Raw genomic sequence first — 49,118 nt, forward strand, 5'->3', positions numbered from 1 at the left:
CTGTTGAGGCACGCGGCGAGTTCGCAGACCATCCCGGTGATGTGGAACAGCGGAGCCATCGCGAAGTAGACGGGAGCCTCGGGCAGCCGCAGGCCTCCGCGCGCTCGGTCTCCCGACACCGGCGCGCCCCTTCGGCTCACTCGCGGCGCGGCACTGGCGCCTCGGTCGAACCCGGACGGTGCAAGGCGACGACGGGATCCCACGGGAAGCCGCACTTCCTTCCGCTGACGGACACGGACCGCTCCCCCGGTGCGGGGAAACGCGCCAGACAGTAGCCCTGTGAAGGGGTGCGGGCCAAAGACCGCCGCGGACACACACCGTGACGCCCCGCCTATGACGCAGGTCATGGGCGGGGCGTGGGGTCAGCGTGGTGTGTCGCAATTCGCCCGTTCGGGCGGTCCGGAAGGGCGGAACGAGATCGGACCGGGGCGGACCCGGGTCGGATCAGATCCGGACGCCGAACTCGAACGTCATGTTGCCGATCGCCTCGTAGCGCACCACGGCACCGGTGTGCGGAGCGTGCAGCACCTGGCCGTTGCCCGCGTACAGGCCGACGTGGTGGAAGTCGCCGTAGAAGATGACCAGGTCGCCGACCTTGAGGTCGCTCTGGCTGTAGATCCGGGTGCCGGCGTTCGCCTGCGCCTCGGACGTGCGGGGTATGGAGACACCCGCCTGCGCGTAGGCCCAGGAGGTCAGGCCGGAGCAGTCGAAGGAGGACGGGCCGGAGGCGCCGTAGACGTACGGCGAGCCGATCACGGACTGGGCGGCGGCGAAGGCCGAGGCGGCGCGGCCGGAGGCGGAACCGGTGTTGCCGAGGTTCACGCGCGAGCTGGAACGGTTGGCGGCCTGGGCCTGCTCCTGGTCGAGCGCCGCCTTCTCCGCGGCGGTCAGCGTGTTGAGCAGCTTCTGGGCCGCGGCCAGCTTGGTCTTGACCTCGTCCTTCTTCTTCTTGAGCTCGGTGCGGGTGGCGGAGAGGTCCTTGAGCTTGGTGCTCGCCTCCGCGCGCTCCTGGGCGAGTTCGCGCTGCTTGCCCTGGATCTTCGTCAGCGCCTCGACCTGCTGACTGCTCAACTGGTCCATCGTGGACGCCTTGTCGAGATAGTCGTCCGGGTCCGAGGACAGGAACAGCTGGATCGAGGGGTCGATGCCACCGGTGCGGTACTGGGCGCTCGCCATCGTCCCGAGGCCGTCCCGGAGCTTGTTGAGCTCCTCCTGGCCGCGGGCGACGTTGTCCTGGATGGTGGAGATCTCCTTCTGGAGCTTCTTCTGCTTCTCCTGGGCCCCGTCGAGCTTCTCGGTGGCCTGCTCGGCCTGCGAGTAGAGGGTGTCGACCTTCGCCTTGACCTCGTCCTTGCTGGGCTTCTCGCTCGGCGCGGCATTGGCGGCCTGAGCGCTGAGGGCAACGGCGGCTGCTGCTGCGGTGGTCAGCACAGTGACGCGCGTGCGGCTCGGCTGCTTCGGTCGACGATGGGACGCCACGGAGTCGAGCTCCTTCTATTGAGTGATCACCCGTTCGGAGGTTCGAGGCCTGACCCTAGTGATGTTTCTGTGATCAGTTCAAATCCTCACACGAAAAAATGCCGTCACTCAAAGCATTCTTTGCACATAACCAACGTGCAGTGATGGTCGATTGACGCTACGTTGCGTGACGGTTCGGTCAATTCCGGCATTAAACCTGTACGTTGACCTTCACGACAGTCGTTTGAGGAGTACCGCAGAAGCGACGGGTCGGGCGCCCGCCTTCGCGATGCCGTCGGCGACCTCGCGGTCGGTCGAGACGACGATGACCGGCCGGCCCGGCGGCTCGGCGCGCACCAGCTGGCGGATCAACTCGTCGGCGGTGACGCCCGGTTTGGAGAACAGCACCCGCACTCCGCGCGGCGGCGCGAGCAGCACGGGCGCGGCCAGCTCGGCCCCGTCGAAGACACAGGTGACCTCGGCGCCGGTCTGCGCGGCGAGCTGCGAGAGCTGCCCCAGAAGCCTCAACCGCTGCTTCTCCAGGGGCATTTGGGGATAGCCTGTCTTGGTGACGTTGTAGCCGTCGACGACCAGGTGGGCCTGCGGCAGCGCGAGCAACTGGTCGAGGATCGCGGGGTCGTTCTCCGACAGCGCCCGCGCGGCAATGTCTTTCGGCGTCATTCGTCCCGGTTCGACCGCGTCGACGGTCTCGGCGGGCCGCACAGAGACGGGCGGCAGCGCCAGTTCCCGCCGCAGCCCCTGGGCCGCGTCCAGCACGGTGTCGAGCAGCAGCCGTACCCGCATGTCCTCGACGCTGCGCCCCTCCCGGGCCGCCTTGCGGGTGGCCTCCAGGGCCGCCTCGGCCTCGCTGAGCCGCGCTTTGAGCCGCCGGCTCTCGCTCTCGGCCGCGGACACCTGGATCTGGCCCTCCGCGCGCGCGGTGTCCGTCTCGGCCCGCAGCTTGCGCAGGGCGGCCTCGCCGCGCTTGACGTCGCTGTGAGCGGCACGCAGTTTGCGGTGAAGCGATTCCGCTTCCTTCTTCGCCGCGTCCAGCTCGGTGCGCAGCCGCTCGGTCTCGCTCCGGGTCGCGTCCCGCGCCCGGGCCAACTCCTCGCGCAGCCGCTCCAGTTCGGCCCGGCTCTCCTCGTCGGCGCGCTCGGCGTCGGCGCGCAGCGCCTCCTCGCCGGCGGCGGTCACGAGCTTCACCCAGCCGGTGGGGCGCAGAACATAGGCCGCGGCCGCCACGTCGAGCGGATCCGCGGCCGGGGGCGGCGAGCCGGAGTCGAGGGCGCCGGCGAGCTCCGACTGGGCCTCTCTCAGCTTCTCCCCGATGCGCTGCCGGAACAGCGGATCGGTCTCCAGCGCGGCGGCCATCGCATTACCCGCGAACTTGGCGCGCCGGTTGGGAGCGAAACGGGCGTACTGTCGTAGCTGCGCGGGCAGTTCGGCGACAGTGAGGCCGCCGAAGCCGTCCGACACGATCTGTACGACCCGCCTCCGCACGCCGTCGGGCAGCGGACGGTCGAGCACCTCGGCGGCGCCGTCGCCCGGCCCCCCGCCTGAGTTCTCCACCATCCTCACACCCCAATGTCTGTGCGGGACCACTCCCTCTCAGGAGTCGGCGCCCGGCCTGTCCACGAGTTCCACCTGATCCACGGCGTTGCACCAGCGGCAGCGCACCGACTCGATGGTCTCACTGACCACCTCGCGCTCCTCCACCTTCGGCTCACCCGCCAGGTCCAGGTGGAGGTACTCCACGACCTTCGACGAGCGCGTCACGTCGAAGCGCGTGAGGTTGCCGCAGAGGGTGCAGCGCCACCGCGTAGAGGCGGTCGGCAGGGGAACCGTCATCGTGGCTGTCCGCTTCCTTCTTGTTCCAGTTTCCGTGATCGCCGGTTTCCCCGGCGAGTGTGGCTCGTAACCCTACGGCCTGGCGGGTACTCGCCGCTCGGCCGTCCACAGCGGCGATTCACCCTGTGCCGTTGCGTCCCGTTACGTCATGCTCTGTGTCCATGATCAGCAACTGGGGCTCGGCACTCGTCAGGACGTTCCGCGGCACCTCGGCGCCCATGACGTACACCCTGATCGGCCTGTGCTGCCTGATCTTCGTCCTCGGCCCGGCCTCGGGTTTCGTCCCGTCCTACGGCACCGGGGACGCGCTGCTCGTCGCGCAGCGGGCGTACTTCCGCCGCTGGGGCGTGGTCCCGGCAAACCTGTTCGGCAGCCCCGCCAGGGAGGCCCTGACCCCGGTCACGGCCCTCTTCATCCACGGCAGCTGGATCCATCTCCTCGGCAACATGCTCTTCCTCTACGTCTTCGGAGCGATGACCGAGGAACGGCTGGGCCGTGTCGAGTTCACCCTGTTCTACCTGGGCTGCGGCTACCTGGCCCTGCTGGGCTACGCGGTGGCCAACGCCGACTCCGAACAGTCACTGGTCGGCGCGTCCGGGGCGATCTCGGCGGTCCTCGGGGCGTTCCTGTACTTGTTCCCCCGGGCCCGCGTGACGAGTCTCCTCCCCTTCCTCTTCTTCCTGCCGCTGCGCTTCCCCGCGTGGGTCGTCCTCCCCTTCTGGGCTGCCCTGCAGTGGCTCGCGGCGGGCCAGGCCGCGCAGGGGCCGGGGGTGGCGTACCTCGCCCACCTGGTGGGCTTCACGCTGGGCTTCGGCTACGCGTGGGTGCGGTTCGGCCGTACCACTAGAGTGAAACCCGCCCCAGTAACGGTCCCCGAGGGAGAGAACCAGCCGTGATCACCGCGATCGTCCTCATCAAGACCAGCGTGGACCGGATTCCGGAGATCGCCGAGTCGATCGCCGCGCTCGAATCTGTGAGCGAGGTCTTCTCTGTCACCGGTACGTATGACTTGATCGCGATGGTGCGGGTGCGGCAGCACGAGGATCTGGCCGAGGTGATCCCTGGGCGGATCAGCAAGATCCCCGGGGTGGAGGGGACGGATACGCACGTGGCGTTTCGGACTTACTCGCAGCATGATCTTGAGGCTGCGTTCGCTATTGGGCTGGACTCTTGAGCTGAGCGCCTAGTGGGGTGGGGCGCGGATCGTTTGCGGCTGACCGCCCGGCCGTGGCTGGTCGCGCAGTTCCCCGCGCCCCTGGGGTGACTGGCCTGACGCCTGTTCACATCGGGCCGCCGGGACAGAGCCCCGCGCCTCTTGGGGGCATGCCCCTGACGTCAGTCGAGATCACACCGCCGGGACGCAGCGGCCGTTCTCCGTGTGGTACGTCCACTTGGCGCCCTTGGTCACCAGTTCGCGTACCGCGCCCACGAAGCGCTCGACGTGCTCGTCCGGGGTGCCCGCGCCGAAGCTGACGCGGATGGCGTTGAGGGACTTCTCGCCCGGGGCCGCCTCGGGGGCGCCGCACTCGCCCTGGGTCTGGGGGTCGCTGCCCAGGAGGGTGCGGACCAGGGGGTGGGCGCAGAAGAGGCCGTCGCGGACGCCGATGCCGTACTCGGCGGAGAGGGCGGCGGCGAAGTGGGAGCTGTTCCAGCCGTCGACGACGAAGGAGATCACGCCGACCCTCGGGGCGTCGTCGCCGAAGAGGGACAGGACGCGAACCTCCGGGACCTCGGCCAGGCCCGCCCGCACCTTCTCGATCAGGTGCTGCTCGCGCTCGACCAGCGTGTCGAAGCCCGCCTCGGTCAGCGCCTTGCAGGCCGACGCGATGGAGTAGGCGCCGATGACGTTCGGGGAGCCGGCCTCGTGGCGGGCGGCGCTGTCGTGCCACTCCACGTCCACTCCCCCGTCCTCGCGCCGCGTGACCTTGCGGCTGGCGCCGCCGCCGGCGAGGTAGGGGTCGGCCGCCTGGAGCCAGTCGGAGCGGCCGGCCAGGACGCCCGAGCCGAAGGGGGCGTAGAGCTTGTGGCCGGAGAAGGCGATCCAGTCGACGTCGAGATCCTGCACGGACACCGGGTGGTGCGGGGCGAGTTGGGCGGCGTCCAGGACGATCCGGGCGCCGTGGGCGTGCGCGGCGGCGGCCAGTTCGCGGACCGGCCACAGTTCGCCGGTGACGTTCGAGGCGCCGGTGACGCAGACCAGGGCCGGGCCGTGCCCCTCCTTAATGGACACAGTGCGGTCGGCGAGGGCCTGCTCCAGGGTCTCGACGGCCTGGCGCGGGGTGCGCGGGGCGTTGAGGTAGGTGACCCGGGCGTCCTTCCAGGGGAGCAGGGACGCGTGGTGCTCGGTCTCGAAGACGAAGACCTGGCAGTCGGCGGGGAGGGCCTGGGCGAGCAGGTTCAGGGAGTCCGTCGTGGAGCGGGTGAAGATCAGCTGGTCGTCGGGGCGGCAGTCCAGGAACTCCTCGACCGTCCTGCGGGCGTTCTCGAACAGGTCGGTGGAGAGCTGCGAGAGGTAGCCGGCGCCGCGGTGCACGCTGCCGTAGTACGGGGCGTAGGCCGCCACGTCGTCCCAGACGCGCTGGAGGGCGGGGGCGCTGGCCGCGTAGTCGAGCGCCGCGTAGGTGACTTCGCCGCCCGTGACGAGCGGGACGGTGACATCCCGGCCGAGAACGGGCAGCGGGGCACAAATGGTCGTAGCGGCGACAGCGGTGGAGACAGACATGGCGAACTCCCGTGAGAGGCAGGCGACTTCACCACGCGAGCGGTCAGGGCTCAGCGCGGGAAGAGAAGAAAAGGGGGTATGCGGAGGCGGGGCTCGACGCCCTATCGCATTCGCTTGCTCACAGAGGGCTCCCTCGATGACCAGGACCCCTGGTGTCTTTCGAGGGGCCCGCGCTTGCCGCAGACCTCGCTGCCTACGGCCTGGTCTTCACCCGGGGCACCCCGCCACGGACGGAGGGTTGCCGGACAGTCGGCCGGGGCCTCATGACTGTCACTCATGACCTGGTCGGAAAACTTACGTGAGGTGATCGCCGTCCCGCAACCCGTGTCCGGATCGCGGGACGACCATCCGTGCGGTGCCTACGCGTTGCTGGCCGCCGCCCAGCGCTCCAGGGTCCGCTTGGCCGCCCCCGAGTCGATCGACTCCTGAGCCTTCGCCATTCCGGCCCGGATCCGGTCCACCAGCGGCCCGTCCCCGGCTTCGAGCGCCACGAGCGCCGCCGCCGAGTTCAGCAGTACGGCGTCCCGTACCGGGCCCGTCTCGCCGTCCAGGAGACGGCGGGCCACGTCGGCGTTGTACTCGGGGTCGGCACCGCGCAGCGCCTCGACGGGGACCAGTGGGAGGCCCACGTCCCGGGGGTCGAAGGCCTCCTCGGTGACCTTGCCGTCGCGGACGATCCACACCCGGGAGGTCGCGGTGGTCGTCAGCTCGTCGAGGCCGTCGTCGCCGCGGAACACCAGCGCGGAGGAGCCGCGCTCGGCCAGTACGCCCGCGATGAGCCCGGCCATGCGGGTGTCGAAGCAGCCGACCGCCGACGAGGTGACCTTGGCCGGGTTGGTCAGCGGACCGAGCAGGTTGAACGCGGTCGGCACCCCCAGGTCCCGCCGGACCGCACCCGCGAACCGCATCGTGGGGTGGAACCTGGCCGCGAAGCAGAACGTGATCCCGGCCTCCTCCACCACCTGCGCGACCCGCTCGGGCGACAGCTCCAGGTTGATGCCGAGCCGCTCCAGCACGTCGGAGGAACCGCTCGCCGAGGACGAGGCACGGTTGCCGTGCTTGACGACCTTCGCACCGGCCCCGGCGATCACGATGGCGGACATCGTCGAGATGTTGACCGTCTTCGCCCGGTCGCCGCCGGTGCCGACGATGTCGACGGCCGGTCCCGGGATGTGCAGCGGCTTCGCGTGGGCGTACATCGTCTCGACGAGGCCGTTGATCTCCTCGACGGTCTCGCCCTTGGCCCGCAGCGCCACCAGGAAGCCCGCGATCTGGGCGTCGGCGGCCTCGCCGCTCATGATGCGGTCCATCGCCCACGCCGTGTCGGCGGTGCCGAGGTCCTGTCCGGCGAGCAGCGCGCTCAGTACGTCGGGCCAGGAACGGGCCGCCGCGGTGTCGCCTCCAGCGGGGGTCACAGCGCTCATACGGCCGCTCCTGGGTGTCGTAGAAACATGGTTCGAAAGACCTGCCCCACCCTATCCAGCCGCAGGCACGGCGAAGGGCCCCGTCCGGTGTTCGGACGGGGCCCTTCGACTGTGGCGTGGCGACGCCTCAGCGATCAGTGGTGGCCGTGGCCGCTCGTGATCTCCTTGTACTCGTCGACGGTGGGCTTGGGGATCTGGGACTCCTCGCCGTAGTACGCCTCGCTCAGCTTGGCGCGCAGCTTCTGGGAGCCCTTCACCTTGCGCTCGACGCCGTTGTCGTCGACCGTCGCGCCGATCGCGGCCGGCACGTACTGCTCGTGCGCGGTGAGCGTGTGCAGCGCGTCCTGGCTGAGCGGCTCGTGGATCTCGACGAACTCACCGTGCGGCAGGCGCTTGATGATGCCCGACTCGCGGCCGTGCAGCACCTTGTCCCGGTCGCGGCGCTGGAGGCCGAGGCAGACCCGCTTGGTGGCGAGGAAGACCAGCACCGGCACCACGAAGAAGCCGACGCGCACGAACCAGGTGATCGAGTTGATCGACAGGTGGAAGTGCGTGGCCCAGATGTCGTTGCCGCCACCGACGAGCAGGACGAAGTACCACGAGATCCACGCGGCACCGAAGGCCGTGCGGGTCGGGACGTTGCGCGGGCGGTCCAGGATGTGGTGCTCGCGCTTGTCGCCGGTGACCCAGGACTCGATGAACGGGTAGACCGCGATCGCGACCAGGACCAGCGGGAAGATCACCAGCGGGATGAACACGCCCAGGACGAGCGTGTGACCCCAGAAGTTGATCTCCCAGCCCGGCATGACACGGATCAGGCCCTCGGAGAAGCCCATGTACCAGTCGGGCTGGGCGCCCGTGGACACCATGTCCGGACGGTACGGACCCATGGACCAGATCGGGTTGATCGAGGCGATCGCCGAGACGGCCGCGATGACACCGAAGACCAGGAAGAAGAATCCTCCGGCCTTGGCCATGTAGACCGGCAGCAGCGGCATGCCGACGACGTTGTTGTTCGTCTTTCCGGGACCCGCGAACTGCGTGTGCTTGTGGTAGAAGACCAGGATCAGGTGGCCGACCACCAGGCCGAGCATGATGCCCGGCAGCAGCAGGATGTGGATCGAGTAGAAGCGGGACACGAAGTCGCCGCCCGGGAACTCGCCGCCGAAGAGGAAGAACGACAGGTACGTGCCGACGATCGGCACGGACAGGACCGCGCCCTCCATGAAGCGGACACCGGTGCCGGAGAGCAGGTCGTCCGGGAGCGAGTAACCGGTGAAGCCGGTGAACATGCCCAGGACGAACAGCAGGAAGCCGAACAGCCAGTTGACCTCACGCGGCTTGCGGAACGCGCCCGTGAAGAACACCCGCATCATGTGCACGAACATGGCGGCGAGGAAGATCAGCGCCGCCCAGTGGTGGATCTGCCGGATCAGCAGACCGCCGCGCACATCGAAGGAGATGTGCATGGTCGAGTTGAACGCCTCCGACATCAGCTGTCCCTGGAGCGGGACATAGCTGCCGTGGTACGTCACCTCGTTCATCGACGGGTGGAAGAACAGCGTCAGGTACACACCCGTGAGGATGATGATGATGAAGCTGTAGAGGCAGACCTCACCCAACATGAACGACCAGTGGTCGGGGAAGATCTTGCGCATGTTGGACTTGGCGAGGGAGTAGATCCCGAGCCGTCCGTCGGCCCAGTCGGCGATCTTCTCGCCGGCCGGTGCCTTCTCGCGCGAGCGCGAGTCGGAGTTGTTCGCCGTAGTACTCATCCGCGCTCCCAGAATGCAGGACCGACGGGCTCATCGAAGTCGCCGAGCGCCTCGAGATAGCCCTCGTCGCTCACGCCGATGCGCAGCTGCGGCAGGGCGTGACCGGCCGGGCCGAAGATCACTCGGGCACCGTCGGAGAGGTCGAAGGTGGACTGGTGGCACGGGCACAGCACATGGTGCGTCTGCTGCTCGTACAGGGAGATCGGGCAGCCCACGTGGGTGCAGATCTTCGAGAAGGCGACGATGCCCTCGTGCGCCCACTCCAGCTCGCGCTTGTCCTTGATGTTGTCCGGCTGGAGCCGGACGATCATCAGGGCCGACTTGGCGATCTCGGTCTGGAACTCCTCGTCGGTCTCCTCCAGGCCCTCGGGCTTGGCGAAGGTGAGCGAGCCGACGACCACGTCCGAGGGACGCAGCGGCAGGTTCGTGTTCATGTTGACGAGCAGCTTGCCCTTGGACCACAGGGTGTGGCGGAGCTTCGTCCCCGGCAGCGGGCCCAGGTCGCGCAGCAGCATGACGCCGGAGAGCGGGAACAGGGCCAGCGCGCCGAACATCGTGTTGCGGATCAGCTTGCGACGGCCGAGCGCCGACTCCTTGGCACCCTCCTTGAAGTCGGCCAGAACCTTGGCCTTGACCTCGGGGGGCGCCTCGATCGCGTGCCGCTCGTCGGCGATCTCCACGTCGGACATCAGGGTGCGGGCCCAGTGGACCGCGCCCGCGCCGATGGTGAAGAGCGCTCCGCCGAGGGTCAGACCCAGCGCGAAGTTGAGCGCGTTGATGTGACCGATCGGGAAGACGAAGATCGCCCTGTCGTGCGGGATCGCCACGTACGAGGCGATGAAGGCGACCGTGAGGAGCATCGACAGCGTGAACAGGAAGGCTACGACGCGCTCGGACCGCTTGGCGGCCCGCTCGTCGATGTCCTGGACACGGTGCTCGTGCGGCGGCAGTCCCGGGTCGGCGAACGGGTCGTTCTCGTCCGCGACCGACACCGCGCCGTGCGCGTCCTGCTCAGCGGGCAGGTTCTCTTCTGGAATGTCTTGGCTACTCATGACTTCTTGGCCTTTGCGGTCCGAGCGGCGACCCAGACGGCTACCGCGATCAGCGCGCCCAGACCGAAGATCCAGGCGAAGAGACCCTCACTGACCGGACCGAGACCGCCCAGCTCAAGCCCGCCGGGGCTCTCGGTGTTGTCGCCGTTGACCGCGTCGAGGTACGCGATGATGTCCTTCTTGTTCTTCGACGACAGCGTGGTGTCGGGGAAGGAAGGCATGTTCTGCGGGCCGGTCTGCATGGCCTCGTAGATGTGCTTCGGGGAGACACCCTCGAGGCTCGGCGCGAACTTGCCGTGCGTCAGCGCGCCGCCCTTGCCGGTGAAGTTGTGGCACTGGGCACAGTTGGTGCGGAACAGCTCGCCGCCCTTGGCGATGTCCGAACCCGCCGGCCCGTACTCGTTCTTCGTCGGGATGACCGGACCGGCGCCCAGCGAGGCGATGTACGCCGCGAGCTGGTCGATCTCGGCCTGAGAGTAGATGACCTTCTTGGCCGGGATCTGAGCACCCGGCTGCTGCGCCGGCATACGGCCGGTGCCGACCTGGAAGTCGACCGCCGCGGCGCCGACGCCCACAAGGCTCGGACCGTCGGAGGTGCCCTGACCGCCGGTGCCGTGGCAGCTTGCGCAGCCGACGGCGAACAGCTTCTTGCCCTCGTCGATGGCGAGGGACTGGGCGGACTCGTCGGCCTGCGCCTTGCTCGCGGGCGCGAACGCGGCGTACAGCCCCCCAGTTGCCGCCAGCGCGAGGAGTAGGACGACGACCGCCGCCAGCGGATGGCGTCGTCGGGTGGAGAGCTTTTTCACGGATTACCCCGGTGTCAGGATCTTCTGCGTCGATGCTTCTGGAATGTGCGCTTCTTGGCTGCGCGCGGGATCGGGCCCGACTACTTGATCAAGTAGATCGTGGCGAAGAGGCCGATCCAGACGACATCGACGAAGTGCCAGTAGTAGGACACGACGATGGCCGCGGTCGCCTGTTCGTGAGTGAACCTCTTCGCCGCGTAGGTACGTCCGAGGACGAACAGGAAGGCGATGAGGCCGCCCGTCACGTGCATGCCGTGGAAACCGGTGGTCAGGTAGAACACCGAGCCGTACGGGTCGGAGGACAGTGAGATGCCGTCCTTCTTCACCAGCTCCGTGTACTCGAAGATCTGACCGCCGATGAAGATCGCACCCATCACGAACGTGATGATGAACCAGCCCCTGAGCTTCTTCACATCCCCGCGCTCGGCGGCGAAGACGCCGAGCTGGCAGGTGAGGGAGGAGAGCACCAGGATCGTGGTGTTGGTCGCGGAGAATGGAATGTTGAGATGGCTCGCCATCTCCTTCCAGTGGTCCGGACCGGTCACCGATCGCAGGGTGAAGTACATCGCGAAGAGGGCCGCGAAGAACATCAGCTCGGAACTCAGCCAGATGATGGTTCCGACGCTGGTGAGGTTCGGCCGGTTGACCGACGGGTGCGCGTGCCCGGTTTCTACTGTCGTTGCTGTCGCCACGACCGACATTATGTCGGTCGCTTATCCCGCCCTCACTCCGGGGGGTGCCGTTCGGAGTGTCCGCAGCGTGTGTACTGCCCGTATGGCCCATCGCAGGGGTGTTCCAACAGGTGTTGACGGGGTGTTCAAGGGAGTAGCATCCGCGCAACGGACCTTGGGAGGAAGAATGCAGGCGACCGCCACGGTGCTGGTCTACAGCGATGACTCCAACACCCGCGAGCAGGTGCGGCTGGCCTCCGGCAAGCGGCCGGCGTCCGACGTGCCGTTGGTCGAGTTCCTGGAGTGCGCCACGCCTGCGGCGGTTCTGAAGGAACTGGACCGGGGTGGGGTCGACGTCTGTGTGTTCGACGGGGAGTCCGCGCCGATGGGGGGCATGGGGTTGTGCCGCCAGGTGAAGGACGAGATCTTCAACTGCCCGCCGGTGCTGGTGCTGATCGGTCGGCCCCAGGACGCGTGGCTTGCCACGTGGAGCCGTGCGGAGGCCGCTGTGACGTTGCCGGTGGATCCTGTTGAGTTCGCGGCGTCGCTCGCCTCTCTGTTGCGTCAGAAGCGGGCTTTGAGCGCCTAGTGGGGTGGGGCGCTGGGTCCTTGGCGACTGCGGGCCCGTTGTGGCTGGTCGCGCCCGCGCGGCGGAGCCGCAAATGTCACAGCCCCGCGCCCCCAGGCAGGTCACCCCTAGGTGGGTCACACTGACTCGGGACGAAGTCTCGCCGTGTCCTCCGGCCTGGGGCCGTCCGGTGTTCCGCCTACCAGCGCGCTGCCGCCTCGCCAGTTCTTCCAGCCGAGGTTCCAGTCGCCGAAGCCGTTGCCGAAGGGTTCCATGTCGTCGCCGTTCGAGTTGACGACCTTGACGACGTCGCCCGCGTGGACGGTGTCGAAGAACCACTCGGCGTTGCTGGTGCTCATGCCGGTGCAGCCGTGGCTGACGTTCGCGGAGCCCTGGGAGCCCACCGACCAGGGGGCGGCGTGGACGTACTCGCCGCTCCAGGTGACGCGGGTCGCGTAGTACACGGGGAGGTCGTACGAGTCCGAGGAGCCCTCGGAGATGCCGACGGTGGTTCCGCGCATCCGTACGAAGTACTCCTTGCCCAGTACGACCTTGACGCCGTTTCGGGTCTCGAAGCCGGGCTTGCCGGTGGTGACGGGGATCTCGTTGATCTCCTCGTCGTTCTTGTAGACCGTCATCTCGTGGGACGCGGCGTCCGTCACGGCGACGATCTTGTCGCCCGTGGTGAGCTTGAGCCCCTTCGAGGTGCCGCCCCACAGGCGGTCGCTGATCTTCACGCCGTCGAGGTTGCTGTGGACCTGGATGGTGGCGTGGGCGGGCCAGTACTCCTTGGGACGGTAGTGGAGTTCCTTGTCGTCCACCCAGTGCCAGGCGCCCTCCACGGCGGGCACGGAGTCCACCCTGAGGGCGCGTTCCACGATGGCCCGCTGTGCCTTGTCCTTGACGGGCGTGTTCAGTTCGGCGGTGACCGGCTGGCCGACGCCGTACGCGCCGGCGTCCGGACCGAACTTCACGGTCAGGCTCTTCTTGGCGGTCGGCTTGCTGGTGTCGATGGTGAGGACCTTGCGGCCGGGGGCGCCGTCCCCGTCCTCCGTGCTCACGCTGACCGTGTAGTGGGCGTTGGCGGCCAGCGGGGAGGTGCTGTGCCAGCGAGTGCCGTCGGCGGCGAGTTCGCCCGTGACGTAGCGTCCCGTGGCGTCCACGGCGGTGACGTCCGTGATGCGCCCGTCGTCGCCGGAGGCGGTGACCTGCAGGGGCTTGTCGGGGTCGACCTTCTTGCCCTTGCCGGACGGGCCGTTGAAGGAGATCTGCCCCGCCGCGTCGTACGGCTTGGCCGACAGCGGGTTGCCGCCGTCGGACCCGCAGGCGGTGACGCCCGCGCCGAGGGAGACCACCAGCAGGGTGCAGCTGACGACGGTGCGGGTGCGCGGAGAGTGGCTCATGAGCCGAGGTTATGAAGCTTCGTCAGCCACGGCGCGGTGGGTCACTCGGACGAGGGACCGACACTGCGGCAAAAGAACGAGCCCGGACCCTCCTGACGGAGTGTCCGGGCTCGTGAGCGCTCGGCGCGTGCTACTGGGTGCGGTCTTCACCGCGGTAGTACTCGAAGACCCAGCCGTACAGGCCGATCATGATGATCGGGGCGGAGAAGTACAGCAGCCACCAGCCGATCGCGATCGACAGGAAGGCCAGTGCGCCACCGACACCGAGGGCGAGGGGCTGCCAGCTGTGCGGGCTGAAGAAGCCCACCTCGCCGGCCTCGTCCGCGACGTCGGCCTCCTTGTTGTCCTGCGCGAGCGTGTCGATCCGCCGGGCGGTGAAGCCCAGGTAGAAGCCGACCATGATGCACAGGCCGAAGGCCATGAAGAGGGCCGTGGTACCGGCCGCCTCCTTGGACCAGACGCCGTAGACGATCGCCGTGGCGAGCACGAAGACGGCCAGCCACATGAACATCCTGCCCTGGACCTTCACTTGCCCGCCTCCTTGCCGCCAGTGAGGGCCTTGTCACCGTGATGCGCGTTCTCGAGCTGGTCGAGAGCGGCGATCTCCGGGTGGTGCAGGTCGAACGCCGGGGATTCGCTGCGGATCCGCGGCAGGGTGAGGAAGTTGTGCCGCGGCGGCGGGCAGGACGTCGCCCATTCGAGCGAACGGCCGTAGCCCCACGGGTCGTCGACCTCGACCTTCTTGCCGTACTTCGCCGTCTTCCACACGTTGTAGAGGAACGGCAGCATCGACAGACCGAGCAGGAAGGAGCTGATCGTCGAGATCGTGTTCAGGGCGGTGAAGCCGTCGGCCGCGAGATAGTCCGCGTAACGACGGGGCATGCCCTCGGCGCCCAGCCAGTGCTGGACCAGGAAGGTGCCGTGGAAGCCGATGAACAGCGTCCAGAAGGTGATCTTGCCGAGGCGCTCGTCGAGCATCTTGCCGGTCATCTTCGGCCACCAGAAGTGGAAGCCGGAGAACATCGCGAAGACGACCGTACCGAAGACCACGTAGTGGAAGTGGGCGACGACGAAGTACGAGTCCGAGACGTGGAAGTCCATCGGCGGCGAGGCCAGGATGACACCGGTCAGACCACCGAAGGTGAAGGTGATCAGGAAGCCGGTGGCCCAGAGCATCGGGGTCTCGAAGGACAAGGACCCCTTCCACATGGTGCCGATCCAGTTGAAGAACTTCACGCCGGTTGGTACGGCGATGAGGAACGTCATGAAGGAGAAGAACGGCAGCAGCACTCCGCCGGTGACGTACATGTGGTGCGCCCACACGGTCACGGACAGGCCGGCGATGGAGATGGTCGCGGCGACCAGTCCCATGTAGCCGAACATCGGCTTGCGGGAGAAGACCGGGATGACCTCGGAGATGATGCCGAAGAACGGCAGGGCGATGATGTACACCTCTGGATGGCCGAAGAACCAGAAGAGGTGTTGCCACAGCAATGCCCCGCCGTTCGCGGCATCGAAGACATGTGCCCCGAATTTCCGATCCGCCTCCAGCGCGAAGAGCGCGGCGGCGAGAACGGGGAAGGCCAGCAGAACGAGTACGGCGGTCAGCAGCACGTTCCACACGAAGATCGGCATGCGGAACATCGTCATGCCGGGTGCGCGCATGCAGATGATCGTGGTGATGAAGTTGACCGCACCGAGGATCGTGCCGAAGCCGGAGAAGGCCAGACCCATGATCCACATGTCGGCGCCGATGCCCGGCGAACGGACCGCGTCCGACAGCGGGGAGTAGGCGAACCAGCCGAAGTCGGCCGCACCCTGCGGGGTGAGGAAGCCGCCCACCGCGATCGTCGAGCCGAACAGGTAGAGCCAGTAGGCGAACATGTTCAGCCGCGGGAACGCCACGTCGGGCGCGCCGATCTGCAGCGGCATGATCCAGTTCGTGAAACCGGCGAACAGGGGCGTCGCGAACATCAGCAGCATGATCGTGCCGTGCATCGTGAACGCCTGGTTGAACTGCTCGTTCGACAGGATCTGCAGACCCGGCCGGGCCAGCTCGGCGCGCATCAGCAGCGCCATGACGCCGCCGATCAGGAAGAACGCGAACGACGTGACCAGATACAGCGTGCCGATCGTCTTGTGGTCGGTGGTGGTGAGCCACTTGATCACGACGTTACCGGGTTGCTTGCGCCTTACCGGCAGCTCGTCCGCGTAGTGGGACTCTGCCGCCGCGGCACCCTGAGGTTCGTTGAGGATGCTCACAGGTTGTTCGTCTCCCGGTTCTTCTCGTGGCTCGTCTGCGCGATGCCGGCGGGAATGTAACCGGTCTGCCCCTTCTTGGCGAGGTCCTTGAGGTGCTGCTGGTAACGCTCCGGCGAGACGACCTTCACGTTGAACAGCATCCGGGAGTGGTCGACGCCGCAGAGCTCGGCGCACTTGCCGAGGTAGGTGCCCTCCTTGTTGGGGGTCACCTGGAAGGAGTTGGTGTGGCCCGGGACGACGTCCATCTTCATCAGGAACGGCACCACCCAGAAGTCGTGGATGACGTCACGTGAGGTGAGGACGAAGCGGACCGTCTCGCCCTTGGGGAGCCAGAGGGTCGGACCCGGGTTGCCCGTCTGCGGGTTCTTCGTGGCGGGCGTACCGACGTCGTAGACTCCGCCGGCGTTCGCCGGGAACTGCTTCTTGAACCGGTCCGGAATGGCGGCCAGGTTCTTGTCGGTCGTCGCGTCGCCACTGACACCGTCGACGTTCTCGATGTAGTTGAAGCCCCAGCTCCACTGGAAGCCCACGACGTTGACCGTCACGGTGGGCTTCTTGTCGAGGCTCAGGAGCTTCGTCTCGTCACGGGCGGTGAAGTAGAACAACACCGAGACGATGATGAGCGGAACAACCGTGTACAGCGCCTCGATGGGCATGTTGTACCGGGTCTGCGGGGGAATCTCGACCTTGGTGCGGCTGCGCCTGTGGAACATGACGCTCCACATGATCAGGGCCCACACCAGGACGCCGACGGCGAGCGCGGCAGCCCAGGATCCCTGCCACAGGGAGAGGATCCGCGGACCCTCTTCCGTGGTCGGGGTGGGGAAACCAAGGCGAGGAAAGTCCTTGGATGTGCAACCGGTCGCGGTCGCCAGGACCAGGCCCGCAGTCATTGCCTGCAGCAGCTTCCGCCGCATCGGGCGCCGCGGCGAGCGGTCGGAGCCGTTGGGACTCACGTAGCGCCTTCCCGAGAGTCTCGCCCGCGCGGATTGGCTGCGGCCTGCCTTCACGCGGGTCGGTCGCCGCCCTGCGTCGGGCAGGGGTTTGGATGTTTATGCGGACCAAACCCTAGCCGACGCCCTCCGGGGGTTCGCGGGGAGGGTGGCATACGCGCCGCCCGTTACTCCTTGCGCCTAATAGCTCGGGGGTTCAGGTGATTTGGGCGGGTGCGGGCTCGTTGTGGTTGCTCGCGCAGTTCCCCGCGCCCCTAAAGAAAGCCTCCGTACGTTTTAACGTTGCTGTGTGTCCTACTTTGATGCTGCCTCTTCCGCTCCTCTCCATCCTGTAGCCCGGCAGGCGCTGTTGGCGTCTCTGGACGAGGGGTGGGCGGATCCTGCTCGGTTGTATCGGGAGGGGCGTAAGGCGCGGTTGCTGCTGGACGCTGCCCGTGAGGCCGCCGCTGAAGCCGTCGGGTGCCGGGCCGACGAACTCGTCTTCACCTCCTCCGGGACCCGGGCCGTCCATGCGGGGATCGCGGGGGCGTTGGCGGGGCGGCGGCGCGTCGGGCGTCACCTGATCGTGTCAGCGGTTGAACACTCTTCCGTGCTCCATTCGGCCGAGGCGCTGGTCGCGGAGGGCGGTTCGTCCACCGAGGTGCCCGTGGACCGTACGGGCGCGGTGAGCGTGGCGGCCTACACCGATTCCCTCCGGTCGGACACCGCGCTGGCCTGTCTGCAGTCGGCCAACCACGAGGTGGGGACCGTACAGCCGGTCGCCGAGGTGGCCGAGGCATGCCGGGCGGTCGGCGTGCCGTTGCTGGTCGACGCGGCGCAGTCGCTGGGGTGGGGACCGGTCGAGGGCGCGTGGTCGCTGCTTACGGCCAGCGCGCACAAGTGGGGCGGGCCGGCCGGGGTCGGGCTGCTGGCGGTGCGCAAGGGCGTGCGCTTCGCGCCCCAACGGCCCGCCGACGAACGGGAGTCGGGACGCGCCGCCGGCTTCGAGAACATCCCCGCCGTCGTGGCCGCGGCGGCCTCCCTGCGCGCGGTGCGCACGGAGGCGGCCCAGGAGGCGCTACGGCTGCGGGAACTGACGGAGCGGATCCGGGCGCGGGTGCCGCGGCTGGTGCCGGGCGTGGACGTGGTCGGCGATCCGGTGCGGCGACTGCCCGGGATCGTCACCTTCTCCTGTCTCTATGTCGACGGAGAGACCCTCCTCCACGAGCTGGACCGCGCCGGTTTCTCCGTCTCGTCCGGATCGTCCTGCACGAGCAGCACGCTGACGCCCAGCCATGTGCTGAAGGCGATGGGAGTGCTGAGTGAGGGGAATGTGCGGGTGTCGTTGCCGCGGGGGGCGACGGAGGAGGACGTCGAGCGGTTTCTCACCGTGCTGCCGGGAGCGGTGGCGGGGGTGCGGGAGAAGTTGGGAGCGCAGGCGCCGGTGACTGTCGTAGAGGACGACTCGCTCGTCGTGGACGCACTCGGCAAGCGCTGCCCGATCCCGGTGATCGAACTGGCGAAGGTCATCGGCGATGTGCCGATCGGCGGCACGGTCAAGGTCCTGTCCGACGACGAGGCAGCACGACTGGACATCCCGGCATGGTGCGAGATGCGGGGACAGGAGTACATGGGCGAGGAGAAGGCGGACCAAGGCACGGCCTACTTGATCCGCCGGACAAGCTGAGAAACCTAAGGGGCGCGGGGCTGTGTCGATATGCGGCTACCGCCGCGGGTGCGCGACCAGCCCCCACGCGCCCGCACTCGACCAATCAGCCCAGATGCCCCCGCACCTCGGCCGAAGCGTCATGCCCATACGCCTTGGTGAACCGGTCCATGAAGTGCACCCGCCGCAGCTGATACTCCTGCGTACCGACAGTCTCGATGACCAGCGTCGCGAGCATGCACCCGATCTGCGCCGCCCGCTCCAGGGAAACCCCCCACGCCAGCCCCGAGAGGAACCCCGCCCGGAACGCGTCGCCGACACCCGTGGGATCGGCCTTGCGCTCCTCCTCCGCGCAGCCGACCTCGATCGGGTCCGCACCGACGCTCTCGATCCGGACGCCGCGCGAGCCGAGCGTGGTGACGCGGTGGCCGACCTTGGACAGGATCTCCTCGTCGCTCCAGCCGGTCTTGGACTCGATGAGGCCCTTCTCGTACTCGTTCGAGAAGAGGTACGCCGAGCCGTCCAGCAGGATGCGGATGTCGTCGCCGCCCATGCGCGCGATCTGCTGGGAGAAGTCGGCGGCGAAGGGGATGGAGCGGGTACGGCACTCCTCCGTGTGGCGGAGCATCGCCTCGGGGTCGTCCGCGCCGATCAGGACCAGGTCGAGGCCGCCCACGCGGTCGGCGACGGTCTTCAGCTCGATCTGGCGGGCCTCGCTCATGGCGCCCGTGTAGAAGGAGCCGATCTGGTTGTGGTCGGAGTCCGTGGTGCACACGAAACGGGCGGTGTGCAGCGTCTCGGAGATACGGACCGAGCCGGTGTCGACACCGTGCCGGTCGAGCCAGTCGCGGTACTCGGCGAAGTCGGAGCCGGCGGCGCCGACCAGGATCGGCGCGGTGCCGAGCTGGCCCATGCCGAAGGCGATGTTGGCGCCGACGCCTCCTCGGCGTACGTCGAGGTTGTCGACGAGGAAGGAGAGCGACACCGTGTGCAGCTGGTCCGCGACCAGCTGGTCGGCGAAGCGTCCGGGGAAGGTCATGAGGTGGTCGGTGGCGATGGAACCGGTGACTGCGATGCGCACGGCGAGGACTCTCCTGAGGGAGGCTGCGTTGACAGTTCACGCTACCCGGTCCGCGCGGCGGCTCTGAAGCGGCCAAAACTACCCGATAGTAGATCTTTCTTCGCGAGCTCAAGCGTGCCTACGGTGCCGCTATGACGAACCTCGAAGTCGATGGCCCCGTTCCGGTCCTCCTCGAAGGTGAAGGTGAGGCCGACCTCGCGTCCTTGCGCGGCGACTGCGCCCGGATGGCTCCCCACTGGACGGTTCCCGACCGGATCGTTGCCCTTCCGGTGTCCCCGTCACTCATCCACGGCGTGTCGGTGCCGTCGGAGTCCGCCCGGCTGCTGGACGGCATGTCGGAGTACGGCGACTGAGCGGAGCGGGACGAGGTTCCGAACCGGGATTCCGAGCCGGTATTTCGAGCCGGGGTCCGAGTACCCCGGCTCTGTCGGCGCGCTCGGGGGAACCGTGCGCTCCCCCGCTGCGTCCCATCGCTGTCCCCCGTAAAGGGGATGCGGGATACGACCCTTCTGCCTGCCCCTTTGACAGGGCCGGGTCAGGGTCAAGGGACAGTTGCGCAGCCGAAGGAGCGATGCGGTGAACACCGAGCGACCCGACAACGACGACACGACCGGCACGTCCGGTGACGTGCGGGGCGTGGGGGACGCCGCGAAGGGCTCCGCGAAAGGGCCCGAGGTCGACGACACCGGGGCCGGCGGGGAATCGGCCGGCGACGGGAGGTCCCCCCTGAGCAAGGCGGCTGATGCCACGGCGGATGCGGGCGAGGGTGGAGACACGGCAGAGGGCGACCGCGGGGCGTCCGACGCCGAGACCGGCCGTAGGGAAGAGGCTGGTTCTACGGCGTCCGGGGCGGAGGCCGGTCCCGGCCGGCCGGACGAGGCGGGGCCCGTGGCGTCCGGCGTAGAAGCCGACCACCCGGAAGAGATCGACCGGTCTGGTTCCGGCACGGAGGCCGACCCGTCTGGTTCCGGCACGGAAATCGACCCGTCTGGCTCCGGCACGGAGGCCGACCGGTCTGGTTCCGGCACGGAAATCGACCCGTCTGGCTCCGGCACGGAGATCGACCCGTCTGGTTCCGGCACGGAAATCGACCCGTCTGGCTCCGCCACGGAGAACGACCCGTCTGGTTCCGGCACGGAGGCCGACCCGTCGGAAGACCGGTCGGAAGGGGCCCGCCTCGCGGCATCCGGCACCGAGTCCGACGCCGAGGCGGGCCGACCGGGGGTCGCCGGCCCCACACCCCCCGCGGCTGCCCACCCAGAGGGGTCCACCTCCACCGCCGACACCGATCTGCCCCTGCGCGACCACTCCCCCGAACCCGACGACAGGCGCCCCGCGCGATCCCGGTCGCCGCTCGTCATCGCCTCCGTGGCCGCCGCCGTGCTGCTCGTCGGAGGGGGTGGGGCGTATCTCGCGTCGTCCTCGTCCGGTTCCGGAGGGTCGGGGGAAGGGACGGGGTCCGCGGCGTCCGGTGCGGACGGGACTCCGCCGCCGCTCGCGCTCGACGGGTACTCCTCGGGCGGTACGAGTGGGATCGCGTCCGGGGAGCCGAATCCGTACGGGGAGACGTATCGGGCCGCCGGGAGCCTGCCCGGTGGGCCGGAGTCCGCTGCTGTCTACGTGCCGCAGGGCGAGGTCACCAAGGACGCGGTGAGCCGGCTCGCGAAGGCTCTCGGTGTCATGGGGACGCCGGTGGCCGAGGGGCAGGTCTGGAAGGTGGGCGGGCAGGACGGGAGCGGGCCGAGTCTGCAGGTGAACAAGGCGGCGCCGGGCATGTGGACGTTCAACCGCTACGCACCCGGCACCGACGACTGCACCGGCACCCTCAAGTGCACGCACGATCCCGGCACTTCAGCCACCGACCCGGTGAGCGCGGCCGTGGCCGAGAAGGCCGCCGCCCCGATCCTCAAGGCCGTCGGCCAGGACGACGCGAAGATCGACGCGAGCCAACTCATGGGCGCCCAGCGGGTCGTGAACGCCGAGCCGGTCGTCGGCGGACTGCCGACCCACGGGTGGACCACCGGGCTGACCGTCAGCGCCCAGGGTGAAGTGGTCGGCGGGAGCGGGGAGTTGGCGGCGCCGGTGAAGAGTGACGTCTATCCCGTGCTGAGTGCGCGGAAGACGCTGGACCTGATGAACGCGGCGCCGAGGACCGATCACCGTATGGGCATCGGCGGTTGCGCCAGTCCCGTACCGCTGAAGGACCGACTGGAGGCGCCCTGCGGGTCGTCGACCGCCTCCGCCGCTACGCCGACGCAGGCGTCGACCACTGTCGAGCACGCGGTGTTCGGGCTCGCGGTGCACTCCGTGGACGGGAAGCAGACGCTGGTGCCGTCCTGGCTGTTCGAGGCGCGGCAGCCGGGCGGGCAGGACACCTTCACGGTGACGTATCCGGCGATCGATCCGAAGTATCTGGCCTCGGCCGACACGCCCACTCCTACGGCGAGTTCGACCTCCACCGCGGCGCCGCACGACATCAAGGCGGACGGCTACACGACCGACGGGAAGAGCCTCACCGTGGCCTTCACCGGCGGGGTGTGCGCGGACTACAAGGCGTCGGCCGTGGAGAGTTCGGACAAGGTGACGGTCACGGTGACCGACACGCCCTGGCCGGACAAGGTCTGCATCATGATCGCCAAGATCTACCACCAGACCGTGCAGTTGAAGGCGCCGGTCGGTGACCGGAAGGTCGTCGGACCGGACGGCACGGCTATCCCCGTGGAGAAGAGGGTGGAGGTGGGGGCAGGACCCTCACTGGCCCGGTAGCAACGGACACACGGACACCGGAAAAGCCCGAAGGCGGCGGCCCTGTCGGAGGGGGCCGCCGCCTTCGTACCGCGTGTCGTACTGGGTTCAGGGACTAGCTGAACGAGTCGCCGCAGGCGCAGGAGCCCGTCGCGTTCGGGTTGTCGATCGTGAAGCCCTGCTTCTCGATGGTGTCGACGAAGTCGATGGAGGCGCCGCCCAGGTACGGGGCGCTCATGCGGTCGGTGACGACCTTGACACCGCCGAAGTCCTTGACGACATCGCCGTCCAGGGAGCGCTCGTCGAAGAAGAGCTGGTAACGCAGGCCGGAGCAGCCGCCGGGCTGGACGGCGACACGCAGGGCCAGATCCTCACGGCCTTCCTGGTCGAGCAGGGCCTTGACCTTCGCCGCGGCGGCGTCGGACAGAAGGATGCCGTCGGTGACGGTGCTGGTCTCGTCCGATACGGACATCTACATCTCTCCCGGGTTGTACGGAGACTGCTTGCCGACATTTCAACCGGCGTGGCCGCGGATTCATTCCGGGCCGGGTGGCGTTCTTTTCGCCTGTACCTCTTCTGCTCTCTCCTCCATGCTCGCACACACCCGCAAGGTCCCTCACTGGGCGCTCACCGGGATTGATGTCACATCGACGTTATGGCCGTCGTCAAACTGACGTGAAGCAGTTATGATAGATAACGTCAATTCGACGAAAAGGGCCGTCCTCCCCTCAGGACAGCCCAGCCCGCAGAACAGAAAGGGTGCGTGCCGTGACCACCGCCCAGACCCAGGAACTCGACGTTCAGCCGACGCCCCTCGCCCTGCTCCTCCTCGGCCGTGAGGCCGACCCGAGCAGCGAGCGCGGCGTCGAGTGCCCCGGCGACCTGCCCTCGCCGTCCGACCCGGACCTGGTCGAGCGGGCCCGCGCGGCCAAGGAGAAGCTCGGCGACAAGGTCTTCGTGCTCGGCCACCACTACCAGCGCGACGAGGTCATCCAGTTCGCGGACGTCACGGGCGACTCCTTCAAGCTGGCCCGGGACGCGGCCGCGCGCCCGGAGGCCGAGTACATCGTGTTCTGCGGTGTGCACTTCATGGCGGAGTCCGCGGACATCCTGACCGGCGACGACCAGAAGGTCGTCCTCCCCGATCTCGCCGCCGGCTGCTCGATGGCCGACATGGCCACCGCCGAGCAGGTCGCCGAGTGCTGGGACGTACTGACCGAGGCCGGCATAGCCGAGCAGGTCGTGCCCGTGTCGTACATGAACTCGTCCGCCGACATCAAGGCGTTCACGGGCAAGCACGGTGGCACGATCTGCACCTCGTCGAACGCCGAGCGGGCCCTTGAGTGGGCATTTGAGCAAGGCGAGAAGGTCCTGTTCCTGCCGGACCAGCACCTGGGCCGCAACACGGCGGTCCGCGACCTGGGCCTGAGCCTGGAGGACTGCGTCCTCTACAACCCGCACAAGCCCAACGGGGGCCTCACCACAGAGCAGTTGCGCGCCGCGAAGATGATCCTGTGGCGCGGCCACTGCTCGGTGCACGGCCGCTTCTCGCTGGAGTCGGTCGAGGACGTCCGCGCCCGCATCCCCGGCGTCAACGTCCTCGTCCACCCCGAGTGCAAGCACGAAGTCGTGAGCGCGGCGGACTACGTCGGGTCAACGGAGTACATCATCAAGGCACTTGAGGCGGCCCCGGCCGGTTCCAAGTGGGCCATCGGCACCGAGCTGAATCTCGTACGACGGCTCGCGAACCGTTTCGCCCCCGAGGGCAAGGAGATCGTCTTCCTCGACAAGACGGTCTGCTTCTGCTCGACCATGAACCGCATCGACCTCCCCCACCTGGTCTGGACCCTGGAGTCCCTCGCCGAGGGCAACCTGGTCAACCGCATCGAGGTGGACAAGGAGACGGAGGCGTTCGCCAAGCTGGCGCTGGAGCGGATGCTGGCGCTGCCGTAGGGCCGCGGTCCTTCTACGGACCTAGTCCACCCGCGGCCGGACCAGCCCCGACTCGTAGGCGATGACGACGAGTTGGGCCCGGTCGCGGGCGCCCAGTTTGGACATGGCGCGGTTGACGTGGGTCTTCACCGTCAGGGGGCTGACCTCCAGGCGTTCGGCGATCTCGTCGTTCGAGAGGCCACCGGCCACCTGGACGAGAACCTCGCGTTCGCGGACGGTGAGGGCTTCGAGGCGTTCGGCGCGGGCGGGGTCGCGGTCGTCGTCCAGGTCGCCGCCCTGGGCGAGGAAGCGGGCGATCAGGCCCTTGGTGGCCACCGGGGAGAGCAGGGCGTCTCCGGCCGCGGCGACCCTGATCGCGCTGAGGAGTTCCTCGGGTTCCGAGCCCTTGCCGAGGAAGCCGGACGCGCCCGCGCGCAGGGACTGCACCACGTAGTCGTCGACCTCGAAGGTCGTCAGTATGACCACGCGGACGTGGGCCAGGGACGGGTCGGCGCTGATCATGCGGGTCGCGGCGAGGCCGTCCGTGCCGGGCATCCGGATGTCCATCAGCACGACGTCGGCCCGCTCCTCCTTCGCCAGCCGTACGGCCTGCGCGCCGTCCGAGGCCTCTCCTACGACCTCCATGTCGGGCTCCGAGTCGACGAGTACGCGGAAGGCGCTGCGCAGCAGGGCCTGGTCGTCGGCGAGCAGGACACGGATCGTCGTCATACGGGGTCCCCCGAGGCGCGTGGGCGGGTCTTGACCGGCAGGATCGCATGGACGCGGAAGCCGCCTCCGTACCGGGGACCGGTGGTGAGGGTGCCGCGCAGGGCGGTGACGCGCTCGCGCATCCCGAGCAGGCCGTGGCCGCCGCCGGAGTCGGGGTCCTGGTCCTCGCCGGAGCCGTTGTCGAGGACGGTGACCTCCACGTTCGGTCCCACGCGGACGACACTCACCTCCGCCTTCGCCTCCGTACCGGCGTGTTTCTGCACGTTGGTGAGGGCTTCCTGGATGACTCGGTAGGCGGCCAGGTCGACGGCGGCGGGGAGGGCGGTGCCGTTGTCGGCGCGGGCCACCTCCACGTGCAGGCCCGCGCTGCGGAAGGTGCCGGCGAGTTCTTCGAGGCGGTCCAGCCCGGGGGCCGGTTCGGTGGGGGCCTCGGGGTCGCCGGACTGACGCAACAGGCCGACGGTGGCCCGGAGTTCGTTGAGCGCGGAGCGGCTGGCCTCGCGTACGTGCGCGAGGGCTTCCTTGGCCTGGTCGGGGCGCTTGTCCATGACGTGCGCGGCGACTCCGGCCTGGACGTTGACCAGGGCGATGTGGTGCGCGACCACGTCGTGCAGGTCACGGGCGATGCGCAGCCGTTCCTCGGCGACCCGACGGCGGGCCTCCTCCTCGCGGGTGCGCTCGGCCCGTTCGGCGCGCTCGCGGATGGCGTGCACGAATTCCTTACGGCTGCGCACGGCGTCGCCGGCGGCGGCCGCCATACCGGTCCAGGCGAAGATGCCGAGGTTCTCCTGGGCGTACCACGGGAGGGGACCGCCCAGCATCGCGGCGCCGGTCAGCACGGTCATCGTGAGCAGGGCGACGCGCCAGGTCGTCGAGCGGTCGGTGGTGACGGCGACGGTGAACAGGGCGACCACGGCGGACATCGCGACCGGGGCGCGGGGGTCGCTGGTGACGCTCTCGATGAGGGAGGCGGTGGCGGTGACGGCCAGCACCAGCATGGGGGCGCGGCGGCGGCGGACCAGTGCGGCGGCGCCGACCGCCATGAGGACCAGACTGAGGGGGGCGGGGGTGCGGATGCCCCAACTCACACCGTTGTCCCCGTGGGGGTCCACGAACGATCCGGCGACCATGCAGACGAGCACCGCGGCGGCGAGGACCGCGTCCAGGGCGGAGGGGTGCGCCTTCGCTTGGCAGCGGGCCCGGTCGAGGGTGGTCATTCTTGCAACGGTACGGGGTCCCTGCCGGGGGCGGAACGGGGGTCAGCTGTACGTTCCTTGTGCCTGTGCGGGGTGTTGGAGTGGGCGTTGCCGGGGGCTGCGCCCCCAGACCCCCGCTTCGGCCTGGACGGCCTCGTCCTCAAACGCCGGACGCTGGATTTGCGGGCCTGTGCTGAAAAGGCGCCGCCATTCCAAGCTCCGCCCCCAGCGGGTGGGTGGGGGCTCGGAACGGCTCCACCTCGTCCTCAGACACCGGACGGGGTGGATTTGCCCGCCTGCACTGAAAAGGCGCCGCCACCCCAAGCACCGCCCCAGCAGGTGAGTGGGGGCTCGGAACGGCTCCACCTCGTCCTCAAACGCCGGACGGGGTGGATTTGCCCGCCTGCACTGAAAAGGCGCCGCCACCCCAAGCACCGCCCCAGCAGGTGAGTGGGGGCTCGGAACGGCTCCGCCTCGTTCTCAGACGCCGGGCGGGCTGGGAATTGGCCCCCGTCTAGAAGGAGCCGTCTTCTACCCCGGGATCAAGCCGTCGTCGCTCAGCAGCTCCCGGACCTCCTCCAGGGTCGCGTCCGGCGACGGGAGGATCAGCTCTGATGGTTCCAGGGAGTCGTCCGGCAGCGGCTCGCCCAGTTCGCGGACCTTTGACAGGAGAGCCTGGAGGGTCTCGCGGAAGGCGGGGCCGTCTCCATTGCGTACTTCCGTCAGGAGTACGTCGTCCAACTTGTTCAGCTCGGTGAGGTGGCTGTCGGCCAGCCTCACCTGCCCCTCCCCCATGATCCGTACGATCATGTCGCCCTCCTCAGGCGTGGGCCTACTGCTTGTCGAAGCGCGGGGTGTCCTGCGGCTGCTGGGGCTGCGCCTTGTCGGTGCCGCCTTCGATCGCCTGCTGTGAAGCAGACGAACCGCCGGCCAGCTCCGCCTTCATGCGCTGGAGTTCCAGCTCTACATCCGTACCACCGGACAGGCGTTCCAGCTCGGCCTGGATGTCGTCCTTGGCCATGCCGGTCGGGTCGTCCAGGGCACCGGAGGCGAGGAGCTCGTCGATCGCGCCGGCGCGGGCCTGGAGCTGCTGGGTCTTGTCCTCGGCCCGCTGGATCGCGAGGCCCACGTCGCCCATCTCCTCGGAGATGCCGCTGAACGCCTCGCCGATCCGGGTCTGTGCCTGGGCCGCCGTGTACGTGGCCTTGATGGTCTCCTTCTTCGTACGGAAGGCGTCCACCTTGGCCTGGAGGCGCTGGGCCGCGAGGGTGAGCTTCTCCTCCTCGCCCTGGAGCGTCGTGTGCTGCGTCTCCAGGTCGGTCACCTGCTGCTGGAGCGCGGCGCGGCGCGAGAGCGCCTCGCGGGCCAGGTCCTCGCGGCCGAGGGCGAGCGCCTTGCGGCCCTGGTCCTCCAGCTTCGAGGACTGCGACTGCAGCTGGTTGAGCTGGAGCTCCAGACGCTTGCGGGACGTGGCGACGTCGGCCACACCCCGGCGCACCTTCTGAAGCAGCTCCAGCTGCTTCTGATACGAGTAATCGAGGGTTTCGCGCGGGTCCTCGGCCCGGTCAAGGGCCTTGTTCGCCTTCGCGCGGAAGATCATCCCCATACGCTTCATGACACCGCTCATGGGCTTCGCGCGCCCCCTTCTGACGGACTCCAGCTCCAGCGACTGCAACAGAACCCACAGTACGGGCCCTGCATCCATTACCGCACTGTTCGGGGACGGATGCGGTCATCCCCAAGGACGACTGACCGCGGTCCTGCTCCGGCGTAAGGAGTAGGTGCTCCCCTGGCAGGACCCGTCGATGACGTCCTCTGTCCCCCTACAGACGACTGGTGTTGCCGGATCGTTCCCCACCGGGCTGGGGTCCAACCCCTTTCACCCCTTACCCTTGGGTTTTGTGTTCCGAAGCCGTTCCAAGGAAGAGAAGGCCGCGACCGCCGACAAGGCCTCGCTGACCGACTCCACGCAGCCCCGAGACCCTCAGGCCCCGAAGGGTCGGCCCACGCCCAAGCGCAGTGAGTCCCAGACTCAGCGCCGCAGCGTCGCCAACACTTCGATGACGCGCAAGGACGCCTCCAAGCGCCAGCGCGACGAGCGGCGTGCGCAGATGGAGAGGCAGCGCACCGCGCTGGCCACCGGTGACCAGAAGTATCTGCCCGCTCGCGACAAGGGCGCGGTCCGCAAGTTCGCGCGCGACTACATCGACTCGCGCATCAACATCGCCGAGTTCTTCCTGCCGCTGGCCGTGGTGATCCTCGTGCTCAGCGTGGTGCGGATCCCCGCGCTGCAGAACATCGCGCTGCTGCTGTGGCTCGTGGTGATCGTGCTGATCGTGGTCGACTCCTTCTGGAGCGCGTTCCGGCTGCGCAAGCTGCTCGCCGAGCGCTTCCCGGGCCAGAGCACGAAGGGCACGGTCTGGTACGCCCTCATGCGCTCCCTCCAGATGCGTCGACTCCGGCTGCCGAAGCCGCAGGTCAAGCGCGGAGAGCGGCCCTGAGCGCGGACTCCTTCTCCGGGGGCGCGGCGGATGCCTGGCTGAGCAGGCTGGGCGGGCTGCGGAATGTCGTACGACAGGAGCTGGTGGCCCGGCAGCTCGACGAGCAGATAGCCGGCCGGTATCCGGTCGGCCAGCGGCTGCGGGTGCTCGACGTCGGGATGGGCCAGGGCACGCAGGCGCTGCGGCTGGCCCGGGCGGGGCACCAGGTGACCGGGCTCGAACAGGAACCGAAGATGGTCGCTGCGGCCCGCGAGGCGTTGTCCGGCGAGCCCGAGGGCATCCGGGAGCGGGTGCGGATCATCGAGGGCGACGGCCGGGACACGGGCGTCCACTTCCTGCCGGGCAGCTTCGACGTCGTGCTCTGTCACGGCGTGCTCATGTACGTGTCCGAGCCCGATCCGCTGCTCGCGGGGCTTGCCCGGATGCTGGCGCCGGGCGGTCTCCTGTCTCTTCTCGTACGGAACGCCGACGCGTTGGCCATGCGGCCCGGGTTGTCCTGGGACTGGGCGTCGGCGTCGGCCGCGTTCGACTCGGCCGCGTACCGCAACCGGCTCGGCGTCGACGCGCGGGCGGACCGGCTGGACACCCTGACGGCGACGCTGGCGGGGATCGGGGCGCCGTTGCAGTCCTGGTACGGCGTGCGGGTCTTCACCGACACGGCTCCGGAAGGGGCCGAGATCCCGACGGACGTCGAGCCGCTGCTGGCCGCCGAGGAGCGGGCCGGGCGGACCGATCCGTACCGGGCGGTGGCCGCGCTGCTGCATCTGTGCGGCGTGCGGGGCTGAGCGCGCCCCGCCGAGGGGCCCGTTCGGGTCAGCAGTACAAGCCGGATATTCACCCCAAAGAGACACTCGCGGTATGGACTTCTCCCGTACCCGCGCTCGTCCCCGTGCCCTGCGGCCGGTCGCTCTGCTCGCCGGTCTCGCCTGTTCGCTCGCGCTGGTCGCCGGATGTTCCGACTCCGGGTCCGCGTCGTCCGCGTCGTCGTCGGCCTCCTCGAAGAAGGACGGCTCGACCACGCAGGCCGCCGAGGCCGCCGTACCGATGTCGAGTGACGATCTGCAGAACGACTACCTGAAGGTGATCAAGGAGGTCCTGCCGTCGGTCGTGCAGATCCAGGCCAGCAGCGATCTGGGGTCGGGGGTCGTGTACGACGACCAGGGGCACATCGTCACCAACGCGCACGTCGTCGGGAACGAGAAGACGTTCAAGGTGACCACCGCGAACAGCGAGGACGTGCTCACCGCCAAGCTCGTGTACTCGTATCCCGAGCAGGACCTGGCCGTCGTCAAGCTGGACAAGATGCCGGCCGGGCTGAAGGCGGCGACCTTCGCGGACTCCTCCAAGGTCGAGGTGGGGCAGATCGTCCTCGCCATGGGCTCGCCACTGGGACTGTCGTCCAGCGTGACGCAGGGCATCGTGTCGGCGACCGGACGGACCGTCAGCGAGGGCAGCACCGGGGGCGGTACGGGCGCGACCATCGCCAACATGGTGCAGACCTCGGCCGCGATCAACCCCGGCAACAGCGGGGGTGCACTGGTGAATTTGAACGGGCAGGTCATCGGTATCCCGACCCTCGCCGCCACCGATCCGGACCTCGGGGGCAGTGCGGCGCCCGGTATCGGGTTCGCGATCCCGTCCTCGATGGTGAAGACGGTCGCCGACCAGATCGTGAAGGACGGCAAGGTCACCGACTCGGGCCGGGCCGCGCTCGGCATCACCGGCCGTACGGTCGTCGACGGCAGTTACCGTGCGGCCGGGGTCGCCGTGGTCGCCGTGAAGAACGACGGCGCTGCCGACAAGGCCGGCATCCGGGCCGGCGACATCATCACGAAGCTCGGCGACACGGGCATCACCACGATCACCTCGCTGTCGGAGGCGCTGGCGTCCGACAAACCGGGGCAGAAGACGACGGTGACGTACTCGCGGAACGGGGCGTCGAAGAAGGCCGACGTGACGCTGGGCGAGCAGTAGCCCGGCCCGGGAACAAGGTGGGGGCGGCCGGTGCTTCTCCGGCCGCCCCCGCTTGGCCTACGACGGGCTGGCGTCCTCGGCGTGCAGGCTCATCGGCCCGTAGATCTGCGTGCCGTCCTCGAAGAGGAACACCTGGTCCGCGCCGCCCGCGACGAGTTCCTTCCACACCTCGCCCAGCCAGGACTCCGCGTCGCCCTGTGTGGTGAACTCCTCCGGCGTGACCGCGGGTTCGACCTCGGTCCCGTCGGACTTCTCGAACCGCCAGATCCATGCCGCCATGTACGCCTCCCAGTCTGAGCGCATGCAGAGCAGAAGCCGGATCTTGGTCCGGCTTCTGCCGAGAAGCCTAGTCCGATGCGCAAGACCTGGTCAGACGCGCGAAAATCAACTTCGTGGAACTCACTCTGCTCGGCACCGGCGCCCCCGCGGGACTCCCGCGTCTCGACTGTCCCTGTGCGGCCTGTGCCCTTTCGCTCGGGGTGGATGCCCGGGCGGCCACGGCGGTGCTCGTGGACGGGACGCTGTTGCTCGATCTGACGCCCGGGGCGGCCTTCGCCGCGGCGCGGGCGGGGCATTCGCTCGGGGGTGTGCGGCAGGTGCTGTTGTCGCATCCGCACGACGGGCCCCCGGTGGAGGTGCCGGCGGGGCTGCCGCAGCCGGGGCGGGTGCCGGACGGGCGGGAGCTGGCGCTGTTGACGGGGCACCGGGTGCGGGCGGTGGCGATGGACACGCCCGGTACCGGGTACGCCGTCACCGGGCCCGACGGGCAGCGGGTGCTGTATCTGCCGCCGGGGGGCGCGCCGGCCGGGCTTGAGGAAGGGGCCGTCGCGTCGTACGACATGGTGCTCGCCGATGTGGTGGGGCGGCCGCACGCTCTGGCCAAGCTGCGGGCGGTGGGGGCGATGGGGCCCGCCACCGACGTCATCGCCGTACATCTCGATCACGATGTGCCGCCGGGGGCCGAGTCGGCGCGGCGGCTGGCGGCCGTGGGGGCGCGGGCCGTGCCGGACGGGACGACGTTGACCGTGGGGGTGTACGAGGACGTGCCCGATGTGCCGCGGCGGACGCTGGTGCTGGGCGGGGCGCGGTCCGGGAAGTCCGTCGAGGCGGAGCGGCGGCTGGAGGCCTTTCCCGATGTGCTGTATGTCGCCACGGGCGGCTCGCGCAACGGGGACACCGAGTGGTCCGCCCGGGTCTCCGCGCACCGGGAGCGGCGGCCGGGGTCGTGGCGTACGGCGGAGACCTGCGATCTGGTGCCGTTGCTGGACCAGGACGGGCCGCCGTTGCTCATCGACTGTCTGTCGCTGTGGCTGACGGACGCCATGGACTCCGTGGGGGCGTGGGACGACACGGAGTGGGGGGACGGCGGGGAGAAGCAACTCCGGGTGCGCGTACGGGAGTTGACGGCCGCCGTGCGCTCGACCCGGCGGACCCTGGTCGCCGTGTCCAACGAGGTGGGCTCGGGGATCGTGCCGGCGACCGCGTCCGGGCGCCGGTACCGGGACGAGCTCGGGCGGTTGAACGCCGCGATCGCCGGTGAGTGCGAGCACGTGTTGCTGGTGGTGGCGGGGCAGGCGCTCGCGCTGCGCGGCTAGGGCTGCCGTTTTCTGCGGGCGATCAGGCGTTGTGGGGGCGGGAAGCGGTCCGGGACCCGGCGGGCTTCCGTGACGAACTCGCAGTCGTGGGGCTCCAGTTGGGTGCGCAGGTCGTCCGGGCGGCCTTCCAGGAGGAGGAGACCGCCGGGGCGCAGGACGGTGAGGGCGGCGCGGAGTTCGGCGTCGGGGTCGGGGGCCGGTGAGCGGTCGCGCAGGAGGGTCACGACGTCGTAGCGGGCCTGGAGGGCGGTCGTGATGTGCGGGTCCGTGAGGTGGCCGGCATAGGCCTCCTCGATGCGTTCGGCCGCGCGGGCCCGGACGACTCGGGGGGTGGGGTCGAGGCCGTCGAAGGACGTGTACGGGAAGAGGTCCTTCGCCGTCTCCGGGAAGTGGGCGTCGCCCGTGCCGACGTCGAGCCAGCTCTCCGGTTCCGGGAGGAGCCGCAGGATCGCGCGGGCCAGCGCGCGGTGGCGGCGGCGCGCGTCGAGGGTGCTGACGCGCGTGCTGACGCGGGTGCGCAGGCTGTTCATGGGCGGCTCCCGGAGACGTACGACAATACGGTGCAAAACGATACGTACGGGATCTCGATCTTGGGGGCAAGGACGTCGGGGGCGCGTGGTGGCCATGTGGCGCTGTCGCGTTCGATCGCTGCCGGTACTGTTCGGCGAATGAGCTCGCTTAATCTCGACGACTTCACCGATCTGATCGAGCGCCCCGACGGCGGTGTGCGCCGTGACGCCGAGGCGCGCCGCGAACGTCAGATCGTGCCGCCCGGGTCGCTGGGCCGGCTCGACGACCTGGGTGAGTGGCTGGCGGCGGCACAGGGCGTCGTACCGGTGCGGCCGGTCGAACGGCCGCGTGTGGTGTTGTTCGCGGGCGACCACGGGATCGCCGAACTCGGTGTGTCGGCCCGACCGGCGGGCAGCGCCGGGGAGTTGGTGCGGTCGGTGCTGGAGGGCGGCAGCCCGGCGGCGGTGCTCGCCCGGCGGCTCGGGGTGCCGGTGCGGATCGTGGACATGGCCCTGGACTGCGAGCCCGGCTCACTGCCGGACGAGGTCGTGAAGCACCGCGTACGGCGGGGCAGCGGGCGCATCGACATCGAGGACGCGCTGACGCTGGAGGAGGCGGAGGCCGCGTTCAACGCCGGCGTCGCCGTCGCCGACGAGGAGGCCGACTCCGGTACGGATCTGGTGGTCCTCGGCGATGTGAGCGTCGGCGGCACCACACCGGCCTCCGTGCTGATCGCCGCACTGTGCGGGACCGACGCGTCGGTGGTCACCGGGCGGGGCGGGCTCGCGATCGACGACCTGGCGTGGATGCGCAAGTGCGCGGCGATCCGGGACGCGCTGCGGCGGGCCCGGCCCGTGCTCGGGGACCAATTGCAGCTACTGGCGACGGTGGGCGGCGCCGACCTCGCCGCGATGACCGGGTTCCTGCTGCAGAGTGCCGTACGGAAGCTGCCGGTCATCCTGGACGGGGTGGTGGCCGCCGCGTGCGCGCTGGTGGGTCAGCGGGTCGCGTTCCGGGCGCCGGACTGGTGGCTCGCCGGGCAGAACAGCGGGGAGCCGGGGCAGGCGAAGGCGCTGGACCGGATGGCCCTGGAGCCGCTGCTCGACCACGGCGTGACCGTCGGGGAGGGCGCGGGCGCGCTGCTCGCGCTGCCGCTGGTGCAGGCCGCGGCGGCGCTCGCGGCCGAACTCCCGCTGAAGCCGGAGGAGTTGGCGGAGGCGGAGGGAGTGTCGGCGGAGGCGGAAGAGTCGGCGGAGCCTTCCGTAGCGCCTGAAGCGGCGGCCGAGCCGGAGCGGGCCGCAGGGTTGGAGAAGGCCGCGGAGCCAGAGAAGGCGGCGGGGTCGGAACAGGCCGCTGAACCGGACCAGGCCGCGGAGCCGGAAGCAGCCGTGAGTCCGGAGAAGGCCGACGCCCCGGCCGCGGCCGAGAAGCCGACCGACGCGTAGCAGCCGACCGAGAACCCGACCGGGACCGAGAAGCCGGTCGACATACGGGCGCCGGCCGGGGTCGACAAGTCGGTCGGCCAGGGGTGAGGAGCCCGAGGAGTGACCTGGGCGTGATCGTTGCGACGGCGGATAAGAACCGTTCGCCGCAACAACGCCCATATGATCCTCCTTCATGGGAGATGTCCGGGTCGGGCCCGTTCAGGATCGTCATAGCTCAGGCGCCTCGCGGCGGGCCGCGGCCTTCGCCGTCTGGTATCTGCGGGCCGTCGCGTTCATCAACTTCCTCAGCGCGGCGTGGGTTTCGCTGGGGCAGGACGTACGACGGCACAACCAGGAGAACTTCTTCACGCCCTATCTGCTGACGGCCGGTTTCGCGTCCGGGGTGTTCACGGCGTTCCTCGCCATCACCATGCGGCGCCGCAAACGGGCCGCGTGGATTCTGAACCTGGTGGTCAGCGGGCTGTTCCTGGCGCTGTTCGGGTTCGCCATGTCGTTCCAGGAGATCCGCCGGTACCCGCAGAACTGGATCTCCCTGGTGCTGACGGCCGCCTTCGTCGCCGCGCTGCTGGTCGGGCGGCGGGAGTTCTACGCCAAGGGCGACCGGTCCAACCCCCGGCTGGCCGCCGTCGTCGCCGTCGGCGGAACGCCGGCCGCCTCACTGCTGGCCGCGCTGCTGGTGACGGTCACCAACCAGGCGCACGACGCGTCCCGTTCGACGTTCCTGGAGCGCTGGCGCTACGGCGCGTTCCGGCTGGTGTCCATCGCCGCGCCGGAGAATCGCTTCCCCGGCATCTGGACCCCGAACTGGGCCAACGTCGCCATCAACGTGCTCAGTACGGTCCTGGTCCTCGCCGTGTTCTACGCCGCGTTCCGCTCGCGGCGTGCCGTCGACCCGCTCACCGAGGACGACGAGAAGAAGCTGCGGGCGCTCCTTGAACGGCAGGGCGAGCGGGACTCGCTCGGGTACTTCGCGCTGCGCCGGGAGAAGAGCGTGGTGTGGTCGCCGACCGGAAAGGCGGCCGTCGCGTACCGGGTGGTGGGCGGGGTGTCGCTCGCCTCCGGTGACCCCATCGGCGACCCGGAGGCGTGGCCCGGCGCGATCGAGCCGTGGCTGGCGGAGGCGCGGGCTCACGGATGGATTCCGGCTGTCATGGGCGCGAGCGAGGAGGCGGGCACCGTCTACGCGCGGCACGGGCTCGACGCCCTCGAACTCGGGGACGAAGCCCTCGTCGAGGTAGCCGAGTTCACCCTCGAAGGACGGGCCATGCGGACCGTACGGCAGGCCTTCAACCGGGTGAAGCGGGCCGGGTACACCGTGCGGATCCGGCGGCACGAGGACATCCCGGCCAAGGAGATGGCGTACCTGCTGAAGCGTGCGGACGACTGGCGGGACGGGGCCACCGAGCGCGGCTTCAGCATGGCGCTCGGGCGGCTCGGGGACCCCGACGACGGGCAGTGCGTGATGCTCGAATGCACCGACGGGGAGGGCGAGTTGAGGGCGGTGCTGTCCTTCGTGCCGTGGGGCCCGCACGGGCTGTCCCTCGACCTGATGCGCCGGGACCGCGACTCCGACAACGGGCTGATGGAGTTCATGGTGATCGAACTCCTGCGCCGCGCCCAGGAGATCGGCATCACCCAGGTCTCGCTCAACTTCGCCATGTTCCGCTCGGTCTTCGAACGGGGGGCGCGGATCGGCGCCGGGCCGGTGCTGCGGCTGTGGAGGTCACTCCTCAGCTTCTTCTCGCGCTGGTGGCAGATCGAGTCGCTGTACCGCGCCAACGCCAAGTACCGGCCCATCTGGGAACCCCGGTTCCTGCTCTTCGAGAAGAGCGCGGACCTGCTGCGCATCGGCCTCGCGGCGGCGCGCGCGGAAGGGTTCCTGGAAGCGCCGGGACTGCCGAAGTGGCTGCACCGCAAGCACCTGGAGACGCACAGGTGAACCGCCTCGCCCGCTGGGCCCGCGCCGAATGGGGACTGCTCTACGTCACCGTGCGCGAGCCGCTGCTGAAGCGGCGTTGGCGGGCGGTCCCGATGACGCTCGGGGCGGTGGCCCTGACGGCGGTGCTGCACTTCGTGCAGAACCAGTCGTGGGGCTACCGGTTCGTGCAGGACACGGGCGCGGTGCGGGCCGTGGACCCGCTGTGGCCGGCTCTCCTCCGCACCCCGCTGTCCCTCTTCGTCCCGGCGCTGGACCTCCCCGTGTGGGGCGCCCTGGCCCAGATCCTCTTCGTGTTCGGCATCGCGGAGATCTGCCTCGGCCGCTGGCGCACCCTGGTCATCGCCTACGCCGCGACCCTCGCCGGCACGCTCTACGCCCGCCTCGGCATCTGGCTCGGCTTCGACAACCTGTTCGGACTGCCCAGCTCGGACCGGCTGGTCGTGGACACCGGTCCCTCGGCGGCGGTGGTCGGCCTCGCGGTGTTCGTCGCGTGGCGCTACGGCGCGTACGTGACCGCCCTCGCGGTGACCGCGGCGATAGCGATCGAGGTGATGCTGAAGGGCAACCTCGCGGGCAAGGAGCATCTGGCGGCGATCATCGCGGTGGGGTTGCTGTGCCTGGTTTCGGCACTGCGGCACCGCAGGCTGGGGGTCAGGCAGGCGGGGCGAGGGGTCAGGTGAGTGGGGCGGGGCGGGGTGTCCTCACGGGCGCCCGGGAATCCGTACCGGTTCCGGATCCGGTTTCCCGCCGAGCCAGTCCTGGACGACGCGGCGCGGGCCCGCCCAGCGGCGGTCGTGGTGGTAGGCGCGGAGGGTGGAGCGGGCTCGGGCCCGGTGGCGGCGCTTGCGGTAGAAGCGCTTGGCCCAGGGGGAACCCGGGCGGGCGAGGCGGATCGCGCCGACGACGGCGACCAGCGGGACCAGGACGCCGAAGACCGCCGTGCGGGCCTTGCCCTTGCTCAGCGCGATGAGGGAGAACAGGAAGTTCACCGCGACGCTGACGATCACGCTCGCGCGGTCGTGGAGTTCGGAGTCGGTGAGGTCGTTGACGCCGAACGGTGAGAAGCCGGCGAGGACGAAGCCGACCAGGGCCGCGGTGAGCACCACCGCCTCCACGCTCTTGCGGCCCGCCTCGGTCCAGTACACGTCGTCGAGGTAGAGGATCAGCGCGAACTCGTCCAGCACCAGGCCCGCACCCATGCCGAAGACGATCGCGAACAGGGCCGATCCGACGCCGTAGCGCGTGCTGGCCACCGCGCCGAAGCCGCCGATCACCGTGAGGACCACGCCCGGGACGACGTGGTGGATGTGCACCTCGCCCGCCTTGATGTTGCCGAAGGGGCCCTTGCCCGCGCGGATCAGCCGGGTGATGACCCGGGTGATGAGGAACGTCAGGACGAAGGCGGTGAGCGCGAGGAGCAGCGGCAGTTTGCCCGGCTCGACGATGTTGCGGTGCAGCCAATGTCCCATATGGGCACTTTAGCCAGGGCTGCGGGGACCGCCCTCTCGACCGCCGGGTAACCTGCGCCGGTGTCCAAGACCTCGCCCCTCGACGGCCTCCGCTTCGCGTTCGGCACCCTGACCGTCCTTCCGGTCACGGTGACCCGCTGGGACCGGGAGGCCGCGCGCGCCGGAATGCTGGTGGCCCCGGGCGTCGGGGTGGTCGTCGGCGGCTGTGCTGCCGGGCTTGGGCTGCTGCTCCTGTTTCTGGGTGCGGGGCCGTTGCTCGCCGCCGTTGCCAGCGTTGCCGTGCCTGCCGTTCTCACCCGGGGGCTGCATCTGGATGGGCTTGCGGACACCGCCGATGGGCTTGGTAGCGGGAAGCCTGCGGAGGACGCGCTGCGGATCATGAAGCAGTCGGACATCGGGCCGTTCGGGGTGCTCGCTCTCGTTTTCGTGCTGCTGGCTCAGGTGGCCGCGCTCTCTCAGCTCTACGACGACTCGTGGGCTCGGGGTGCGGTCGCGGCGGTCGTCTCGGGGATCGCTGCCCGGCTGGCGCTGACGCTGGCCGCGCGGGCGGGGGTGCCTGCGGCTCGGCCGGAGGGGTTGGGGGCGGCGGTTGCGGGGGTTGTGCCGGTTCGCTGGGCGCTGGGCCTGGGGGTGGCGGTCGTGGTCGTGGGTTGGGCGTGCGGGGTGGCTCTGGGGATCTATGCGATCGGCCCCGCGTTTGTTGTGGCCCTGGTTGTCGCTGAGTTTCTTCTGCGGCACTGTCGGCGGCGGTTTGGTGGGGTTACGGGGGACGTGTTCGGGGGGCTTGCGGAGAGTGCGGCTACGGCTGCGTTCGTGGTGCTTTCACTTGGTGGGTAAGTGCCGGATCGTCGTGGCTGGTCGCGCAGTTCCCCGCGCCCCTAAGTGGGCTGCTCTCAGGCTTGTTTTAACAGGACCGGCGCCATGCCCCCAGTTCGTACTTCTTCTCCAGTGAACTCAGCTTCAAGCGGCGGGAGTCAGCGCAGAAGCGGCTGGTCGGGAGTTCGTACTCGACGTGGAAGACCGCCTTGCCGGCCTTGATGAACGGGGTCAGGGTGTCGCATTCGCCGTACTGGGCGCACTGTTCGTTGACCGCGAAGTCGAAGTCCCTTACCAGGGCGGGGATTTGGTCGAGGTCGTTCTTCAGGCCGACGGCCATGCCCCGGGCGTGGGCCAGCTTGGCGATGAGGCGGTTGTAGCGGAGTTGGTCGGCGGGCTTGAGGGGGAAGCCGGTGTCGTTCTGGTAGCCGTCCATGTTGTCGGGCTCCACCGCGTCGAAGCCCTTGTCGCGGCACATGTCGAGGCGGGCCGCCATCAACGGCTCCAGCACGTCCGTACGGCGGATGTCGAGCCAACGTTCGCCCTTCCAGCCGTTGCCCTTGCCCAGTACCGACTTGGGGAACTTCTTGGCGTCCGGGCGGAAGTCCTCCCAGGCACCGGTCGAGATGTAGCAGATGACCTTGCGGCCCTTGTCGTGCAGCGCGGTCACCGTCGCCTTGGAGTGGTCGAAGCCGTCGATGTCGTAGACCGGGACGTCGACGGAGATGTCCAGGCGTCCGCTGAGCTGCCACTGCCAGGCGACGCCGGGGCGGGGTTGCCAGCGGGTGCCGGTCGGTGTGGCGTCCGGTGTGGGGGACGGCTTGTCGTCGGGGGTGGAGGTGCAGCCCGCGAGCAGCAGGAGCAGAAGCAGGGCCGGCAGCGGGGTGGGGCGTCTCACGGAAAAGGCTCCAGGGTGTGGGGCAAGGTACCCCAAGGATGATCACCCATGCCCGGTACCGCGCAGTGCACCGAGGCCCCCCGGGCGCGGGCCTCCGCCTCGAAGTCGACCTCGGGCGGGACTCCGTAGACGAGGTGGCCGAAGTGGATTCCCGTTGTGCCGCGCCAGGACTGGGGCGGTAGTCGGCGGTACGTCGTCCAGTTGCCCTCGAAGGTCACGAGGACGTCCGCTATGCGGGCGTACGACGGGTGGGGGGTCGTGCCGTGGTTCAGCACGAGCGTGCCGCAGCCGGTGCCCCAGGCCGCGGTGGCGATGCGTTGGTAGTGCCTGAACTCGGCCTGGCCGGCTGCCACTTGGTCCAGGAAGGCTCCGTCCGCGCCGTACCAGTCGTGGTAGTGGGTCAGGTCCTCGACCACGTCCGTGTATGGGCGTCGGCCGTAGTCCGTGTCCGTGTAGCCGATCAACCTGACGTCCGCCGCGCGGAGTTGGGCCGCCACCTCGGCGAAGGCGGGGTCGGGGGCTTCGCCGGGGCCGCTGGCCGGGTTGAGGACCACGCCGTAGAGGCGGGGGGCCGCCGCCACGATCGCGGCCCACTCTGCGGGGCGGACGGTGGGGTGTTCGTAGTACGGGACCAGCAGTCGGCTCATCGGTGTGCCGTTACCCTGCCCAACAGGCCGCAGACCAGGGCCGCTTGGACCAGCGCCGCGGTGCCGTTCACGAACAGGGCGATCCAGTGCGGGCCTGCCGCGTGGGTGAGGAGGGCCAGGGTCTGGGCCACTGCCGCCGCGCAGCAAATCGCCGCTGCGCCTATGACCGCGCCGAAGGACTGCAGGAGCAGGCCTGTCCACAGGACCATGCCCAGGAGGAGCAGGGCGGTGAGGCTCACGGCGTTGATGCCGGGGGTGTGGGGCCAGAGGGTGGTGGCGAGGAGGGTGAGCGCCGTCAGGGCGGCGAGGTAAGTGGTCAGGCACAGGGTGAGGGTTTGGCCTGTTGTGCGCCAGAAGGCCTTGGGAGTGCGGCTGTTGCGTAGGCCTGTGAGGCTGCCGCTGCGGAAGCGGTAGAGCAGCCACTCTGCTGGGCCCATGCTCAGGGTTAGGGCTACTGCGGCTGGGGCTGCGGCTGCGCTGTGGGTTTGGCCGGCGAGGATGTCTCCTAGGGCTGCGTAGAGGACTAGGGCGCCGCTGCTGAAGCCGAACAGGGCGAACGGTAGGGATGCTGTGAGTCGGGGGGACATTGTTGTTTTTTGGCTGCGGGTGCGTTGTGGCTGAGCGCGCTCACGCGGCGGTAGCCGCAAATCAAATACAGCCCCGCGCGCCTTAACGGCAAGTCCGCCGGGCAGCACTTCGAGCAACGCCAGTGTTACTACCGCCAATAGGGAACCCAGCAATAGGGCCAGGCGTGCCGCATCCGGGATCTCGTGGGCCATGGCTACCACCGCGCCCGCCGTCATCGGCAACAGCGTTGCCAGCAACGCCCGTTCGCGGCCCATGACCAGCAGGACCGTAGCCGCGCCCAGGTAGCAGGACTGGCCTGCGGCGAAGGCTACGGCCGCCGGGTGGGCGGTGCCCGCTGCTGCCAGGGCGACCGCGGCGCCCAGGAGGGCGCCCAGGGGTGCCCCGATCAGGAGGCTGTGGCGGGCTGCCGGTTTGTCGCCCAACCCGAGCCAGGAGTAGGCCCGGTGGGCCAGGCCCTGGTTCCAGGTCCAGCCGACCAGGGCGCCGGCCAGCAGGGGGAGGGTGCCCGACGGGAGGCCGAAGGACTCGGGGCGGCCCGCCAGCAGGGGTGCCCCCAGGACGTAGCCGAAGCCCGGGAGGGCGAAGACGACTCCGCGCAACAGGCAGCCGAGCAGGCCTACTTGCCAGGGGTCGTGGACGGGGCCGTCGGGTTCGGGGAAGCGGCGGTCGACGCGTTCGTACAACTCCTCGGCCAAGGCGAAGGAGTTCTTGACGCCGTACCGCTCGCGTATCTGGTCGTCCGACATGCCGTCGGACTCCAGGAGTGCGGCGATCTCGTCGGGGTGCACGGCCGCGGCGACGAACTCGTCGAGGCGCTCGGCGAGTTCGTCGATCGGGTCGGGCTCGGCCCAGCTCGGCGAGGGGCGTTGCTTGGGAACGCCGGGGAGGGTGTCCGAACTCGCGCCCGGTGGCAGCCAGATGGAACCGGTCACCAGTCGGTCCCGTCCGTGGCGACCGCCTTGTACCACGGATCGCGCAGCTCGGCGGTCCAGTCGGCGACGGTCTCGACCGTGGGCTCGTACACCTCGGGGCGGCCCGCGAGCTCCTGGTAAATAGTCCGGAAATTGTCCACCGAGCGACGCAACGTGAAGCGCTCGATAACCCTCTGCCGGGACAACTCGCCCAATTCCAGGCGCCGTTCGTCGTCCCGGAGGAGTGTGAGAGCGGCGGCGGCCATCTTCTCCGGCTCGCGCGGCGGCACCACGAGACCGGTGTCGCCGACGGCCTCGCTCACTCCCCCGACATCGGTCGAGACGGTCGTACGGCCGCAGGACATGGCCTCGATGATGGAGAACGGGAAGCCCTCGGAGATCGACGACAGCATGACGACGTGACCGGCCGCGTACGCGCGCCACACCTCGCTGATGCGGCCCTCGAAGGTGACCCCGTCGGTGACGCCCAACTCGGCGGCGAGCTTCTCCAGTTTGGTGCGGTAGGCCTCGCCGCCGGCCGGGACGGGGCCGAACAGGCGCAGCCTGGTCTCGGGCATCTCGGCGCGCACGGCCGCATACGCGCGTAGAAGTGTTTCAAGGTCTTTGATGGGGTCGACGCGGCCGCACCAGGAGAGCGTGGGGATCTCCGGTTCGGGGCCCGCGTGCGGGAAGGCGGCCGGGTCGACGCCGTTGTAGACCGTGCGGATCTTGTCGGCGTCGGCACCGCCGCGCTCCTCCCAGCGGCGGTTGTACTGGTTGCACGGGGTGATCAGGTCGGCGGCCTTGTAGCCGTGGGAGTTCAGTTCGCGGTAGAAGCCGAGCATGAACGCCTTCACGGGCCAGCGCTGGCCGTCGCGGCGGTAGCCGAGGTAGCGCTCGCGCAGGTAGATGCCGTGCTCGGTGAGGAGGAAGGGCACTCCGTCGAGCTTCTTGGCGGCGAGTGCGGGCAGGGTCGCCAGGCCGCTGCTGACGGCGTGCGCGACGCAGTCCTCGGGGATGCGGACGCCGAGCGGGCGAAGTGCGTGTTCCAGCAGGTCCGTCGCGGTGAGCGCGTCGTGAACTGTGGGGCGGGCGGCGGCTGTTGCCAGATGCGGCATCGTCCAGATCCACATCAGCGAGCGCAGCGCCGTCTCGGTGCGCAGGGCCGCCGACAGGCGTCCGTCGCGGGCGAGTCGGGCCAGGTCGTAGAGGCTCTCGCCGAAGTCGCAGTGGGCCTCGGGGTCGAGGAAGGAGAGCAGGAACCGCTCGTAGGAGTCGACGAAGCGGCGGCGGGCGGCGCCGTACAGTCCGCGTTTGCGGCCGGGGCGCGGGCCCCAGGTCGGCACGGACGTGTGCCGGTAGACGTTGGGCGGCAGCTCCCAGGTCACGGGTTCGCGACCGCTGCCGGTGAGGGACAGGACGTGGAAGTCGACCTCGGGCATGCCCTTGACGAGCTGGTCGCACCAGGTGCTGACCCCGCCGTGGACGTGCGGATAGGTGCCTTCGGTCAGCATGGTGACATGACGGCCGGTGCGCATCATGCGGAGTTCCCCCCTGCGGAACTTGTTGACGGCTCTGGCGCGCACCCCGGCCGGTCTGTGGTGGCCGGGGTGCGCGTGATGGCTGGCTGCGCTGCGCTGTCGTGGGGTCAGGCGGGCAGGTTCAGCGTGAGAGCGGTCTGCGCAAGCTCCGGCGTGGTCCAGGCCGAGCGCTCTCCCGCGTACGGCGTCCCGAACGCGGTGGTGCCGAGCAGGAGTTGCTTGGTGGTCCCTTCGGGTGCGGTCAACGGGATCTGGATCCCTGTGGGGGCGTTGACGGTGACGGTGGTGCCTACGCGGTACGCCTCGACGGAGCCGTTCGTGACGGCGGTCTGCCAGGCGGCGCGGCTGCGCAGTTCGGTGCCGATCGCGCTCTCCCGCAGGTTCTCCAGCGGGGTGTTGTCGGCGAACAGCGCCTGGTATCCGGCGAGCACCTTGTCCAGGACCGGGTAGAGGACGCGGTCCTCGGCCAGGTTGGACTGGTGCGCGTAGTGCGGGAGCGGGTCGTTGCTGATGGCGTGACCGAGGTCGGTGGCCACCTCCTGCGGGACGATGTAGTCGTCGTAGCCGGTGGCGGTGTCCAACGGTGCTGACAGGCAGGTGGAGTTGGGGTTGTTCTCGCAGACACCGCTGCCGCCGTCGGCCGTGGAGGTGTAGATCCAGTTGTACTCGTCGGCCATCTCGGCCTTGGTGCCCGCGTTGTAGTACACGTTCATCGGATAGCGCGGCACGGTGAGCGCGTCGCCGACGGCCCGCTGGTCGCTCTCGCGGGAGTGGTCGGAGCCCGTCCACGTGATGCCGTTGTCGGCGAGGGCGCCGGCCAGGTTCGGGTTGTCGTCGGGCTGCTGCGGCAGCGTCTTCAGACCCGAGTGCTCACCGGTGACCAGCTCGTCCCGCTCGACCGGAAGTCCGTTCGCCAGCGCCCAGTTGTAGTCGTTGGCGATCTCCGCGGAGATGTCGGCCCGGCTCATGTACTGGGTCGTGCCGTCCGCGTTCTTCGCGCAGGTCCAGGGCACGGTCGTCACGTCCTGGACGCAGCCGAGGAATTCGTGCGTGTACGTGTGGTTGATCCAGCGGAAGTCGGCCTTGTCGGCGAGGAGTTGGTCGGTGAGGGCGTCCGTGCCGCCGTTCTCGCTCTTCCAGTCCTCGCCCAGGCCCGCGTTGAAGGCCAGGTCGAAGGTGAACCCGTGGTCCTGCTCCCACTGGGCCGCGTACACCGCGTCGGCCGCGGTCATCCGGATCGGCGTGGCCGTCGAGACCTCGCCCGCCGCGCAGTCGTAGTCGCCCGGCGTGCAGTTGAGCGTGGTGTCCCAGCGGTCGTCGGGCGCGAAGACGTCGTCGACATGCACGGAGAAATAATTGCGCGCCTGGCCCAGGTGCACGCCCTGAGTCAGCCATTCGACGATGCCGCGCGCCAACACCCGGAACTGCTGCTGGTATTGGTTGTAGGCGAAGGTCAGCACCAGTTCGCGGCGCCCGTCGTGCGCGTACTCGCCGACCAGGCTGCCGCGCCCGGTACCGCCGGGTACGGCGGTGTCGACGTAGCTCGTGAAACCGGTCCTGGGCGTGGCCACGAAGCCGTAACTCTCCTGCACGGACGAGGAGTTGTCCTCGAATGTGAGCGGCCCGTCAAGATAGCCGAAAGAGCCCGCCTTGCCGTCGGCCGTGACATCTGCCTCATGCCCGTCGAGTGCCCCGGTGTAGGCGGCGTAGTCCAGACCGACCTCCGGGTGCGCCCACGTGTAGGCGTCGACCTGAGGGATGCCGTACGTCGTCTCGTAGGCGTCCAGTGCGGTCTGTTCCGCCGAACTGGTCCCGAACGGCGCCTCGTTCGGCAGGACGACGCCCTGGTACTTGGCGCGGGGTGTGCCGTCGACCGTGTCGCTGAGGAAGGCCGCGTCGACCGTGGGGCGGCCCGAGTCGTTCAGGTTCACAGTCGTGTACGGAATGCCCTCGCTCTTCAGCTGGGCGGCGATGGCCTCGACGGGGCTGTCGCCGTTGTCCACCACCAGTACCTTGAGATCGATGCGAGGCTCGTCGGCGGCCGACGCGCCGGGCGCCTCCAGGCCCAGCACCAGCAGTCCTGCGGCCGCCAGTACAGCGGCCCCGGATCTCCATCCGCGCGTTCTGTGCGCCATGTCGTCCCTCCCGCAAGCGATCCTCCCTGTGGTCGTCCCGCGGAGGATCCGTGGAAATCATGCAAATCGATGAGCATGTCGCCCACATGAACCTCACGAGTGTGGCGCAGGGCATCCAGGGTGAGGATCGAGAAGTGGCCACGCCGCCGCCGACGGGTGCCGGCCCCGCCGCCCTTTCCGTGGCCCCGCGGGAATGAGCCATCACGCACACGCGCGTACGCTCGTCCTGGGCACTCACCGGCCCCCTATGTCCACCGCCGCCGCAGGTCGGAAATAGGGTCGGCTGTCGGGCCCGGTCGACCCACACCGCTCGACCACAGCAACTCCACATCGGAAGCGAGAATTCACCACTGTGACTGCTCTCACTCTCAGCACCGCCGCGGCGCCCGGCCTGCGGGCCGACGCGATCGTGATCGGTGTCGGCAAGGGCGGCAAGGGCCCGGTCGTCGCACCGGGCGCCGACGCCGTGGACAAGGCGTACGACGGCAGGCTCGCCGGCGTCCTGGAGACCCTGGGCGCCTCCGGTGCCGAGGGCGAGATCACGAAGCTGCCCGCACCGGCCGGCTTCAAGGCACCGCTCGTGCTCGCGGTGGGACTCGGCACGGAGCCCGAGGACGGCGAGGCGTACGACGCCGAGGCGCTGCGCCGGGCCGCCGGCGTCGCCGCCCGCGCACTCACCGGCGCCAAGAAGGCCGCCTTCGCGCTCCCCCTCACCGACGCCGCCGACGCCGGCGCGATCGCCGAGGGCGCGCTGCTCGGCGCGTACTCCTTCGACGCGTACAAGGGCAACGGCAAGGACGCGAAGGGCAACGGCAAGGCCCCCCTCGCCGAGGTCGCCCTGCTCGGCGGCAAGCCGCGCGACAAGGAGTACAAGGCGGCCGTGGAGCGTGCGCTCGCGGTCACCGAGGAGCTCAACCGCGCCCGCGACCTGATCAACACCCCGCCGAACGACCTCGACCCCGAGGCCTTCGCCGCCGTCGCGCAGACCGCGGCGAAGGAGCACGGCATCAAGGTGCAGGTGCTCGACGAGAAGGCACTGGAGAAGGGCGGCTACGGCGGCATCCTCGGCGTCGGCGCCGGTTCCGCGGCCGGTCCGCGCCTGGTGAAGCTGTCGTACACGCACGCCGACGCCACCAAGCACCTCGCGTTCGTCGGCAAGGGCATCACGTACGACTCGGGCGGCATCTCGCTCAAGCCGGCCGGGCACAACGAGACGATGAAGTGCGACATGAGCGGTGCGGCCGCCGTGTTCGCCGCCGTCGTCGTCGCCGCCCGCCTGGGCCTTGAGGTCAATGTGACCGGCTGGCTGGCGCTCGCCGAGAACATGCCGTCCGGGTCCGCGACCCGTCCCGGTGACGTGCTGCGCATGTTCAGCGGCAAGACCGTCGAGGTCCTCAACACGGACGCCGAGGGCCGCCTCGTCCTCGCGGACGCGCTGTGGGCGGCGTCGGCGGAGAAGCCGGACGCGATCGTGGACGTGGCGACACTGACCGGGGCGATGGTTCTGGCGCTCGGGAGCCGGACGTTCGGTGTGATGGCGAACGACGACGCGTTCCGCTCCGCGATTGTCGAGGCGGCGGAGGAGGTCGGTGAGCCGTCGTGGCCGATGCCGTTGCCGGAGCACCTGCGCAAGGGCATGGACTCCCCCACCGCCGACATCGCGAACATGGGTGAGCGGATGGGTGGCGGGCTGGTTGCCGGGCTGTTCCTGCGCGAGTTCGTCGGTGAGGGGATCACTTGGGCCCACCTCGACATCGCGGGGCCTGCGTTCAACGAGTCCGGGGCGTTCGGTTACACGCCCAAGGGTGGGACGGGGTCTGCGGTGCGGACGCTTGTGCGGCTTGCGGAGTTGACCGCGGCCGGGGATCTGGGCTGACGTTCTTCGCCTCATAGCTCGATGCCTCAGGTGCGTGGGCGACTGCGGGACGGCCTGTGGCCGGTCGCGCAGTTCCCCGCGCCCCTGGGTGGGTCACCTCGGTCCCTGCTCTCAAGTGAGCGTGTGGTGACTCACACCCCGGCCCGGCGTCTCGTTGGCTGCTGACAAGTGCGAAGATGGGCTCGGCAGGACAGGGCCCCCACCACAGGGCCGAAGAAAGAGCGGCCGGACACCAGCCGCCGACCGGTCGTCGCCGACCGGCGTGGCGCACATGCATGGAGGACGTGACGTGGCGAACGACGCCAGCACCGTTTTCGACCTAGTGATCCTCGGCGGTGGTAGTGGCGGTTACGCCGCGGCGCTGCGCGGGGCCCAGCTGGGTCTGGACGTCGCCCTGATCGAGAAGGACAAGGTCGGCGGCACCTGCCTGCACCGAGGTTGCATCCCCACCAAGGCACTGCTCCACGCGGGCGAGATCGCCGACCAGGCCCGCGAGAGCGAGCAGTTCGGTGTCAAGGCCACCTTCGAGGGCATCGACGTACCGGCCGTCCACAAGTACAAGGACGGCGTCGTCTCGGGCCTGTACAAGGGTCTGCAGGGTCTGATCGCATCCCGCAAGGTGCACTACATCGAGGGTGAGGGCAGGCTCTCCTCCCCCACCTCCGTCGACGTCAACGGCCAGCGCATCCAGGGCCGCCACGTCCTGCTGGCGACCGGCTCCGTGCCGAAGTCGCTGCCGGGCCTGGAGATCGACGGCAACCGCATCATCTCCTCGGACCACGCCCTCGTCCTGGACCGTGTCCCGCAGTCCGCGATCATCCTCGGCGGCGGTGTCATCGGCGTGGAGTTCGCCTCCGCGTGGAAGTCCTTCGGCGCCGACGTGACGATCATCGAGGGCCTCAAGCACCTCGCCCCGCTTGAGGACGAGAACTCCTCCAAGCTTCTTGAGCGCGCGTTCCGCAAGCGCGGCATCAAGTTCAACCTGGGCACCTTCTTCTCGAAGGCCGAGTACACCGAGAACGGCGTCAAGGTCACCCTCGCCGACGGCAAGGAGTTCGAGGCCGAGCTCCTGCTCGTCGCGGTGGGCCGCGGCCCGGTCTCCGCCGGTCTCGGCTACGAGGAGCAGGGCGTCGCGATCGACCGCGGCTACGTCACGGTCGACGAGTACATGCGGACGAACGTCCCGACCATCTCCGCCGTCGGTGACCTGGTCCCGACGCTCCAGCTCGCGCACGTCGGCTTCGCCGAGGGCATCCTGGTGGCGGAGCGTCTGGCCGGTCTGAAGACCGTTCCGATCGACTACGACGGTGTCCCCCGGGTGACGTACTGCCACCCCGAGGTCGCCTCCGTGGGCATCACCGAGGCCAAGGCCAAGGAGATCTACGGCGCGGACAAGGTCGTCGCTCTGAAGTACAACCTCGCGGGCAACGGCAAGAGCAAGATCCTCAACACCTCGGGCGAGATCAAGCTCGTCCAGGTGAAGGACGGTGCCGTGGTCGGCGTCCACATGGTCGGCGACCGCATGGGCGAGCAGGTCGGCGAAGCCCAGCTGATCTACAACTGGGAGGCGCTGCCCGCCGAGGTCGCCCAGCTGATCCACGCCCACCCGACGCAGAGCGAGGCGCTCGGCGAGGCCCACCTGGCACTGGCAGGCAAGCCTCTCCACTCCCACGACTGACCCCCTCGGTCGGACGACGACACAGACTTCCGCAATTCGTAAGGAGCAACCGAAACCATGGCGGTTTCCGTAACCCTTCCGGCGCTCGGTGAAAGCGTCACCGAGGGCACTGTCACCCGCTGGCTGAAGGCCGAGGGCGAGCGAGTAGAGGCCGACGAGCCGCTGCTCGAAGTGTCGACCGACAAGGTCGACACCGAGATCCCCTCGCCCGTCGCCGGTGTGCTGGCCTCCATCAAGGTGGCCGAGGACGAGACCGTCGAGGTCGGCGCCGAGCTGGCCGTGATCGACGACGGTACGGGCGCCCCCGCGGCCGCCCCCGCCC

The 49,118-nt window shown here is 69.3% G+C and carries 46 protein-coding genes and 1 riboswitch; of the genes, 19 read left to right on the top strand and 27 right to left on the bottom strand.

Annotated elements, in window-relative coordinates:
• Positions 1-444: 444 nt before the first annotated feature.
• From ACFWP5_RS27725 to ACFWP5_RS27735, 3 genes are all read right to left on the bottom strand, one after another.
• Complete coding sequence (locus ACFWP5_RS27725; protein ID WP_384162063.1) at positions 445-1,479, bottom strand: NlpC/P60 family protein; 1,035 nt, start codon at positions 1,477-1,479, stop codon at positions 445-447.
• 210 nt (positions 1,480-1,689) lie between these two features.
• Complete coding sequence (locus ACFWP5_RS27730; RefSeq protein WP_384162066.1) at positions 1,690-3,033, bottom strand: NYN domain-containing protein; 1,344 nt, start codon at positions 3,031-3,033, stop codon at positions 1,690-1,692.
• A 36-nt stretch (positions 3,034-3,069) separates the two neighbouring features.
• Entirely contained in the window at positions 3,070-3,309 is a 240-nt protein-coding gene (locus tag ACFWP5_RS27735; RefSeq protein ID WP_286257438.1) for a hypothetical protein, read from the bottom strand.
• 161 nt (positions 3,310-3,470) lie between these two features.
• Between ACFWP5_RS27735 and ACFWP5_RS27740 the strand changes: the two genes are divergently transcribed.
• Both ACFWP5_RS27740 and ACFWP5_RS27745 read left to right on the top strand, forming a co-directional pair.
• Positions 3,471-4,205, top strand: a complete 735-nt coding sequence (locus ACFWP5_RS27740; protein ID WP_384162069.1) for a rhomboid family intramembrane serine protease — start codon at positions 3,471-3,473, stop codon at positions 4,203-4,205.
• The gene (locus ACFWP5_RS27745) at positions 4,202-4,483 is read left to right on the top strand and encodes an Lrp/AsnC family transcriptional regulator (protein ID WP_019062383.1); all 282 of its coding nucleotides are present in this window, start codon (positions 4,202-4,204) and stop codon (positions 4,481-4,483) included. The genes ACFWP5_RS27740 and ACFWP5_RS27745 overlap by 4 nt, the downstream gene beginning before the upstream one ends.
• Positions 4,484-4,654: 171 nt before the next feature.
• On the opposite strand, the gene ACFWP5_RS27750 is transcribed toward ACFWP5_RS27745, so the two are convergent.
• The 6 genes from ACFWP5_RS27750 to ACFWP5_RS27775 all read right to left on the bottom strand — a co-directional run bounded on the left by ACFWP5_RS27750 (position 4,655) and on the right by ACFWP5_RS27775 (position 11,789).
• Positions 4,655-6,031 carry an aminotransferase class V-fold PLP-dependent enzyme gene (locus ACFWP5_RS27750; RefSeq protein WP_384162073.1) on the bottom strand — a complete coding sequence of 459 codons (1,377 nt, stop codon included), beginning with the start codon at positions 6,029-6,031 and terminating at the stop codon, positions 4,655-4,657.
• Between the two features lie 165 nt (positions 6,032-6,196).
• Positions 6,197-6,313: riboswitch (SAM riboswitch) on the bottom strand.
• 77 nt (positions 6,314-6,390) lie between these two features.
• Positions 6,391-7,455 carry an anthranilate phosphoribosyltransferase gene (gene trpD, locus ACFWP5_RS27755; RefSeq protein ID WP_384162076.1) on the bottom strand — a complete coding sequence of 355 codons (1,065 nt, stop codon included), beginning with the start codon at positions 7,453-7,455 and terminating at the stop codon, positions 6,391-6,393.
• A 134-nt stretch (positions 7,456-7,589) separates the two neighbouring features.
• The gene (locus ACFWP5_RS27760) at positions 7,590-9,230 is read right to left on the bottom strand and encodes a cytochrome bc complex cytochrome b subunit (protein ID WP_384162079.1); all 1,641 of its coding nucleotides are present in this window, start codon (positions 9,228-9,230) and stop codon (positions 7,590-7,592) included.
• Positions 9,227-10,282 carry a Rieske 2Fe-2S domain-containing protein gene (locus ACFWP5_RS27765; RefSeq protein WP_384162082.1) on the bottom strand — a complete coding sequence of 352 codons (1,056 nt, stop codon included), beginning with the start codon at positions 10,280-10,282 and terminating at the stop codon, positions 9,227-9,229. The genes ACFWP5_RS27760 and ACFWP5_RS27765 overlap by 4 nt, the downstream gene beginning before the upstream one ends.
• Positions 10,279-11,088: a c-type cytochrome gene (locus ACFWP5_RS27770; RefSeq protein ID WP_384162085.1), complete on the bottom strand. Its 810-nt coding sequence runs from the start codon at positions 11,086-11,088 to the stop codon at positions 10,279-10,281. The genes ACFWP5_RS27765 and ACFWP5_RS27770 overlap by 4 nt, the downstream gene beginning before the upstream one ends.
• 80 nt (positions 11,089-11,168) lie before the next feature.
• On the bottom strand, positions 11,169-11,789 hold the full coding sequence (locus tag ACFWP5_RS27775; RefSeq protein WP_019062389.1) for a heme-copper oxidase subunit III: 621 nt from the start codon (positions 11,787-11,789) through the stop codon (positions 11,169-11,171).
• A gap of 157 nt (positions 11,790-11,946) precedes the next feature.
• Here ACFWP5_RS27775 and ACFWP5_RS27780 point away from each other — a divergent pair, with 157 nt between their 5' ends.
• Entirely contained in the window at positions 11,947-12,348 is a 402-nt protein-coding gene (locus ACFWP5_RS27780) for a hypothetical protein (protein ID WP_384162088.1), read from the top strand.
• Positions 12,349-12,464: 116 nt separating this feature from the next.
• Here ACFWP5_RS27780 and ACFWP5_RS27785 read toward each other — a convergent pair whose 3' ends face one another.
• The 4 genes from ACFWP5_RS27785 to coxB all read right to left on the bottom strand — a co-directional run bounded on the left by ACFWP5_RS27785 (position 12,465) and on the right by coxB (position 16,948).
• The gene (locus tag ACFWP5_RS27785) at positions 12,465-13,730 is read right to left on the bottom strand and encodes an Ig-like domain-containing protein (protein ID WP_384162091.1); all 1,266 of its coding nucleotides are present in this window, start codon (positions 13,728-13,730) and stop codon (positions 12,465-12,467) included.
• Between the two features lie 130 nt (positions 13,731-13,860).
• Entirely contained in the window at positions 13,861-14,259 is a 399-nt protein-coding gene (locus tag ACFWP5_RS27790; RefSeq protein ID WP_033284401.1) for a cytochrome c oxidase subunit 4, read from the bottom strand.
• The gene (ctaD, locus tag ACFWP5_RS27795) at positions 14,256-15,992 is read right to left on the bottom strand and encodes a cytochrome c oxidase subunit I (protein ID WP_384162094.1); all 1,737 of its coding nucleotides are present in this window, start codon (positions 15,990-15,992) and stop codon (positions 14,256-14,258) included. Before ctaD ends, ACFWP5_RS27790 begins: the two co-directional genes overlap by 4 nt.
• Positions 15,989-16,948, bottom strand: a complete 960-nt coding sequence (coxB, locus tag ACFWP5_RS27800; RefSeq protein ID WP_384162097.1) for a cytochrome c oxidase subunit II — start codon at positions 16,946-16,948, stop codon at positions 15,989-15,991. Before coxB ends, ctaD begins: the two co-directional genes overlap by 4 nt.
• A 286-nt stretch (positions 16,949-17,234) precedes the next feature.
• Here coxB and ACFWP5_RS27805 point away from each other — a divergent pair, with 286 nt between their 5' ends.
• Positions 17,235-18,611 carry a cysteine desulfurase/sulfurtransferase TusA family protein gene (locus ACFWP5_RS27805; RefSeq protein ID WP_384162100.1) on the top strand — a complete coding sequence of 459 codons (1,377 nt, stop codon included), beginning with the start codon at positions 17,235-17,237 and terminating at the stop codon, positions 18,609-18,611.
• Between the two features lie 85 nt (positions 18,612-18,696).
• On the opposite strand, the gene ACFWP5_RS27810 is transcribed toward ACFWP5_RS27805, so the two are convergent.
• Positions 18,697-19,671 carry a carbohydrate kinase family protein gene (locus tag ACFWP5_RS27810; RefSeq protein ID WP_384162103.1) on the bottom strand — a complete coding sequence of 325 codons (975 nt, stop codon included), beginning with the start codon at positions 19,669-19,671 and terminating at the stop codon, positions 18,697-18,699.
• A gap of 131 nt (positions 19,672-19,802) precedes the next feature.
• Between ACFWP5_RS27810 and ACFWP5_RS27815 the strand changes: the two genes are divergently transcribed.
• Both ACFWP5_RS27815 and ACFWP5_RS27820 read left to right on the top strand, forming a co-directional pair.
• Entirely contained in the window at positions 19,803-20,024 is a 222-nt protein-coding gene (locus tag ACFWP5_RS27815; RefSeq protein WP_384162107.1) for a hypothetical protein, read from the top strand.
• A 223-nt stretch (positions 20,025-20,247) separates the two neighbouring features.
• Positions 20,248-22,437, top strand: coding sequence for a DUF4573 domain-containing protein (locus ACFWP5_RS27820; protein ID WP_384162110.1), 2,190 nt, complete (start codon positions 20,248-20,250; stop codon positions 22,435-22,437).
• 94 nt (positions 22,438-22,531) lie between these two features.
• Here the strand turns inward: ACFWP5_RS27820 and ACFWP5_RS27825 are convergent, their stop codons facing one another.
• On the bottom strand, positions 22,532-22,888 hold the full coding sequence (locus ACFWP5_RS27825) for an iron-sulfur cluster assembly accessory protein (protein ID WP_019065032.1): 357 nt from the start codon (positions 22,886-22,888) through the stop codon (positions 22,532-22,534).
• 296 nt (positions 22,889-23,184) lie between these two features.
• Between ACFWP5_RS27825 and nadA the strand changes: the two genes are divergently transcribed.
• Entirely contained in the window at positions 23,185-24,369 is a 1,185-nt protein-coding gene (gene nadA, locus ACFWP5_RS27830) for a quinolinate synthase NadA (protein WP_384162113.1), read from the top strand.
• A 21-nt stretch (positions 24,370-24,390) separates the two neighbouring features.
• On the opposite strand, the gene ACFWP5_RS27835 is transcribed toward nadA, so the two are convergent.
• The 4 genes from ACFWP5_RS27835 to ACFWP5_RS27850 all read right to left on the bottom strand — a co-directional run bounded on the left by ACFWP5_RS27835 (position 24,391) and on the right by ACFWP5_RS27850 (position 27,900).
• Complete coding sequence (locus ACFWP5_RS27835) at positions 24,391-25,077, bottom strand: response regulator (protein WP_384162116.1); 687 nt, start codon at positions 25,075-25,077, stop codon at positions 24,391-24,393.
• The gene (locus ACFWP5_RS27840; protein ID WP_384162119.1) at positions 25,074-26,294 is read right to left on the bottom strand and encodes a sensor histidine kinase; all 1,221 of its coding nucleotides are present in this window, start codon (positions 26,292-26,294) and stop codon (positions 25,074-25,076) included. Before ACFWP5_RS27840 ends, ACFWP5_RS27835 begins: the two co-directional genes overlap by 4 nt.
• A 510-nt stretch (positions 26,295-26,804) precedes the next feature.
• Complete coding sequence (locus tag ACFWP5_RS27845) at positions 26,805-27,083, bottom strand: hypothetical protein (RefSeq protein WP_384162122.1); 279 nt, start codon at positions 27,081-27,083, stop codon at positions 26,805-26,807.
• Positions 27,084-27,105: 22 nt separating this feature from the next.
• The gene (locus ACFWP5_RS27850; protein ID WP_266767872.1) at positions 27,106-27,900 is read right to left on the bottom strand and encodes a PspA/IM30 family protein; all 795 of its coding nucleotides are present in this window, start codon (positions 27,898-27,900) and stop codon (positions 27,106-27,108) included.
• 178 nt (positions 27,901-28,078) lie between these two features.
• Here ACFWP5_RS27850 and ACFWP5_RS27855 point away from each other — a divergent pair, with 178 nt between their 5' ends.
• From ACFWP5_RS27855 to ACFWP5_RS27865, 3 genes are all read left to right on the top strand, one after another.
• Positions 28,079-28,774: a DUF3043 domain-containing protein gene (locus ACFWP5_RS27855; protein WP_384162125.1), complete on the top strand. Its 696-nt coding sequence runs from the start codon at positions 28,079-28,081 to the stop codon at positions 28,772-28,774.
• A gap of 83 nt (positions 28,775-28,857) precedes the next feature.
• Positions 28,858-29,559: a class I SAM-dependent methyltransferase gene (locus ACFWP5_RS27860; RefSeq protein WP_384162128.1), complete on the top strand. Its 702-nt coding sequence runs from the start codon at positions 28,858-28,860 to the stop codon at positions 29,557-29,559.
• A 73-nt stretch (positions 29,560-29,632) separates the two neighbouring features.
• Positions 29,633-30,748 carry a S1C family serine protease gene (locus ACFWP5_RS27865; RefSeq protein WP_384162131.1) on the top strand — a complete coding sequence of 372 codons (1,116 nt, stop codon included), beginning with the start codon at positions 29,633-29,635 and terminating at the stop codon, positions 30,746-30,748.
• 57 nt (positions 30,749-30,805) lie between these two features.
• On the opposite strand, the gene ACFWP5_RS27870 is transcribed toward ACFWP5_RS27865, so the two are convergent.
• Positions 30,806-31,027 carry a hypothetical protein gene (locus tag ACFWP5_RS27870; protein WP_384162134.1) on the bottom strand — a complete coding sequence of 74 codons (222 nt, stop codon included), beginning with the start codon at positions 31,025-31,027 and terminating at the stop codon, positions 30,806-30,808.
• A gap of 113 nt (positions 31,028-31,140) precedes the next feature.
• Between ACFWP5_RS27870 and ACFWP5_RS27875 the strand changes: the two genes are divergently transcribed.
• Positions 31,141-32,343, top strand: coding sequence for a bifunctional adenosylcobinamide kinase/adenosylcobinamide-phosphate guanylyltransferase (locus tag ACFWP5_RS27875; protein WP_384162137.1), 1,203 nt, complete (start codon positions 31,141-31,143; stop codon positions 32,341-32,343).
• On the opposite strand, the gene ACFWP5_RS27880 is transcribed toward ACFWP5_RS27875, so the two are convergent.
• The gene (locus ACFWP5_RS27880; RefSeq protein WP_384162140.1) at positions 32,340-32,873 is read right to left on the bottom strand and encodes a methyltransferase domain-containing protein; all 534 of its coding nucleotides are present in this window, start codon (positions 32,871-32,873) and stop codon (positions 32,340-32,342) included. The two genes, ACFWP5_RS27875 and ACFWP5_RS27880, sit on opposite strands and share 4 nt — an antisense overlap.
• 138 nt (positions 32,874-33,011) lie before the next feature.
• On the opposite strand from ACFWP5_RS27880, the gene cobT reads away from it, so the two are divergent.
• From cobT to ACFWP5_RS27895, 3 genes are all read left to right on the top strand, one after another.
• Entirely contained in the window at positions 33,012-34,298 is a 1,287-nt protein-coding gene (gene cobT / locus ACFWP5_RS27885) for a nicotinate-nucleotide--dimethylbenzimidazole phosphoribosyltransferase (RefSeq protein ID WP_384162143.1), read from the top strand.
• Between the two features lie 172 nt (positions 34,299-34,470).
• The gene (locus ACFWP5_RS27890; protein WP_384162146.1) at positions 34,471-36,237 is read left to right on the top strand and encodes a phosphatidylglycerol lysyltransferase domain-containing protein; all 1,767 of its coding nucleotides are present in this window, start codon (positions 34,471-34,473) and stop codon (positions 36,235-36,237) included.
• Complete coding sequence (locus tag ACFWP5_RS27895) at positions 36,234-36,917, top strand: hypothetical protein (RefSeq protein ID WP_384162149.1); 684 nt, start codon at positions 36,234-36,236, stop codon at positions 36,915-36,917. Before ACFWP5_RS27890 ends, ACFWP5_RS27895 begins: the two co-directional genes overlap by 4 nt.
• Positions 36,918-36,938: 21 nt before the next feature.
• Here the strand turns inward: ACFWP5_RS27895 and ACFWP5_RS27900 are convergent, their stop codons facing one another.
• Positions 36,939-37,706, bottom strand: coding sequence for a hypothetical protein (locus ACFWP5_RS27900; RefSeq protein WP_384162152.1), 768 nt, complete (start codon positions 37,704-37,706; stop codon positions 36,939-36,941).
• A gap of 60 nt (positions 37,707-37,766) precedes the next feature.
• On the opposite strand from ACFWP5_RS27900, the gene ACFWP5_RS27905 reads away from it, so the two are divergent.
• Positions 37,767-38,543: an adenosylcobinamide-GDP ribazoletransferase gene (locus ACFWP5_RS27905; protein ID WP_384162154.1), complete on the top strand. Its 777-nt coding sequence runs from the start codon at positions 37,767-37,769 to the stop codon at positions 38,541-38,543.
• Between the two features lie 67 nt (positions 38,544-38,610).
• Here ACFWP5_RS27905 and ACFWP5_RS27910 read toward each other — a convergent pair whose 3' ends face one another.
• The 5 genes from ACFWP5_RS27910 to ACFWP5_RS27930 form a co-directional block, all read right to left on the bottom strand.
• A complete protein-coding gene (locus tag ACFWP5_RS27910; protein WP_384162157.1) occupies positions 38,611-39,420 on the bottom strand; it encodes an endo alpha-1,4 polygalactosaminidase in 810 nt (269 codons plus the stop codon).
• Entirely contained in the window at positions 39,417-40,067 is a 651-nt protein-coding gene (locus ACFWP5_RS27915; RefSeq protein ID WP_384162160.1) for a spherulation-specific family 4 protein, read from the bottom strand. The genes ACFWP5_RS27910 and ACFWP5_RS27915 overlap by 4 nt, the downstream gene beginning before the upstream one ends.
• Positions 40,064-41,587, bottom strand: coding sequence for a hypothetical protein (locus tag ACFWP5_RS27920; protein ID WP_384162162.1), 1,524 nt, complete (start codon positions 41,585-41,587; stop codon positions 40,064-40,066). Before ACFWP5_RS27920 ends, ACFWP5_RS27915 begins: the two co-directional genes overlap by 4 nt.
• Positions 41,584-43,107 carry a GT4 family glycosyltransferase PelF gene (gene pelF, locus ACFWP5_RS27925; RefSeq protein ID WP_384162165.1) on the bottom strand — a complete coding sequence of 508 codons (1,524 nt, stop codon included), beginning with the start codon at positions 43,105-43,107 and terminating at the stop codon, positions 41,584-41,586. Before pelF ends, ACFWP5_RS27920 begins: the two co-directional genes overlap by 4 nt.
• 107 nt (positions 43,108-43,214) lie before the next feature.
• Positions 43,215-45,242 (bottom strand): hypothetical protein, encoded by a 2,028-nt coding sequence (locus tag ACFWP5_RS27930; RefSeq protein ID WP_384162168.1) that lies wholly within the window; start codon positions 45,240-45,242, stop codon positions 43,215-43,217.
• A 59-nt stretch (positions 45,243-45,301) separates the two neighbouring features.
• Here ACFWP5_RS27930 and ACFWP5_RS27935 point away from each other — a divergent pair, with 59 nt between their 5' ends.
• The 4 genes from ACFWP5_RS27935 to ACFWP5_RS27950 form a co-directional block, all read left to right on the top strand.
• Positions 45,302-45,439, top strand: a complete 138-nt coding sequence (locus tag ACFWP5_RS27935; protein ID WP_384162171.1) for a hypothetical protein — start codon at positions 45,302-45,304, stop codon at positions 45,437-45,439.
• A 155-nt stretch (positions 45,440-45,594) separates the two neighbouring features.
• Entirely contained in the window at positions 45,595-47,118 is a 1,524-nt protein-coding gene (locus tag ACFWP5_RS27940) for a leucyl aminopeptidase (RefSeq protein WP_384162174.1), read from the top strand.
• 289 nt (positions 47,119-47,407) lie between these two features.
• Positions 47,408-48,796, top strand: coding sequence for a dihydrolipoyl dehydrogenase (gene lpdA, locus ACFWP5_RS27945; protein ID WP_384162176.1), 1,389 nt, complete (start codon positions 47,408-47,410; stop codon positions 48,794-48,796).
• Positions 48,797-48,853: 57 nt separating this feature from the next.
• Positions 48,854-49,118, top strand: a 265-nt coding sequence (locus ACFWP5_RS27950) for a biotin/lipoyl-containing protein (protein ID WP_384162179.1), incomplete at its 3' end; no start/stop codon positions are given.

This window comes from Streptomyces sp. NPDC058469 (assembly GCF_042721125.1).
Taxonomy (GTDB): domain Bacteria; phylum Actinomycetota; class Actinomycetes; order Streptomycetales; family Streptomycetaceae; genus Streptomyces.

Bases quoted from the DNA above. Each gene is read 5' to 3' on its own strand.
- pelF (WP_384162165.1), bottom strand. From the start codon at position 43,107: ATGATGCGCACCGGCCGTCATGTCACCATGCTGACCGAAGGCACCTAT.
- ACFWP5_RS27915 (WP_384162160.1), bottom strand. From the start codon at position 40,067: ATGAGCCGACTGCTGGTCCCGTACTACGAACACCCCACCGTCCGCCCC.
- ACFWP5_RS27765 (WP_384162082.1), bottom strand. From the start codon at position 10,282: ATGAGTAGCCAAGACATTCCAGAAGAGAACCTGCCCGCTGAGCAGGAC.
- ACFWP5_RS27870 (WP_384162134.1), bottom strand. From the start codon at position 31,027: ATGGCGGCATGGATCTGGCGGTTCGAGAAGTCCGACGGGACCGAGGTC.
- ACFWP5_RS27760 (WP_384162079.1), bottom strand. From the start codon at position 9,230: ATGAGTACTACGGCGAACAACTCCGACTCGCGCTCGCGCGAGAAGGCA.
- ACFWP5_RS27740 (WP_384162069.1), top strand. From the start codon at position 3,471: ATGATCAGCAACTGGGGCTCGGCACTCGTCAGGACGTTCCGCGGCACC.
- ACFWP5_RS27825 (WP_019065032.1), bottom strand. From the start codon at position 22,888: ATGTCCGTATCGGACGAGACCAGCACCGTCACCGACGGCATCCTTCTG.
- ACFWP5_RS27930 (WP_384162168.1), bottom strand. From the start codon at position 45,242: ATGGCGCACAGAACGCGCGGATGGAGATCCGGGGCCGCTGTACTGGCG.
- ACFWP5_RS27835 (WP_384162116.1), bottom strand. From the start codon at position 25,077: ATGACGACGATCCGTGTCCTGCTCGCCGACGACCAGGCCCTGCTGCGC.
- ACFWP5_RS27840 (WP_384162119.1), bottom strand. From the start codon at position 26,294: ATGACCACCCTCGACCGGGCCCGCTGCCAAGCGAAGGCGCACCCCTCC.
- ACFWP5_RS27850 (WP_266767872.1), bottom strand. From the start codon at position 27,900: ATGAGCGGTGTCATGAAGCGTATGGGGATGATCTTCCGCGCGAAGGCG.
- trpD (WP_384162076.1), bottom strand. From the start codon at position 7,455: ATGAGCGCTGTGACCCCCGCTGGAGGCGACACCGCGGCGGCCCGTTCC.
- ACFWP5_RS27775 (WP_019062389.1), bottom strand. From the start codon at position 11,789: ATGTCGGTCGTGGCGACAGCAACGACAGTAGAAACCGGGCACGCGCAC.
- ACFWP5_RS27890 (WP_384162146.1), top strand. From the start codon at position 34,471: ATGGGAGATGTCCGGGTCGGGCCCGTTCAGGATCGTCATAGCTCAGGC.
- ACFWP5_RS27750 (WP_384162073.1), bottom strand. From the start codon at position 6,031: ATGTCTGTCTCCACCGCTGTCGCCGCTACGACCATTTGTGCCCCGCTG.
- ACFWP5_RS27735 (WP_286257438.1), bottom strand. From the start codon at position 3,309: ATGACGGTTCCCCTGCCGACCGCCTCTACGCGGTGGCGCTGCACCCTC.
- cobT (WP_384162143.1), top strand. From the start codon at position 33,012: ATGAGCTCGCTTAATCTCGACGACTTCACCGATCTGATCGAGCGCCCC.
- ACFWP5_RS27815 (WP_384162107.1), top strand. From the start codon at position 19,803: ATGACGAACCTCGAAGTCGATGGCCCCGTTCCGGTCCTCCTCGAAGGT.
- ACFWP5_RS27900 (WP_384162152.1), bottom strand. From the start codon at position 37,706: ATGGGACATTGGCTGCACCGCAACATCGTCGAGCCGGGCAAACTGCCG.
- ACFWP5_RS27780 (WP_384162088.1), top strand. From the start codon at position 11,947: ATGCAGGCGACCGCCACGGTGCTGGTCTACAGCGATGACTCCAACACC.
- ACFWP5_RS27855 (WP_384162125.1), top strand. From the start codon at position 28,079: ATGACGTCCTCTGTCCCCCTACAGACGACTGGTGTTGCCGGATCGTTC.
- ACFWP5_RS27785 (WP_384162091.1), bottom strand. From the start codon at position 13,730: ATGAGCCACTCTCCGCGCACCCGCACCGTCGTCAGCTGCACCCTGCTG.
- ACFWP5_RS27880 (WP_384162140.1), bottom strand. From the start codon at position 32,873: ATGAACAGCCTGCGCACCCGCGTCAGCACGCGCGTCAGCACCCTCGAC.
- ACFWP5_RS27730 (WP_384162066.1), bottom strand. From the start codon at position 3,033: ATGGTGGAGAACTCAGGCGGGGGGCCGGGCGACGGCGCCGCCGAGGTG.
- ACFWP5_RS27935 (WP_384162171.1), top strand. From the start codon at position 45,302: ATGCAAATCGATGAGCATGTCGCCCACATGAACCTCACGAGTGTGGCG.
- ACFWP5_RS27845 (WP_384162122.1), bottom strand. From the start codon at position 27,083: ATGATCGTACGGATCATGGGGGAGGGGCAGGTGAGGCTGGCCGACAGC.
- ACFWP5_RS27865 (WP_384162131.1), top strand. From the start codon at position 29,633: ATGGACTTCTCCCGTACCCGCGCTCGTCCCCGTGCCCTGCGGCCGGTC.